Genomic DNA, 54,539 nt, shown 5'->3' with positions numbered 1-54,539 from the left:
CCGAGCAACTGCTCGAGGCGCACGCCGCGCCAGTCGAGCGTCGTGCGCCAGCCTCGCGAGTCGGCGTTGAAGTCGACCGACGCGCTGCCGGTGGCCCGCCCGCCGGCGACCGCGAACTCGAGCGGGCGCGCCTCGAGCACGCGGTCGGCGAGCGTCGCCTGCACGCGCACGCCGGTGAGCGGCGCGCGGCTCGCGGGCAGCTTCAGCGTCGCCGCTTGCCACCGGACCGTGGCACCGAACGGGCGCACGCCGCGTTCGGCCGACGCGGCGCCGGCGGGCGCTGCGGCCGTGGCCGCGGCTGGCGCGCTCGCCGCGGCCGAAGCCGCCGTCTCGCTCAGGGGCCGTGGCGCCGACGCACCCGGACCCGGCCGCGGCGCGGCCGCTTGGTCGCGTGGCCGGGCTCGCGGCGCGGCCGCTTCCTCGCGTGCGCCGGCCTGCGTCGTCTCCGCTGCGCCACGGCCGCTGCGCGGGCCGAAGTCGGCCAGCGCGACCGAGCGGCTCGTCAGCTCGGCGGTCAGGTCGGTGCGCTCGGCACCGGTGTTCAGCGCGACCGTGCCGCGAGCGTCGCTCGTGCCGACGCGGATCTCGACGTCACCGAGCTCGAGCCGCGCGGCATCGCGCCGCAGCGTCGCGCGTGCCTCGTAGGGCCGCGACGCCGGCACGGCAGCGCGCAGCCACGGCCCGAGGCCCGCAAGCGAGTCGCCGCGCAGCTCGGTGCGGGCCTCGATCAGCGGCTGGCGCAGGATGTCGGCCACCTGCCCATCGACGTCGAGCCGGCTGCCGTTCGAGAGCAGATGGCCGCGCAGCGGGAACGTGCGCGCGGTGTCGCGCAGCGTCAGCACCGCCGCGGTCGCCGCCGAGCCGCTGAAGGCGCTGCCGCGCCAGCGCCCGTCGAAGTCGACCTGCGTGACCCGCGCCGAGCCGGCGGGCACCCCGTCGAGCGCGCTCGCGCGCAGGTCGATGGCGAGATCGACGCCGTCGTGCAGCGCATGGAGGGTGGTGCGGTGCGGCTCGATCGCGAGCACGCGTACGTGCCCCGGCCCGCGGTCGTCGGGGTGCGTGAGGCGCCAGTTGCGCAGGCCGTCGACCCGGCGCTCGAGGCTGACGTCGGCGTCGATCAGCACCAGGTGGGTGAGCGTGATGAGGTCGCGCCCGAACAGGCCGCCCCACTCGACGGTGAAGCGCACCTCGCGTGCCTGGATGAGCGGGCGCGCGCTCGCCCACGGCGCATTGGCGACGAACACGTCGCTGAGCCGCACGGTGGGGCCCACGCGCGAGGCGAGTCCGACGTCGAGGCGGCCGATCCGCACGCTGCGCCCGGAGCGGCTCGCCAGGTGGTGCTCGAGCACCGGGCGCAGCCAGTTCCAGTCGAAGACGAGCCCGACGGTCAGGGCGAGCAGGGCGACGGCGGCAACGATGCCGCCGACGATGCGACGCGTGCGCCGCCGCGTCGGCTCGCTCGGGCGCCGCCCCTGCGGCTCGCCCGCGGGGGCGGCCTCAGGCGGACCCGCCCCTGCGCCGGCCGCGCGGTCGTCCGGCGCCGGCGGCGGCACGGTCGGCGTCAGACGTGTCCTTCACCGCGCGCGCGGCGTGGCGGCGGCGCGGCCGCGGCGCTCGACGGTGGCGGGCCTGGCCGGCGTGTTGTCGAGGTACTCGGACTCGTCGAGCGATGCGCTCGGGTCCATCGGCGAGCGCCCGTCGCGCAGCAGCGGCGAGGTCTCGAGGATCTGCTCGGTACCGCGCGAGCGCCCGGAGCCGCGCCGGTCGAGGCGTGCGCTCGCGCTGCCGGCGCCGACCTCGGTGCACGCCGACTCGTCGGGGTCCATGACCAGGTGGTGGTTCGGAAAGCGCGGCCGCAGCGCCTGCGAGATCGGCAGCGACAGGTCGATCGGGTTGACCGTCGACTGGTAGACGAGGACGTTGCGCGGCGAATAGATCGAGAAGCAGCTCGCCGACGCGGCGAGCGGAAGCGCGAGCAAGGCGAACGAGACAACGTGGGCCGGACGCATTCGAGAGCTCCTTGTCGAGAGGCGCCGTCGTCGCGGCGCGCCGCCGATTCTGCGCCGATGCCGCGGCGGCTGCGGCGACGCTCGACGAACGGACGGGTCGGCGCGGGAGCGCTGCCTCGCCGAATGTGCTCGCACGCGCGAGGGCGTGCCGAGCCGCCGCCGGCGTGTCGCCATCCGCCGGGTCGCGCCAGGGCCGCGCACCCGACGCCAATCGGGTCGGGCGCGCGCGGGTGGCGCACGCCCGACGCACACCGCTAGCTCGACGCCCGCTTGCTCGCGGCCTTCTTGGCCACAGGCCGGCTCGCGGTCTTCGTTGCGGCCTTCTTTGTCGCCGCCTTCTTGGCCGGCGCCTTCTTGGCCGCAGCCGTGCTGCCCGTCTTCTTCGCGGGCGCCTTCTTGGCGGCGGTCTTGCCGGCTGCCTTCTTGGCCGAAGCCTTCTTCGCTGGCGCCTTCTTGGCTGCCGTCTTCGACGCCGCCTTCTTGGCCGGTGCCTTCTTGGCCGGTGCCTTTTTCGCCGGCGTCTTGGCTGATGCCTTCTTCGCCGCGGTCTTCTTCGCTGCGCGCTTGGCACCCGCCTTCTTGGCCGGCGGCACCTTGCCGCCTTCGCGACGTGCTTCGGACAGACCAATCGCGATCGCCTGTTTCGGGTTCGTCACCTTCTGGCCCGAGCCGCTCTTCAAGGTGCCTTGCTTGAGCTCGTGCATGGTCTCTTCGACCTTCTCCGATGCCTTCTTTCCGTATCGCGCCATTCGACCTCCTCGGGTTGGTTCAAGTCGGACACGATGATGCGGCAAGTCATGTGCCGCATGCGTCGCGGCGCTGCCGTTCAGCGGTGCGTCTCGTCGGAGACCCACGCCGCATAGGCGGGGTCGACGTGAACGAAGGCGAACGCGTGGATCGCGGGCAGGTCGTAGGGATGCAACCCGCGGATCGCCTGTTCGAGCGCGGCGTAGCGGTCGTCGGTGGTCTTGATCAGGACACGGTATTCGCGGTCGTCCTGCAGCTCGCCGTTCCAGCGATAGAAGCTCCGGATCTCGCTGATCTGAGCGCACGCGCCCAGCGCCTGCTCGACCACGGCGCGGGCGATGCGCTCGGCATCGGACGCGCTGCCCACGGTGGTGACGACGGCGATCGCTTCGGACGGCATGTGCGCGCGAGTGTGCCTCAGCGCCCGCTCGGCGAGAATCGCGACGCAACCTTGCGAGGACCTTCCGTGAGCATCGATCCCGTCTCCACCCTTGCCCGCGGCGCGAGTGCCGCGCTGGTGTTCGGCCTTGCCGCCTGCGGCTCGATCCGCAGCAACGAGGACGCACAGGCGGTCGTCACGCGCGAACTGGTCGGCATGCCGATCGGCGAATTCATCGAGCGCTACGGTGCGCCGGCCGCCCGCAGCGAAGCGCCCGACGGCTCGCTCAGCTTCAACTGGGAGTCGCGAGTGGGCAGTGCGCCGGCCGGGCCGATGAACCTCGACGACCGGGTGTGCAAGCTCTTCATCACCGGCAACCGCGCCGGCCGCATCGTCACCGCGAAGATCCGCAACGACACCGTCGGCCGCACCAGCGCCTCGCGCTGCGGCGAGATGTTCGTCAGGTAGCCGTCGCGGCCGCGGCACGCGGCGGCGCCCCGTGGCTGGCCATCGGCTCGCCGAACTTGACGCGATGACCCGCGGTCCACGCCGGGTTGAACACCAGATCGCCGGCGGGGAACAGCATGACGATGGTCGAGCCGAGCAGGAAGCGGCCCATCTCCTCGCCCTGCTTCAGCAGCACCGGCTGCTTGTCGTAGTTCCACTCGGCGATGCGGCGCGGGCGCGGCGCGTTGACGATGCCATGCCACACCGTCGCCATGCTGCCGACGATCGTCGCACCGACCAGCGCCAGCACGAACTTGCCGGCGTCGGACTCGAACACGCAGACCACGCGCTCGTTGCGCGCGAACAGGTTGGGCACGCCGCGCGCGGTGGTCGGGTTCACCGAGAACAGCGCGCCGGGCACGTAGATCATGCGCAGCAGGCGGGCATCGCACGGCATGTGGATGCGGTGGTAGTCCTTCGGGCTGAGATAGATCGTCGCGAAGTGCCCATGGTCGAACTCGTCGGCGAGCGCCTCGTCGCCGCCGACCAGCGCGGCGGTCGAGTAGCGGTGGCCCTTGGCCTGCAGGATCTGGTCGTGCTCGATCACGCCGAACTGGCTGATCGCGCCGTCGACCGGACAGATCAGGTCGGCCTGGGCAAGCGGGCGGGCGCCGACCTTAAGCGCGCGCGTGAAGAAATCGTTGAAGGTCGCGTAGCCGTGCAGCTGCGACTCGGCGGCCTCGGCCATGTCGACGCCGTACTTGCCGACGAACCAGCGGATCAGGCGCTGCGTGGTCTTGCCGCGCGGCGCCGACGCGATGCGACCCGCGAAGTTCGTGAGGCGGCGCTTGGGCAGCGCGTACTGGTGCAGGACGGAGAGCTTGCGACGCATCGTGAGGGGCGCGGGATGGCGCGTGGATCGGGCGCGGCACCGACGGCAGCTGCCGCGGGCGCCGACCGCGGCAGGCGGGCCGCGGGCGTCGATCCTACCGTCGCCGGCCAAGGGCCGCCCAGCGTGGCAAAGGGGCGCCGCGGCTGACGTCCGGCGTCGCGCCGGGCGGCGAGCGCCGGCCGCATCGAACGCGCGCCGCGCGTGGTCAGGTGCGCCAGATCCGCGGCGCCTCGCCCTCGAGGCCCCACGCCACGTCGCGCCACGCCCGCCAGACGTCGACGAGCAGTCCCATCGCCGGCTCGACGCGCGCAGCGAGGGCGCGCAGCACGACCACCCCGGGCTGCGGCGCGGTCGCGCCGCTGGTGGGTGCCAACGAGCTGGCATTCGCGAGGTCGCGCGCCGCGTCGACGAGCCGCGTGCGGCGTTCGCTCGCGAGCGCCGAGCCCGCCGCGAACCAGAGCGTCGCCAGCACGCGCCGGCCGGCCCAGCCGAGCGGCGAGTCGAGCAGGCGCCGGTCGGCCGCATCCACCGTGCCCTGGTCGAGCCAGCGCCCCGGCAGCTCGATGCGCTGGGTGAAGCGACCGCGCGCAAACGGCTGGTCGGCGGCCGGCAGGCCGAGCGCGAGCACGTCCCAGCCGATCATCTCGGCGCCTGCATCGAGGTCGAAGCGCATGCGGTTGGTCGCCAGGCACCCGCTGTGCGCGATGGTCTCGAGCGGCAGCCATTCGAGGCGTGCGGCGCCGGCCACGCGCGCGTTCAGCGCCTGCAGCGCGGGGGCCCCGGCGCTGCGGTAGAAGCGGGTCGCGCCGGGCGTGGTGACGAGCGCCTGCGCGCCGCTCGCCAAGTCGAGGTCGATCTCGAGCACGTCGCCGCCGACCACGCCGCCCGGCGGATGCACCAGCACGCTGTGGCAGCGCGCGTCGCCTTCCGGGTAGAGGCTCTTGAGCACGCGCAAGGGGCCGCTGTGGGTGGCGTGAAGCACGCTGCGGCCCGTGTCGCTCACGCGGTAGTTCAATTGCAGATGACCGCGCCAGCCCATGTCGCCTTTCGTGAGTCGCGGCGAGTGTAGGGGCCAGAATCGGCGGCGCCGGCAGCCTTCGACCGATGGGCATCGACGTGCGCTGGTCGATGGCTTGCGCGGCGGCGCCGGCGGATGCCTGCTGATGCGGGCGCACGTCGCGCCCGCGTCGCCGCATGGCCGCCATGCCCAGCGTGCGCCCTGCTTCAGGCTGCCCTCGTGACGCGCCCCAGGAGACTGCGATGACGCCTCGCCAGACCTCGTCCGATTGCCTGATCGTCGGCGGCGGCCCCGCCGGCATGATGCTCGGCTACCTGATGGCCCGCGCCGGCGTGCAGACGATCGTGCTCGAGAAGCACGCCGACTTCCTGCGCGATTTCCGCGGTGACACGGTGCACCCGTCGACGCTGCGCATCGTCGACGAGCTCGGGCTGCTCGAACGCTTCCTCCAGCTGCCGCACCAGCGGCTCGAACACCTCACCGGCCTCTTCGGCGACCGCCGCATCGAGCTCGCCGACTTCCGCGGCCTGCCGCCGCGCTACGCCTTCATCGCGCTGATGCCGCAGTGGGACTTTCTCGACTTCCTCGCCTCCAGCGGTCGCAACCTGCCGGCCCTCGAGGTTCGCATGCGCGCGCAAGCCGAAAGCACGCTCGAGGATGCGCACGGCCGTGTCGTCGGCGCGCGCGGTCGCGACGCCGACGGCGAGTTCGAGGTGCGGGCGCGGCTCACGGTCGGCTGCGATGGCCGCCGCTCGACCCTGCGCGACGCGGCCGGGTTGCCGCTCGAGAACCTCGGCGCGCCGATCGACGTGCTGTGGTTCCGAGTGCCGCGCGACCCGGCCGAGGTCGACGACACGCTGGCCCGCGTCACGCGCGGCCGCTTCGTCGTCACCATCGACCGCGGCGACTACTGGCAGTGCGCCTACGTGATCCCGAAAGGCGGCGCCGACGACCTGCGGCGCGAGCCGATCGAAACCTTCCGCGCGCGCGTCGCCGAGGCCGCGCCGATCCTGGCGGGGCAGGTCGCCGCGATCGGCTCGTGGGACGACGTCAAGCTGCTCTCGGTGAGCGTCGACCGCCTGACGCGGTGGTCCAAGCCGGGCCTGCTCTGCATCGGCGACGCGGCGCACGCGATGTCGCCGATCGGCGGCGTCGGCATCAACCTCGCGATCCAGGACGCGGTCGCCACCGCCAACGCGCTCGCGGTCAAGCTGCGCGCCGGCACGCTCGCCGACGACGACCTCGACGCGGTCCGCGCGCGTCGCCTGTGGCCCACGCGCGTGACGCAGGCGGTGCAGGTGCAGATGCAGCGCAACGTGCTCGCTCCGGTGATCAGCGGCGCCAACGCCGAGCTCGCGGTACCGCTGCCGATGCGCCTGCTCACGCGCCTGCCGCCGCTGCAGCGCGTGCTCGCGCGCGTGCTCGGCATGGGCGTGCGGCCCGAGCACGTGCGCTCGCCGGTGGCCTGACCGACCTTCGGCGCCAGCGACGGCGCCCACCCGCCGCGGCGCTTCAGCCGAGGATCCCCTTGGCGATCGTGTTGCGCTGGATCTCGCTGGTGCCGGTGACGATCCGCCACATGCGCAGGCGGCGGAAGATGAACTCGACCGGGTGGTTGCGCGTGACGCCGACGTTGCCGTGGATCTGCACCGCTTTGTCGGCAATCTCGAAGCAGCGCTCGGAGACGAACACCTTGCACATCGACGCTTCGGTGCGGATGTCGGTGCCGCGCGCGGCGAGCTCGGCGGTCGCGAGCACCATCTTCTCGCACGCGTAGAGCGCGGTCGCCATGTCGGCGAGCATGTGCTGGATGGCCTGGAAGCGGCTGATCGGCCCGCCGAACTGCTGGCGGTGGTGCGCGTACTCGATCGACAGGCGCAGCGCCTGGCGCGCCAGGCCGATCATCGTCGGGCAGTGCAGCAGGCGGTTCACGCTGATGCGGTCCATCGCGATGCGAAAGCCGTCGCCTTCCTCGCCGATCAGGTTGGCGACCGGCACCCGCACGTCGTCGAACACGATGTCGGCGTCGACGTACTGCCCGGTCATCGGCACGCAGTCGAAGTCGAGGCTGACGCCGGGGCTGTCGAAGTCGATCAGCAGCGCCGAGATGCCCTTGGGCCCCGCGTCGGGATCGGTCACCACCATCGTGATCGCGCAGTCGGCGAAGGTCGATGCCGAGATGAAGTGCTTGCGGCCGCTCACCACGTAGTGGTCGCCGTCGCGCACCGCGCGCGTCTTGATGCTCGCCGCGTCCGACCCCGACTGCGGCTCGGTCATGGCGAAGCAGATGCCTTTCTCGCCGCGCACCACCGGGTCGACGTAGCGCCGCTTCTGGTCGGCGGTCGTGTACTTCACGAGCGAGCCGATGCGCGACGGCCCGCCCCAGTCGCCGAGCACGTGCGGGAACAGGATGGCGCCTGACGCGGCGACGTCGTCCTTCAGCAGGCACAGGTCGGCGAGGCCGATGCCCTGCCCGCCGAGCTCGCGCGGCAGGTGGATGCCGTAGAAGCCGAGCTCGCGGCAGCGCTGCCAGATCGAGCGCACCAGCTCCTTCGGGAAGCGGTCCTCGTAGCCGAGGCCGCGCTCGCGCTCGAAGGGGATCAGTTCGTTCTTGAGATACTGGTCGAGGCGGGCGCGCACTGCGGCGATCGGTTCGGGGGATGGCGATGTCGGCATGGGGATGCTCCGGTTCGAGGCTTCGCGGCTGCGGCCGCGAAGCCCGTTGATCGACGATGCGGCTCGACGACTTGCGTTACTTCGTCGCGGTGGCCGAGGAGGCTCACGTCGGGCGCGCCGCGCAGCGCCTCGGCGTCTCGCAGCCGGCGCTCACCAAGGGCGTGCAGCGGCTGGAGGCGAGCCTCGGCCTCGTGCTCTTCGAGCGCAGCGCGCGCGGCATGACGCTCACCTCGGTCGGCCAGGTGTTCTTCGACCGCGCGCGGCACCTCTGCCTCGGCCTCGACGAAGCGGTGCAGGAAGCGAGCGACCTGCACCTGGGTGCCATCGGCACGATCCGCATCGGGGTCTCGCCGCTGTTCGCCGACTCGCTCGTCGCCGAGACCTTCGCGCAGCTGCTGCGGCAGCGCCCGGGCGCCAAGGCGCGCCTCGCGATCAGCCTCAACGACACGCTGCTGGCGTCGCTGCGCCTGGGTGACCTCGACCTCTCGATCAATGCGCTCGACGACGCCCCGCCCGACGGGCTGGCGCAGGAGGCGCTGTTCGACGACGAGCTCTGCATCGCGCTGCGCGAGGGCCATCCGCTGCTCGCGCGGCCCCAGCTGCGAATGAGCGACCTTGCCGAGGCGCGCTGGGCGCTGCCCGGCGTCGACGTGCTGGCGCGGCGCCGCATCGAGGCGCGCCTCGCGGAAGAGGGCGCGCCGCCGCCGAACGTGGTGCTGCAGCTCGACTCGTCGGTCACCCTGGTACCGGCGGCGGTGCGCCAGAGCGACCTGCTGACGGTGATGAGCCGGTTCTCGTTGCGCTCGCCGGTCGGCCGCGGCCTCACGGAGCTGCCGCTCGCCCGCGCGGTGTGGCCGCGCCGCATCGGCATCGTCACCCGCAAGGGCGCGTACCTGTCGCCGCTGGCGAACCGCTTCATCGAGCTGCTGCGCGAACGCACGCGATCCGTCGTGTGACGCCGGGACGCGGGCGCGTCACGACCCCTGCAGGTTGAGCTTGCGGATGATCGGCTCGTAGCGCTGCGCGTCGCGCGCCGCGTAGGCGCGCATCTCGGCGGGCGTGCCGGGCGTCGCGATGAACGACTGCTCGTCGAACAGCTTGTGCAGCTCGGGCGTGCGCAGCGCCTTGGCGACCGATTCGTTGAGGCGCGAGACGATCGGCGCCGGCGTGCCCTTGGGCACCGCGAACCCGGCCCAGCTGCCGGCGTCGAGGTCGGGAACGCCGAGCTCGGCGAGCGCCGGCACCTTCGGCAGCGCCGGCGAGCGCGCCTTGCTGGTCACCGCGAGCGCGACCACCTTGCCGGTGCGGATGAACTCGAGGGCCGGGCCGACCGCGATGATGCCGAGATCGATCTGGCCTCCGATCAGGTCGGTCATCACCGGCGCGCCGCCCTTGTACGGGATGTGCACGATGTCGAGTCCGAACTGGTCCTTGACGATCTCGAATGTGAGGTGCATCGACGTGCCGACGCCGGGCGAGCCGTACGACAGCCCGCCTTGCCGGGCGCGCTGCTGGAGCTGCGCGAGGCTCGTGATGCCGGACTTTGTCGAGGCCATGATCACGTGCGGCGCCAGGCTGATGCGCGAGATCGGCACGAAGTCCTCGAGCGGGTCGTAGTCGAGCTTCTTGTAGAGGCTCTTGGCGACCGCGTAGTTGCCGCCGTACATGAGGACGGTCTGACCATCCGGCTTCGCGCGGGCGACCCGCGAGGCCGCGATGTTGCCGCCGGCCCCGCCGACGTTCTCGATGATGACCGGCTGGCCGAGGTCGGCCGCCATGGGCTTGCCGACCTGGCGCGCGATCGAGTCGAACTGGCCGCCGGCCGCGAACGGCACGACGATCGTGACCGGCCCGTTCGGGTAGGCCGCGGCGCGCGCGACCCGCGGCAGCGCCGCCGTTGCGAGCAGGGCGCCGAGCAGGCGGCGGCGGTTCAGCGCGTGGCTCATGGGGTCTCCTTCGGTCTGACCTCTGACGGGACGCCAGTGTCGGCGCCGCACACCACGCCGGCGATAGCGCAGCGTGCCAACCCGATAACGCGGCGGAATCGGCGCCGATAACGCTGCGGCATCGTGCGCCGCGACTGCCTTATCGGAGCGGCGCGAGGGCGCTCCTACGATCCTGGCCACTCCAACCGACCGGACGCCGTGCCATGAACATCGGACGCTTCATCACCCGCAACGCCAGGTACTACGCCGACCACCCGGCGGTCATCTTCGAGGACCGCGTGACGACGTTCCGCGAACTCGAGGCGCGCGCCAACCGCCTCGCCAACGCCCTGCGCGGGCTCGGCCTCGCCAAGGGCGACCGCGTCGCGTTCCAGATGTCGAACCGGCCGGCGATCGTCGAGATCGAGATCGCGCTCTACAAGGCAGGCCTCGTCAAGATGCCGCTCAACGCGCGCCTTGCGCCCGCCGAGGTGGTCGACGTCATCGCCAACGGCGAGCCGCGCGTGTTCCTGGTCGGCGACTCGCACACCGACTCGGTGCAGGAGATCGTCGGTCAGCTCGGCGGCGTCGAGCACTTCGTGTCGATCGGCGGTCCGGGCGTCGGGGGCTGGGCGAGCTACGAGGACCTGCTCGCGCGCGCCTCGGAAGCCGTCTGCGACGTCGAGATGGAGGCGCACGACCTCGCGGTGCTGCACTACACGTCGGGCTCGACCGGCAAGCTGAAGGCGGCGATGCAGACCGTCGGCAACCGCATGTCGCACCTGCGCAAGGTCGGCATGCACCGCATGCGCGTCGGCCCCGGCGACGTGCTCGCCCTGTCGGGCCCGCTCACCCACGCGAGCGGCATGTTCCTGCAGCCGTTCCTCTACCAGGGCGGCGCGATCCTGATCCAGGACCGCTTCGACCCCGACCTGCTGCTCGGTGCGGTCGAGCGCTGGCGCGCCAGCTACACCTTCATGGTGCCGACCATGCTGAACCGGCTGGCGACGCACCCGGGGCTGCAGCGCTACGACCGCAGCAGCCTCAAGCAGATCGCCTACGGCGGCGCGCCGATGGCGCCCGCGCGCATCGCCGAGGCGTGGGATGCGCTCGGCCCGGTGCTGTCGCAGGGCTACGGCGGCGGCGAGACCACCGGCGGGCTGATCCTCTTCTCGACGGCCGACCACGCGCGCGCGCTCGCCGAGGTGCCCGACCGCCTCGCGTCGTGCGGGCGACCGATCGGAGAGTCGCAGGTGATCGTCGCCAACGAGGCCGGCGAGCCGGTCTCCGGCGCCGATGTCGGCGAGATCATGATCAAGGGCCCCGACGTGTTCGCCGGCTACTGGAAGGAGCCCGAGCTCACCGCGCAGGCGTTCGCGCCCAACGGCTGGCTCAAGACCGGCGACCTCGCGCGCGTCGACGACGAAGGCTTCGTCTACATCGTCGACCGCAGCAAGGACATGATCATTTCGGGCGGCTTCAACATCTACCCGACCGAGGTCGAGCAGGCGCTCTACAGCCACCCTGCGGTCTACGAGGCGGTGGTCGTGGGCGTTCCCGACGAGACCTGGGGCGAGTCGGTCAAGGCAGTGGTGGTGCTGCGCGACGGCCACCGGACGACCGAAGCCGACGTCATCGCCCACTGCCGCCAGCGCCTCGCCGACTTCAAGAAGCCGCGCTCGGTCGACTTCGTCGCCGACCTGCCGCGCAACGCCAACGGCAAGCTCGCCCGCAAGCTGGTGCGCGAGCCGTTCTGGGCGGGGCAGGCGCGGCGGGTGGGGTGAGGCGGTACTGGCGAGCGGTGTCGAGCCACGCGGGTACGCGTGGCACGCCGGCGACCAGGGCTTGAGTACGCGGACGGCTTCGTGACAATCCGCACACGCTGAACTCCTGGCCATCGGGTGGCACCTGCCTCCGATGGAACAGTCCCCGAGAACCACGACGGGAGAGTTCGCGTGGGTGTGATGGATCGGGACTGGTATCACGAACGCGACGGCTGGCGGCGTCCGCGGCGCCGCCGCGCGAGCGTGCCGGAATGGATCAGGAACCTGTTCGCCGCGCTCGGGGTGCTCGCATTGGTGGGCTGGACCCTCAGCACGCAACTGGGGCGGGAGAAGCCGGCGCCTGCCGAGCGCGCGCGCCTGCAGATCGCTCCGGAGCCCGAACGTGCCGCGGCGCCCACGGCCGAGCCGGTAACCGCGCCCGAGCCGCGCGTCCTCACGCGGGAGACCTCGACGGTCTACCGCTGCATCGTCGATGGCCGCGTCGTCTATTCGGGGCCGAACGACTGCCGCGGCAGCATGCCGCAGCCGGTGCGGATCGAGCTGCCACCGGTGCCGGCCGAGCAGCCCGCAGGACTGACCGAGTATCAGCGCGACATGCTGCGCAGCGCCGACGCGCGCATCGCCGCGAGCGACGCGCGTTCGCCGAGAGCATGGCGGCGCGGTCGGCAGCGACCTCTTCAAGTGGCGAGTGCGCCGCGCTGGACGCCACCATTCGTGCGCTCGACGCCGAGGCTCGGGGCGCGCTTTCCGGCTATCGGCAGGACCAGATTCGCGCCGAGCGCCAGCAGCTGATGTCGAGGCGATTCGCGCTGCGCTGCTGATCAGCCACAGCGCGCCCATCGTAAGTTCGGCTGGACGTGCGAGTCCGGGCGCGCGCCCGAGCCATGGCGCCTCAGCGCGCCCGCCAGTACCGCCGATGCAGCGCGACGATCGGCGCTTCCATCGCCGCGACCGGGCCGATCACGCGCACGTCCTTCTGGCCGCGCGCGAAGACGTGGCGGCACGGCAGGTCGAGGGTCGGGTTCTCGGGGTTGGCGCCGGTTTCGGCAAGCAGCGCGCGTTCGCTGATGCCGTAGACGACGCGGCCGATGTTCGCCCAGTACTGGGTGCCGGCGCACATCGCGCACGGCTCGACGGTGGTGACCAGCGTGCACGGCCAGAGCTGGCTCGGCGCGTACTGGCGCGCCGCCTCGCGGGCGAGCACCGCTTCGGCGTGGTTGACGCTGTCGACGTTGCCCTGCTCCAGCAGCACCGTCATGTGGTCGGGTGCGATCAGCAGCGCGCCGAACGGGTGGTGGCCGGCGTCCATCGCGCGGCGCGCCTGCGCTTGCGCGAGCTCGAGCATCGCGAGCACCTGGCTCGTGGTCGGCTCGGTGCGCGGTTCGGGTTGCGGGTTCTCGACGTTCGGCAGGCTCGTGCTCATCAGGTGGCGCCCGCGCCGCGGTGCGCCCATGCGGTGGTTCGGCGCTCGATGATCGCAAAGAGCTCGTACATCGCCATCGCCATGGCGCCGATCACGACCAATCCGGCGAACGCGAGACCCATCTGCATCGACGAACCCGCGGAGATCAGCAGGTAGCCGATGCCCTCGTTCGCGGCGGTCATCTCCGAGACCGTGGTGCCGACGAACGCCAGCGTGATCGCCACTTTCAGCGACCCGTAGAAGTACGGCATCGAGCGCGGCAGGCCGATCTTCATCAGCACGTCCCAGCGCCTGGCACCGAGCACGCGCAGCACGTCCTCGAGCTCGGGCTCGATGGTCGCGAGGCCGGTCGCGATGTTGACGGTGATCGGGAAGAACGAGATCAGGAAGGCGGTGAGCACCGCCGGGCCGATGCCGATGCCGAACCACACGACGAGGATCGGCACGAAGGCCGCCTTCGGGATGGCGTTGAAGCCGGTCATCAGCGGGTAGACCGCCGCGTAGGCCAGGCGCGAGCTGCCGATCAGGAAGCCGAGCAGGGTGCCGACGACGATCGAGATGCCGAAGCCGACCATCGTCACCCAGAACGTGCGCCACGCGTGGGCGCCGATCACGCCGCGGAATTCCCACAGCTGGGTGGCGATGCGCGACGGGCTCGGGAAGATGAACTCCGATACGCCGAACGCGCGGCAGCCGAGCTCCCACAGCAGCAGCACCGCCACGAGCAGCAGCCACGGCGCCCAGCGTTGACGTTGCTTCGGGCTCATCGGGCGCCTCCCGGGCCGCGCAGCACGGCCGGCGGCGCGGCGGCCGCGCCGAGATCGATCGCGTCGCCGCGCAGCTGGGCGGCTTCGGCCGCGGCTGCATCGTCGCTGTCTGCAGGACCGAGCTTCTGCCGGATCGCGCCGATGTGCTCGCGCAGCTCGAGGACGACGTCGCCGAAGGCCGGCGTATAGGTGAGCTCGAGGTTGCGCGGGTGCGCGAACTCGACGCGGCGCTGCGCGACGATGCGGCCGGGGCTGCGGCTCATCACGTACACCGTGTCGGCGAGGAACACCGCCTCGCGCAGGTCGTGCGTGACGAGGATGACGTTGAAGCGCTGCACCGACCAGAGGTCGCGCAGGATGCACCACAGCTCCTCGCGCGTGAACGCGTCGAGCGCGCCGAACGGCTCGTCGAGCAGCAGCATCTTGGGCTCATGGATCAGCGCGCGGCAGATCGATGCGCGCTGCTGCATGCCGCCGGAGAGCTGCCACGGAAACTTGTCCTCGTAGCCGCCGAGCCCGACGCTCTGCAGGAGCTTTCTCGCGCGCGCCTCGTATTGCGCGCGCTGCGAACGCAGCTGGGAGCGGTGCGGCTCGACGATCTCGAGCGGCAGCATCACGTTGTCGAGCGTGGTGCGCCACGGCAGCAGCGACGGCGCCTGGAACGCCATGCCGGTGATCTTGAGCGGGCCGGTCACCGGCTGCCCGGCGACGCGCACCCGACCCTTCGACGGCATGCGCAAGCCGGTGGCAAGTTTCATGAAGGTCGATTTGCCGCAGCCCGACGGGCCGACGATGGCGACGAACTCGCCCGGCGCCGCGGAGAGCGTGATGCCCTCGACCGCGAACTGGCCCGCCGCGCGCAGCTCGTCGCTGTAGGCGAGCCAGACGTCCTCGAAATCGACGAACGGAGCGCTCATGGCACGTGGGGCCGCGTTCGGCTTCGGATGACCGGGCTCATCGAGGGGTCTCCGGCGCCCGGCACGGCGCGCGTGACCCTGCCGTGTCGTCAAGCCATGCCGCACCCAAGGCCGTGATCGAGCGGGCATGCGCGCACGCGTTCACCGCCGCCGTGCCGCGGCCCCCGCCGTGCCGCGGGCTCACTTGCGCGCGACCTTGAAGACGTCGCGCTCGGCCGCGCTCGGCAGGAAGCCGTCGCGCCACACGTTGGCGACGTTCACGCGCTCCTTGGTGCCGAACGCGTCAGAGACCTGGCTCGCCATCAGGCTGAGGCGCGGTCCGTTGACGGCGCCGAAGCCGTCGGCGCGGGCGTCGGGCGTCAGCACCGACGCGTCGAGCGCGAGCTTGAGGCGGCGCAGCTCGAGCTGCTCGTTGATGATGCCGTCGCGCGCCTTCACGGTGGCGATGCCGGCCTGCGGGTCGGCGATGACGTCGCGCGCGCCCTTGGTGAACGCGCGCAGGAACGCCTTCACGGCCTCGGGGTTCTTCTTCAGGAAGTCTTCCGACACGATGATCGCGTTGCCGTAGAGCTTGACGCCGTATTCGGGGTACGGCAGCACGACGATCTCGCCGGTCTTGACGCCGCGCGCCTCGATGTTGAGCAGCGAGGTGAACGAGAAGCCGGTGATCGCGTCGACGTCGCCGCGCACCAGCATGGTCTCGCGCAGCGTCGGGTCCATCGCGGTCCAGGCCACGCTGCCGATGTTGTTGGCCTTCGCGAAGATCGGCCACGCCTTGCGGCCGGCGTCGAACACGGGGGCGCCGAGCTTCTTGCCGTTGAGGTCGGCCGGCTTGGCGATCCCCGACTTCTTGAGCGCGAGGACCGCCGCCGGCGTGTTGTTGTAGACCATCATCACCGCGACCGGCTTGTTCGGCGCGGTCGGGTTGTTGGCCTGGAACTCCATCAGCGCCGCCATGTCCGCGAAGCCCATGTCGTACGAGCCCGAGGCGACGCGTGTGACGGTGCCGCCCGAGCCGTTGCCGGCGTCGACGGTGACGTTGAGCTTCTCGGCCTTGAAGTAGCCCTTGGTGATCGGCATCAGGAAGAGGGCCGCCGGGCCTTCGAAGCGCCAGTCGAGCTGGAAACGGATCGGCGTCTCCTGTGCTGTCGCCGGCAGGCTGGCGGCGGCGAGCGCGAGCCCGCTCAGCGTGGCGACGAACAGACGGCGGGACGGTTGCTTGCGGGTCATCGAGGCTCCAGGGTGAGGTGCGGCGAAACGCCAATGCTCCAACGGAATGCAACTTCTGTGCACACCTTCCGGATGCGGGTTTGCGAGGACTGACGAGCGTGCGACGGGCTGATCGCGAGCGGCCGTGCGGCCGCGTGCCGTCGACGCTGCCTCAGCCGCGCCCGCCGAGCAGCTCGTACAAGGTGCGCGCGATCACCTTGGTCGCGCCGCGCAGGTCGTCGAGCACGAGGTGCTCGTCGGCGCGCTTCGCGTTCGACTCGAGCACGGTGCGCGGGCCGGCGCCATAGATCGCGGCCGGGATCCCGGCCTCCCCGTAGAGCCGCACGTCGGTGTAGAGCGGCGTTCCCGAGACCTCGATCGGCTCGCCGAACACCGCCGCCGCGTGGCGCTGCAGCGCGCTCACCAGCGCGCTGTTCCCTTCGAGCGGGACGAGCGCGCGCGCGAGCAGCAGGCGGCGGATCTCGACACGGATCTCGGGCTGGCCTGCGACCGCACCGGCGATCACCTCGCGGATCGATGCCTCGACGGCCGCCGGGTCCTCCTCGGGGATCATGCGGCGGTCGAGCCTGAGCACGACCTTGCCCGGCACGACGTTGGTGTTGGTGCCGCCGTCGATGCGGCCGACGTTCAGGTACGGGTGCGTGATGCCGGGCACCTGCGAGGTGATCGCGCGATACGCCTCGTTCCGGGCGTAGAGCGCCTGCAGCACCTGCACCGCCGCCTGCAGCGCGTCGACGCCGGTCGAAGGGTACGCGGCGTGCGAGGCGCGGCCATGCAGCGTCACCTCGAGCTGCAGGCACCCGTTGTGCGCGGTCACCACCTGGTGGCTGAACCCGGCCGCGATCAGCAGGTCGGGGCGGACGATGCCGTGGCGCAGCAGCCAGCCGGGACCGAGCTCGCCGCCGAACTCCTCGTCGTACGTGAAGTGCAGCTCGACGCCGCCGGCGAGCGGCTCGTGCAGCGACTCGAGCGCACGCAGCGCGAAGGTGTAGGTCGCGAAGTCGCTCTTGCTGACCGCCGCGGCACGCCCGTAGAGCTTGCCGTCGACCACCTCGCCGCCGTACGGGTCGCGCGTCCAGCCGTCGCCGGGCGGCACCACGTCGCCGTGCGCGTTGAGCGCGATCACCGGGCCGTCGCCGTAGCGCCGCCGCACGACGAGGTTGGTGATCGACTGCAGGCCCGCGGCCTCGACCTCGCGCGTGTCGACCGGATGCGCCTCGACGTCGAGGCCGAAGCCGCGCAGCAGCTCGGCGGTGCGCTCCGCGTGCGGCGCGTTGTCGCCGGGCGGCGTGTCGGTCGGGATGCGCACCAGCGCCTGCAGGAACGCGACCTCGTCGTCGAACGCCGCGTCGACCCACGCGTCGAGCCGGTCGCAGGCGTTCATGCGGCGTTCCCGCTCGCCGCGCGTTCGCGGGCGAGATCGTCGAGCAGGTTCATGAAGGCGTCGAAGGCGAGCTGCATGTCGTGGGCGGTCGACGATTCGAGCGGGTTGTGGCTGATGCCGGCGTTCTCGCCGCGCACGAACAGCATCGCCTGCGGCATCAGCGCGTGCAGCTTCATCGCGTCGTGGCCGGCGCCGCTCGGCATGCGGTGCACCGGAACGCCGAGCGCCCCGACCGCGCGTTCCCAGCGCGCCTGCCAGCCAGGGTCGGACGGCGCGGCGGCGGCGCGCATCGTCTCCTCGACGTGGGCGGTGACGCCGCGGCGGGCGGCGATCGCCTGCAGCTCGGCCAGCACGTCGGCCACGCAGGCGTCGCGCACCGGGTCGGTCGTCGCGCGGATGTCGAGCGTGAAGCGGCAGCGCCCGGGCACGACATTGGTCGAACCGTTCGGCACCTCGAGGATGCCCATGGTGCCGACGAGCGCCGGGTCGGCATTCGCCCGGCGCTCGAGGAAGAGCGCGAGCTCGGCGACCGCGACCGCGGCGTCGCGGCGCGCGTTCATCGGCGTCGTGCCGGCGTGGCTGGCCTGGCCGATCACCTCGCCGGCGAATCGCACGCTGCCGTTGATCGAAGTCACGACGCCGAGCGGCAGGTCGAGGTCGGCGAGCACGGGGCCCTGCTCGATGTGCACCTCGACGAAGCCGAGGTACTTCGACGCGTCGCGGCGCAGCGCGGCGATCGCCTCCCGCGTGCCCGGGAGGCCGGCCGCGCGCATCGCCTCGCGCATCGTCACGCCGTCGGCGTCGCGCTGATCGAGCCAGGCCGGATCGAAGTGGCCGGTGAGCGCGCCGGAGCCGAGAAAGGTCGCCGCGTAGCGCTGGCCTTCCTCCTCGGCGAAGCCGACGAGCTCGATCCCGAACGGGAGGCGCCGGCTGCTCCGCGCGAGGGCGCGCACCGCCTCGAGCGGCAGCAGGATGCCGAGCCGGCCGTCGTACTTGCCGCCGTTGCGGACGGTGTCGTAGTGCGAGCCGGTCAGCAGCCGCGGCGCGCCCGCGTCGCTGCCGTGGTAGACGCCGACCACGTTGCCGACGGCGTCGACGCTCACCTCGTCGAAGCCGGCCTCGCGCATCCAGCGCTCGAGCTGCGCGGCAACCTTGCGGTGCGCGTCGGTGAGATAGGTGACCGTGAGCTGGCCGGCTTCGGCAAAGCCGGGGTCGCTGTGCGCGGCGAGCTGCTCGGCGTCGTCCCAGATGCGGTTGCCGGCCTCGGGCGTCGCGCCGAACGCGTCCGCCAGGCGCAGCTCGGCGACCCGGTGCACGTTGCGCAGCGCCTCGCGGAACTCGAAGTCCGGATGGTTGGCGAGGCGCCGCTCGAAGGTCGCGATGATCCGCGCCTTCGGGAGGCCGTCGCCGCGCGGCCCGCGCACCGCGAGCATGAACGGGAAGCCGAACTTCGCGCGGTACGCGGCGTTCAGTTCGCGGATCTTCGTCAGCTCGTCGGGCGTGCACGCCGTCAGGCCCGCCTTGCCCTGTTCGTTGGCCGATTCCGTGGTCAGCGTGCCGGCCGCCATCGCCTTGCCGGCGAGCTCGGGGTGGGCGCGCACGAGCGCGAGCTGCTGCTCGGCGCCGGCGTCGCGCACCACCTCGACGAGCGCGCGCTTGAGCGCGGCGAGGCTCGCGAAGGGCCGGCGGGCGGCGGCGCGCTCGACGATCCACGGCGAGTGCTCGTAGGTGCCGCGAAGCAGCTGGGCGAAAGTGTCGGCCGACGCGGCGTTGAGTTGCGCGAGCGAGAGTTGATCGGCCATCGGGTGCGAAGCGGGCGTCGTCGAAACCTCAGAGTGTGACCCGGATCGTCTTCACCAGCGGCCCGAGGGTGCCGACCTGAGCCCGCACGAAGCGATCGAAGCCCGCGGGCGAGTCGGGCGTGATCGTCACGCCGAGCTCGAGCAGACGGCGCCGGATGTCGGGCTGCGCGAGCACCTCGTTGGTCGCGACGTTGAGGCGCGCGACGACGTCGGACGGCAGGCGCGGCGGTGCGGAGAGGCCGAAGAAGTTGTCGAGCACGAGGCTCGACTTGCCGAACTCGGCGACCGTCGGCACCTCGGGCGCGAGCGGCGAACGCTCGCGCGAGGTCACGACGAGCGGCCTGATCTGGCCGTTCCTGAAGAACGGCACGAACGCGGTGATCACGTCGATGCCGACCGGCACCACGCCCGAGATCAGGTCGGTCGTCATCGGGGCGCCGCCGCGGTACGGCACGTGGGTGAGCTTGATGCCGAGCGCGCGGCTCATCAGCTCGCCGTAGATGTGGCCGATCGACGCCGGGCCGCCCGAGCCGAACTGCAGCGAGCCGGCGCGCCGCGCGGCATTCTCGAGGTCGACGATGGTGTTGATGCCGGCCTGCGGGTTGGCCATCACGACGCACGGCGCGGAGCCGATCAGCGCAACGTGGGTGAAGTCGGCGACCGGATCGTAGGGCTGCTTGTCGAGCGCGAACGGGCCGATCGAGATGGGCGTCGAGTTCGAGAGCATCAGGGTGTAGCCGTCGGGCGGCGACTGCACCACGTTGGTGCCGCCGATCGAGCCGCCTGCACCAGGCTTGTTGTCGACGATCACCGACTGGCCGAGCTTCTTGCCGAGCTGCTCGCCGACGACGCGGGCCACGATGTCGCTCGCGCCGCCGGCAGCGAAGGTGACGACGATGCGGATCGGCTTCTCGGGATACGCGGCGAACGCCGGCAGCCCCCACGCGGCCGCCACGCCGGCGCCGAGGGAGCGCAACAGGCGCCGTCGCGCGGCGCCGCGCGTCGGAAGAACGTCGGGAGCAGCGGCTCGATCGGTCATGGCAGCGTCCTCGTGCAGCGTGGAAGAGGCTCGAACACGGGGCGCCGATGCAAGGCTCAGGCCATGCCGGTCGGCGCCGGATGCAGCTCGGACCAGTGGCGTGCGATGTCGATGCGGCGGCAGATCCACACGCCGTCATGGCGCTGAACGTGGTCGAGAAAGCGCTGCAGCGCGCGAAAGCGACCGGGCCGTCCGAGGATGCGCGCGTGCATGCCGATCGACAGCATCTTGGGGCGGTCGATGCCGGCCGGGTCGCCCTCGGCGTAGAGCACGTCGAATGCGTCGACGAGGTAGCGCAGGAATTCGTCGCCGCTGCCGAAGCCGGCCGGCGACGCGAACCGCATGTCGTTGCTGTCGAGCGTGTACGGGATCACCAGGCGCTGCAGCGTGCGACCGTCGCTGGCCGTCACCGGCATCCAGAACGGCAGGTCGTCGCCGTAGTAGTCGCTGTCGTAGAGATAGCCGCCGTGGTCGGCGACCAGGCGCTTGGTGTTGGGGCTGTCGCGTCCCGTGTACCAGCCGAGCGGCCACGCGCCGCCGGTGAGCTCGCGGATGATGCGGGTCGCGGTCGCGATGTGGACGCGCTCTTCGGCCTCCGGCATGTGCTGGTGGTGGATCCAGCGCCAGCCGTGGCAGGCGATCTCGTGGCCCGCGCTGATGATCGCGCGCGTCAGCTCGGGGGTGCGCTCGAGCGCCATCGCGACGCCGAACACCGTGAGCGGCAGGCTCCGCCGCGCGAACTCGTCCAGGATGCGCCAGGCGCCGGCGCGCGAGCCGTATTCGTAGATCGACTCCATCGAGAGGTGCCGCGCGGCATAGGCCTCGGCGCCGCTGATCTCGGAGAGGAACGTCTCGGAGCGTTCGTCGCCGTGCAGCACGCAGTTCTCGCCGCCTTCCTCGACGTTCAGCACGAACTGCAGCGCGATGCGTGCGCCCCCCGGCCAGCGCGCGTGCGGGGGCTTGCCGGCGTAGCCGGTCAGGTCGCGGGGGTAGTCGGAGGTCATCATCGGTGGCTCGGAACGTGCAGGGCGAAAAGCGCAGGCGTGCATGCGATGCGCGCTGTATACACTTTGTCGCGCCGTCCCGGCGCATGAAACCACCAACCCGCCAGCACGCATGGGCCGACTCACGACGCACGTTCTCGATACCGCGCACGGCTCGCCGGCCGCCGGCATGCAGGTGGCGCTCTTCCGCATCGACGCCGAACCCGCGCTGCTGCGCGAGTTCACGCTCGACGCCGACGGCCGCGCCGACGCGCCGCTGCTCGACGGCGCCACCTTCCGCACCGGCCGCTACCGGCTCGTGTTCGACGTGGCGGGCTACTTCCGCGCACGGGGTGTCGCACTGCCCGACCCGCCGTTCCTCGATCGGGTACCGCTCGAGTTCGGCATCGCCGAGGCCGGCGGGCATTACCACGTGCCGCTTCTCGTGAGCCCGTGGGCGTACTCGACCTACCGCGGCAGCTGATGGCTGCCGGCCACTTTCCCGCGGCGCGCTGACCGATGGACGCGTACGTCCTCGACTGGGCCAACCTGCTGCTGCGCTGGACCCACGTGATCGTCGCGATCGCGTGGATCGGCTCCTCGTTCTACTTCGTCTTTCTCGACTTCAGCCTGAAGCCGCCGACCGACCCGGCGCTCAGGGCGAAGGGCGTCGACGGCGAGCTCTGGGCGGTGCACGGCGGCGGCTTCTACAACCCGCAGAAGTACGTCGTCGCGCCGCCGGCGCTGCCGGAGCACCTGCACTGGTTCTACTGGGAGAGCTACTGGACTTGGATGTCCGGGTTCGCGCTGTTCGTGGTGCTCTACCTCGTCAACGCCGACACCTTCCTGGTCGACCGCAACGTGCACGACTGGTCGGGTTTCGCCGCAGCCGCGACCTCGCTGGTGTTCCTGGTCGGTTTCTGGGTCGCCTACGACGCGATCTGCCGCGTGTTCGGGCCGCGCCGCCACGGCGACCTGATCGTCGGTGCGCTGGTGTTCGCGGTCGTCGTGCTCGCGGCATGGCTGGCCTGCCGCCTGTTCGCCGGCCGTGCCGCGTTCCTGCTGACCGGCGCCATGCTCGCGACCGCGATGACCGCCAACGTCGGGCACTGGATCATTCCCGGCCAGCGCAAGGTCGTCGCGCAGCTGCGCGCCGGCCAGCCGGTCGACCCGGTGCACGGCCAGCGCGCCAAGCAGCGCAGCGTCCACAACACCTACTTCACGCTGCCGGTGCTGGTGGCGATGCTGTCGAACCACTACGGCTGGCTCTACCAGGCGCGCCACAATTGGCTGGTGCTGGTCGCGCTGATGCTCGCCGGCGCGCTGATCCGCCATGCGTTCGTCGCGCGCCACAAGGCCAAGGTGGCGGGGCGCCGGGTGCCGTGGGAGTACGCGGGGGTGGGCGTCGCGATCATCGTCGCGGTGGGGCTCGCGATCGCGCCCCGCGAGTCGGCAGAGCCGGCAGCGCCGGCAGCGGGCGCCAGCGGCGCCGCCGCAGCGGTCGCACCAGCGCCTGGACTGGTCACGCTGGCCCAGGTGCAGCCGGTGATCGAGCAGCGCTGCGTGATCTGCCACAACGCGACGCTGCACCAGAAGAACGTCGAGCTGCACACGCCCGAGCGGATCCAGGCGAACGCCCAGCTGGTCTACCAGCAGGCCGTGGTGCTCAAGACCATGCCGCTCAACAACGCGACGCAGATGACGGACGCCGAGCGCGCGCTCGTCAAGCGCTGGTACGAAGGTTCGATGCGCACGCGCTGAGCGCGCCCGTTCGCTGGTCGCCGACGTCATCGGCCGGCCGCGCCGCGGTCTGACCGGCGCTCAGTCGAAATCGAACAGGTCGCCGAGGAAGCCATCGCGCTTCCTCTTCTTGTAGTAACCGCCCTGCGGGTGCTGGCCGGGCTGCGTCGGGTATGGCTGCGGCTGTCGGTACGGGTCGGACGCCGCGCTCGCCGCGCTCGCGACGCCCGGCGCGGCGAGCGCGGCGGACTTGTCGATGATCTTGTCGAGCTCCCCGCGGTCGAGCCAGACGCCGCGGCAGTTCGGGCAGTAATCGATCTCGATGCCTTGGCGTTCCGACATCACGAGCGTCACGTTCTGGCAGACGGGGCATTGCATCGCGTTCTCCTGGCATCGGCCGGGCGGCCGGTGCCGGGTTATATCGGCAGCGCAGCGTCTCGGTGCCGATGCCACGGGGCTCCAGCGTCGCCGGCAGGGCCTTGAAGCGCGCCGGCCGCAGCCCAACGGTGCGGTCGGGACCACCGCGCGCCGCCGCTAAACTCAGCGCTTTGCGCGCCGCGCCGCCTCGATGTCCGCCGTCTCCAGCCAATCCCGCAACAGCGTCTTCGAGCTCAGGAACGCGACGCTCACGCTGATCGCGCTGGTCCTCAAGACCACCGATCTCGGCCGGCTCGCCGCCGCGATCGAGGAGCGCTTCGGAGCGACGCCGGGGCTGTTCGACCACGATCCGGTGGTGATCGACCTCTCGCAGGTGCAGGGCGAGGCCGGCCCGATCGACTTCACCGCACTGGTCGAGCTGCTGCGCCGGCGCCGCCTGCTCGCGGTCGGCGTCGAGCGCGGCAATCCCGAGCAGATGAGCGCGGCCCTCGATGCGGGCCTCGGCGACTCGTCGACCTTCGCGGCACCGAACGGCAGCGTCACGGCGACGCCCGAGAGCGCGCCGGCTGCCGCGGCGGCTGCGCCGATCGAGGCACCTCCTGTCGCCGCGCCGGCCGCGCCGATCGCCGCGCCGGCCGCGCCGATCGCCGCGCCGGCGACCACGCTCGTGATCGACGGCCCGCTGCGCTCGGGCCAGCAGGTCTACGCGCGCGGCGGCGACCTCGTGGTGATGGGCGCGGTGAACTTCGGCGCCGAGGTAATCGCCGACGGCCACATCCACGTGTACGCGCCGCTGCGCGGCCGGGCGATCGCCGGGGCGCGCGGCAACAGCGCGGCCCGCATCTTCAGCACCTGCATGGAGCCGCAGCTGGTGTCGATCGCCGGCACCTACCGCACGCTCGAAGCGGCGCTGCCGGACGACGTGTTCGGCAAGCCGGCGCAGGTGCGCCTCGACGGCAACGCGATCCGCGTCGAGCGGCTCGCGAGTTGAACCCGCGCCCGGCGTCGCCCGCAGCACGCGCGGCCGCGCTCCCTTCAGCAAACCAGGACAGCAAGCGAATGACGAAGATCGTGGTGGTGACTTCCGGCAAGGGCGGCGTCGGCAAGACGACGACCAGCGCCAGCTTCTCGGCCGGCCTCGCGCTGGCCGGCCACAAGACCGCGGTGATCGACTTCGACGTGGGTCTGCGCAACCTCGACCTCATCATGGGTTGCGAGCGCCGCGTGGTCTACGACCTGATCAACGTGATCCAGGGCGAAGCCAACCTGAACCAGGCGCTGATCCGTGACAAGCAGTGCGACAACCTCTACGTGCTGGCCGCCTCGCAGACCCGCGACAAGGACGCGCTCACGCAGGACGGCGTCGAGCGCGTGCTCAAGGAGCTCACCGACATGGGCTTCGAGTACATCGTGTGCGACTCGCCCGCGGGCATCGAGACCGGCGCGCTGATGGCGATGCACTTCGCCGACGAGGCGCTGATCGTCACCAATCCCGAGGTCTCGTCGGTGCGCGACTCCGACCGCATCCTCGGCATGCTGAGCTCCAAGACCAAGCGCGCGATCGAGGGCTCGAGCCCGGTCAGGGAGCACCTGCTCATCACGCGCTACAACCCGAACCGCGTCGCCGGCGGGCAGATGCTCTCGCTCGACGACATCCAGGAGATCCTGCGCACCCCGCTGATCGGCGTGATCCCCGAGTCGGACAAGGTGCTCGACGCGTCGAACCAGGGCATTCCGGCGGTGCACCTCAAGGACACCGACGTCGCCGAGGCGTACAAGGACGTGGTCGCGCGCTTCCTTGGCGAGCAGCGCCCGATGCGCTTCGTCGACGCCGAAAAGCCGGGCTTCCTCAAGCGCCTGTTCGGCGGGAGGTAGGCGATGTCGATCCTTTCCTTCCTGCTCGGCGAGAAGAAGAAGACCGCCACGCTCGCCAAGGAGCGCCTGCAGATCATCCTCGCGCACGAGCGCAGCGGCCGCCCCGGCGCATCGGACTACCTGCCGCAGCTGCAGCGCGAACTCGTCGCGGTGATCTCGAAGTACGTCTCGATCCGGCCCGAGGACATCCGCGTCAACGTCGACCGGCAGGACAACTTCGAGGTCCTCGAAGTCAAGATCGAGCTGCCCGACGCGGCGCGCTGAGCGCGCGCGTTCGCGAGACCCCAGGCGGGCCGCGGCGGGCGCCGTGACGCGACGCCGCCGCAGCGTGTCGCTCGCCCCGAGCTAGGCCGTGCGGCCGCGCGGCGGCCGCTCCTGCAACGCCGCCGCGATCATCTGGGCGAAGCGCTGCGCCGCCGGTGTCGGCGTCTTGCCGCGCAGGGTGACGATGCAGATCTCGCGGGCGATGCCCGGCGGCGCGAGCGGCACGATGGCGCAGCGGCGCTGCCGCCCGGCCGGCACGCAGAGGCGCGGCAGCAGCGCGATGCCGAGCCCCGCTGCCACCAGGCTGAACAGGGTCTGGTGGTGCGACACCTCGATGGCGGCCTCGAAACGCTGGCGCGCGCGCCGAAACGCCTCTTCGACCGATTCGCGCAGCGCGGTGCCGGCAGCGGTGCAGAGCTGAGGCCCGCCGGCCACGTCGGCGAGCGACACCTCGGCCGCGCCCGCAAGCGCGTGCCCGGCCGGCACCACGGCGACGAAGCGATCGGTGACCAGCGGCTCGCAGCGGAACTCGCTCATGCCGTCGAGCAGGGGCCCGACCGCGAAGTCGGTCTTGCGCTCCTGCACGTCGCGGTAGATGTGGTCGGCGAAGCCCTCGTGCAGTTCGATCGTGACGCCCGGGTAGCGCCGCTTGAACGCCGCGATGGTGGCCGGGAGGCGTTGCGACGAGATCGACGGCACCGCGCCGATCGAGACCCGGCCACGTCGCAGGTCGGAGTGCTCGCGCAGCTCGGTCGGGATCGCGCGCAGCTCCTCGAGCACCGCGTTGAAACGGTTCAGCAGCACGCGCCCCTCGGCGGTGATGGCGACGCGCCGGGTCGTGCGCTCGAACAGCGCGACGCCGAGTTCCGCCTCGAGCTGCTGGACGTGCTTGCTGACCGCCGACTGCGAGCGGTGCAGCGTCTCGGCGGCCCGGCGGAAGCTGCCGGCGTGCGCCACCGCGACGAAGGTCTCGAGGCGCTGCAGGTTCATTGATTCCGCCGGCGGGACAATGCTTCAGATTTTATCGCTTCTCTTGGAGATCGAGGCGTGCTCGAATAGCGCCTTCGCCGCGCCACGGTGGCCGGCTCTCGGAGACGACGATGGGTGTGGAGATTCGACCGCTGTCCTATGCGATGGGCGCCGAGGTGCGTGGCCTCGACCTGACGCGCCCGGTCGGCGACGAGGACTGGGCGGTGGTGCACCAGGCCTTCCTCGACCGCGGGCTGCTGCTGGTGCGGGGGCAGCGCATCACGCGCGAGCAGCACATCGCGTTCAGCCGCCGCTTCGGCGAGCTCGACCGTCACGACAACCTGCCGAAGGACCGCGACCCTCGCCATCCCGAGCTTCTGATGGTGACCAACGACGCGCAGGCCGATGGCAGCCCCTCGAACTCGCGCTACACGGGGCAGCTGTGGCACTCGGACATGTCGTTCACGCTGCGGCCGGCGCTCGGCTCGCTGCTGCGCGCGGTCGACGTTCCGATGGTGGGCGGTGACACCATGTTCGCCAACATGGTGCTGGCGTACGACGCGCTGTCGTCGGGCATGAAGAAGCTGATCGCCGACCTGCACGGCATCCATCACTCGGAGCGCAAGAACTCGAACCTCTCGGCCGAGTGGGAAGCCGAGAACCGGCGCCTCAACCCGCCGATCGCCCAGCCGATCGTTCGCGTGCACCCCGAGACCGGCAGGAAGGCGCTTTACATCGGCGAGAAGGTCAAGTGCTTCGAAGGCATGACGCCCGAGGAGAGCCAGCCGCTCATCGACGTCCTGATCCGCCACGCGACGCGGCCGCAGTTCGCTTACCGCCATGTCTGGCAGCCGAACGACCTCCTGATCTGGGACAACCGCTCGACCATGCACCTGGCACTCGGCGATTACGATCCGGCGCTGCGCCGCCACCTGGAGCGGACGACGGTGCTCGGCACCCCGTCGGGCCATGTGGCGCAACTCGAGGTGACTGCATGACCTTTCTCCAGCGTCGACGCGTGCTGCGCGGTTTCGCCGCGGCCGCGCTCGCGAGCGCGCTGCCGTTCGCCACGGCCCAGGACTACCCGTCGCACTCGATGCGCATCATCGTGCCGTTCGCGCCGGGCGGCTCGACCGACGTGCTGGCGCGCCTGATGGGCAACGCGCTGTCCGAGCGGCTTGGCCAGCCGGTGGTCGTCGACAACCGCGCCGGCGCTGGCGGCAACATCGGTGCCGCAGCGGTGGCCAAGGCCGCGCCCGACGGCTACACGCTGGTGATGGGCTCGATCGGCACGCACGCGACCAACGGCCTCATCTACCCCCAGATGCCGTACGACGCGCTGAAGGACTTCGCGCCGGTCGCACTGATCGGTACCGTCACGCTGGTGCTCGTCGTGCACCCGTCGATCGAGGCGCGCAGCGCGGCCGAGCTGGTCGCGCTGCTGAAGAAAAAGCCGGGCGAGATCAGCTACGCGTCGGGCGGTGTGGGGGCGTCGCAGCACCTCGCGGGCGAGCTGTTCAAGTTCATGACCAAGACGTCGATGCAGCACGTGCCCTACAAGGGTAGTGCCGGCGCGCTGAGCGATCTGCTCGCCGGCCGCGTGCCGGTGATGTTCGCCGACCTGCCGCTGGTCGCCGCGCACATCGCGAGCGGCGGCCTCAAGGCGCTCGCGGTCGCCGACCCCGAGCGCAGCCCGGCGTTGCCCAACGTGCCGACGGTCGCCGAGTCGGGCGTGCCGGGCTACTTCGCGAACGCCTGGTACGGCCTGTTCGCGCCGGCGGGCACGCCGCAGCCGGTGCTCGCCAAGCTGCAGGGCGAGATCACCGCGATCCTCAAGCAGCCGGCGATCCGCAAGACCATGATCGAGCAGGGCGCCTCGCCGAGCGGCCTGGTCGGCGCCGACCTCAGGCGCTTCCAGGAGAACGAGGTCAAGCGCTGGGGCGAGGTGGTGCGCACCGCCGGCATCAAGATGGAGTGACGCGCGGCGGCAGTGCCGTGACGCCTCGCGGGTCGGCCTTTCCCGGGTTGGCGCGGCGCGCGCCTGCCGCATACTCGAAGGCTCGTCCGTAGCCAACAGGAGCCGCACCCATGTCCCTGCGCATCAACGACACCGCCCCCGATTTCGAAGCCGAGACGACCCAGGGCCGCATCCGCTTCCACGAGTGGATCGGCGACCAGTGGGCGATCCTGTTCTCGCATCCGAAGGACTTCACGCCGGTCTGCACCACCGAACTCGGCTACATGGCGCGCATCGAGCCCGAGTTCACCCGGCGCGGCGCCAAGCTGATCGGCCTGTCGGCCGACCCGGTCGACCGCCACGGCGCGTGGGCACAGGACATCGAGGAGACGCAAGGCGCGAAGGTCAACTACCCGATCATCGCGGACCCCGACCTCCACGTCGCCAAGCTCTACAACATGCTGCCGGCCGACGAGGTCGGCTCGGACGGCCGCACCGCCGCCAACAACGCGACGGTGCGCTCGGTGTTCATGATCGGGCCCGACAAGAAGATCAAGCTGATGCTGACGTACCCGATGACCACGGGACGCAACTTCGACGAGATCTTGCGCGTGCTCGACTCGATGCAGCTCACGTCGGCGCACAAGGTCGCGACGCCGGCGAATTGGCGCCCGGGCGACGACGTGATCATCGCCGGCTCGGTGTCGGACGACGAGGCGCGCGCGACCTATTCCGAAGGCTTCAAGACCATCAAGCCGTACCTGCGCACGGTCAAGCAGCCGGGCCGCTGAGGACCGCAGCGCCGCCCGACGCCCCCGGCGAGGGCCGCGGCGGGCGCCTCCGCTTCGGCGCCGGATGCGGCGCGCTCGTGCCCCACCCCGCCGGCGCGCTGGGGTGGGAGCGCGCCGCGCCTTCGCCTTCATCGAAGCCGCGCTTCGCCGCCGACCTGTCGCTGCTGTTCACCGAAGTGCCGTTCCTGGCGCGCTTCGTCGTGCGGCGGCGGCGGGCTTCGACGCGGTCGAGTTCCTGTTCCCTGCCGGACGCCGCCACTCGCTGAAGCGCCGCCGCGTCCCGGCCCGCTTCGTCAGGGCCGCGGCCCGGCCGGCGTGCTGCGCGCGCGCTCGCGCGCCGAGGCGAAGATGTCCCAGCAGGCGATGAACATGGCCGCGATCACCGGCCCGATCACGAAGCCGTTGAGGCCGAAGATCGCGATCCCGCCGAGGGTCGAGATCAGCACCAGGTAGTCGGGCATCTTGATGTCCTTGCCGACGAGCACCGGGCGCAGCACGTTGTCGACCAGCCCGATCACGAGAACCCCGAACGCGATGAGACCGAGCCCCTTGGCGATCGCGCCCGTGACGAGGAAGTAGATCGCCACCGGCAGCCAGACCAGCGCGGCGCCGACCGCGGGCAGCAGCGACAGGAACGCCATCAGCACCCCGAACAGCAGCGGGCCGTGCACGCCGAGATACCAGAACGCGAAACCGCCGAGCGCGCCCTGGACCGCGGCGACGACGATGTTGCCCTTGACGGTGGCGCGGATCACGGTGGCGAACTTGCCGAAGAGGCTCCGCTTGGTGCCCGGGTCGAGCGGGATCGCGTCGACGATCATGCGGGCGAGGCCGCCGCCGTCGCGCAGCAGGAAGAACGCCAGGTACAGCGTGATGAAGAACGCGACCACGAAGTCGAGCGTGTTCTGGCCAAAGGCGAGTGCGCGCGTCGCGAGCAGCTGGGTGCCCTGCGCCGCGCCTGCCGCGACCTTCTCGCGCAGTGCGGCAAGGTCGCCGATGCCGAACGTGTCGAGCACGCGCAGCACGCTCGGCGGCAGCGCGCCGGTGATCGTCTCGAGATAGCGCCCGATGCTGAATTCGCCGGTCTGCATGCGCTCGTAAAGCGTGGTGCCCTCGCGCACCAGCCCGGCGGTGACCACCGCGAGCGGCAGGATCACCATCAGCACGATGACGCCCAGGGTGGCCAGCGCGGCGAGTGTGCGGCGCTGCCTGAACGAGACGAGCAGGCGCCGGTTCAGTGGCGCGAACACGATCGCGAGCACCACGCCCCAGAACACCGCGCCGTAGAACGGCAGCAGGATCCAGCCGAACGCCAGGCTCACCAGGACGAGCAGCCAGAGGAATGCCTTGTCTTCGAGAGTCGACTGGCCGGGGGGCGACTGGAGCATGGCGAGGATTGTTGCAGCGCCGCGCGATGCGCCGGGGTCGGACGACGCCGCGCCCGTCTTTCGGAGCCGCGCCCGGCCGGGCGCTGCTCCTCGGCCGCCGCGCCTCGCGGTGCGTGGCGATGAAGGCGCTGAGCCGTCGTCGGCGCGCCGCCGGCGCGATGGCCGGGCGCCGACGGGACCGGAGCCGCTCTGCTACCGTCCGGGCAAAGAACACGGGAGGGCCGTCGGTGAGCGGTTTGTTGGAACGTCTGGGCGCCTTGTCGCCGTCACGCCTGGCGGGCATCCGGCGCGGCATCGAGAAGGAGAGCCTGCGCTCGACGCACGAGGGCAGCCTCGCGCTGACGCCGCATCCGGCCGGGCTCGGCTCGGCGCTCACCAACCCGCACGTCACCACCGATTTCAGCGAATCGCAGGTCGAGCTCGTGACAGGCGTGCACGCCGGCGTCGACGAGTGCCTCGGCGAGCTGACGCGCATCCACCAGTTCGTGCTCAGCGAGATGAGCCGCGACGAGGTGCTGTGGGCCGGCAGCATGCCGTGCGGGCTGCCGACCGACGAGACGATCCCGATCGGCCGCTACGGTTCGTCGAACGTCGGCCGCGCCAAGAGCGTCTATCGCATGGGCCTCGGGCATCGCTACGGCCGGCGCATGCAGACGATCTCGGGCATCCACTACAACTGGTCGCTGCCGGGCCTGTCGAACGCCGACTACTTCGCACTGATCCGCAACTTCCGGCGCCACTCGTTCGTGCTGCTGGTGCTGTTCGGCGCGTCCCCGGCGGTCTGCTCGAGCTTTGTCGCCGGGCGCCCGCACGAGCTGCAGCCGCTCGGCGCCAACACGCATCACCTGCCGTACGCGACCTCGCTGCGCATGGGCCGGCTCGGCTACCAGAGCGACGCGCAGGCGACCCTCGCGGTGAGCTACAACGACCTCGACGGCTATGCCTTGTCGCTGCAGGACGCCCTGACGCGGCCGTATCCGGCGTACGAGACGATCGGCATCCGCAATCCGGGCGGCGAATACAACCAGCTCGCGACGACGCTGCTGCAGATCGAGAACGAGTTCTACGGGACGATCCGTCCGAAGCGCGTCATCGATCCCGGCGAACGCCCGCTGCACGCGCTACGCCAGCGCGGCGTCGAGTACGTCGAGGTGCGCTGCATGGACCTCGACCCGTTCGAGCCGAACGGCATCGGCGCCGACACGGTGCGCTTCCTTGACGTGTTCCTGCTGCACTGCCTGCTCGGCGACAGCGCCCCCGACACGCCGACCGAGATCGCCGCGCTGGCACGCAACCAGCACCGGACTGCGGCGCGCGGTCGCGAGCCCGGCCTCGCGCTCGAGCGCGGCGGCAGCGAGGTCGCGCTGGCCGACTGGGGCGCCGCGATCATCGACGAGTGCGCACCGATCGCCGCTGCGCTCGACGCCGCGCACGGCGGCAGCGCCTACCGCGACGCCCAGCAGAAGGCGGCCGAGGGCTGGCGCCGGCCGGGCACGCTGCCGTCGGCCCGCGTGCTCGACGCCATGGTGAGCGAGCACGGCTCGGCGCACACGCCGTTCGTGCTCGCGCGCTCGGAGGCGATCGCCGCCGAGCTGCGCGCGCGACCGCTCGACCCCGAGACCCACCTCTACTTCGCGGCGCTTGCCGAAGGTTCGATCGCCGAGCAGCGCTATCTGGAAGCGAACGACACCCTGCCGTTCGAGGAATTCCGCCAGCAGTACCTCGACCCCGCGCGGCTCGGCTGAGCGCAATCCGGTCTTGACGCGGGGCTCTTGAGGGTCCTCCCTCGCATCGCGCGGCGGGTCTGCGCCGCCCTCAGTGCCCACTGCCGCCAGGCTCGTCGACGCGGAGCGCTGACGGATGCTCGCCGGCACCGAGTTCGCCGGCGGCATGCCGCGGCCGTCGGCGCCGAGTGCGCGGTGCGCCGCGGCTTCGCTCGGCGAGACCTCGCTCGAGGCGCCGGCGGGGGCGAGCCTCGCCTAGTAGGTGATCTCGTAGCGGTAGCCGCGGAACGCGAGCACGGCGCCGCGCGGCCGGATGCGCTCGAGCACGAGGTTGGGCGCGAGGGTGTCCCCCTCGTGGTAGATCTGCCCGTTGACCATCACCATCCGGCTGGCCGGGTCGTTGGAGTAGGCCGAGCCGCCGACGCTGATGCGGGGCAGCTCGCGGCGGATCTCGTCGGGCAGTTCGGCTTGCGTGTAGACGCGCGGGGCGGCCGCGTCCGTGGCGGCGCGGGGCGCCGCGGCGGGAGCCGGCGCCGCGGGCAGGGCGGCGGTCGCACCGGGCGTTGCGCGTGCGGTCCGGGCGGGCGGCCCAGCGGCCGGCACGCCTGCCTCGGCGCTCGGCGTGACTTCCGCCGGAGCGCCGCGCGACGACGGCGCGATCGGCGATGCGGTGCGAGACGGTACCGGCGTGGGTGCCGCGTTGCCCGTCGGCACCGGTTCGGCGCGCGGCGCGATCGCGAGCGCAGCCTCCGAGGCCGCGCGCTCGGCGGTCGAACGCGAAGCCGGCCGCCGCGCCGCAGGCGCCGTCGGCGGCGCGACCGCCGCGGTCTCGCCCGGCGACGGCCCGAGTCCGGTCGCCGGCGGCACCGTCGGGACGGCGACGCCGCCGACGCTGGCGGGGGCGGTCGCGCCGGCGAGCGCCGGATCGGGTGCCGGCGCCGGCCGATCGCGGATCAGCAGAGTCCACGCCAGCACGGCGATCGCGAACAGCGCCAGGGCCGCCGCCGCCCACAGGATGCGCATGCGCTGACGCGGCTCCTCGGCCGGCAGCTGGGTGTATTGCTGGGCGTGGATGCCCGGAACCGCGCCGCGTTCGCGCTCGGCTTCGGCGCGACGCAGCGCATCGAGGATGTACGACATGGGCGACTCTCAGCGCGGGAGCGCGCTCGTCGAGGAAGGCGCGGCGCTCGCCGGCAGTGCCGGAGCACTGCCGGCGCTCGTCGGAGCGGGCGCCGAAGCGCGGCGCGGGGCCGGCGCAGGACTGTTGCGAGGTGGCGCGCGCCGCGGCGTGTCGGCCGCCGACGCCGGACCCCGACGCGGCGTGGGGTTGGCCGCCGGGCGCGGCGCCGGGCGCTCGACGCCCGATGCAGCGGCGGCAGGCCGCGACGCGGCCGCCGATGCGGCGCTCGCGCCGGCCGCGGCCGTCGACGCGCTGCGGGCGCCGCTCGCCGCGCCGGACGCCGCGCTGGCGGCGACCGCCGACGCCGCCACGCCGCGCGTCGACGCCGCCCGGTCGCCGCCGAGCACGACCGCGGCGAGCGCGACGATGCCGGCACCGCCGAGAAGCATGCCGCCGGTGGCGAGCGCGACGGTGCGCTGCGTGAACGGCCGCGCCGCCCGGCTGGCGTCGGCGCCGCCGAACACCTCACGGGCCGCCTTGTCGACGATGCCGACGCTGATCCGCGACTGTCCGGTCGCGTAGGCGCCGAGCATCGCGCGGTCGCAGAGCAGGTTGATGCGGCGCGGCACCCCCCGCGTCAGCCGGTAGATGCGGCGCGCCGCCGCGCGATCGAACAGGTTGGCGTGGGTGCCGGCGACCGCGAGCCGGTGCCGGATGTACTGGTCGGTCTCGGCCTCCGTCAGTGCGTCGAGGTGGAAGCGCGCGATCACGCGCTGGGCCAGCTGCTCGAGGTCGGGCCGCGCCACCAGCGCGCGCAGCTCGGGCTGGCCGATCAGGATGATCTGCAGGAGCTTGCGCTCGCTGGTCTCGAGGTTGGTGAGCAGGCGCAGCTGCTCGAGCACGTCGGCCGAGAGGTTCTGCGCCTCGTCGATGATCAGCACGTTGTTGCGGCCGGCGCCGTGTGCCTGCAGCAGGAACGCGTTGAGCGCGTCGACGTAGGTCGTCGCGGTCGGCTCGCCGTGCGTCGGTGGCTCGGGCTTGACGCCGAACTCGTCGCATACTGCCTTCAGCAGCTCGATGACCGTCAGCTTCGGGTTGAAGATGTAGGCGACGTTGGTGTTCTCGGGGATCTGCTCGAGGAAGCACCGGCAGACGGTGGTCTTGCCGGCGCCGATCTCGCCCGAGAGCAGCACGAACCCGCCGCCGCCGCCGACGCCGTACAGCAGATGCGCGAGCGCCTCGCGATGGCGCTTGCTCATGAAGAGGTAGCGCGGGTCGGGCGCGATCGAGAACGGCTCGTGGGTCAGGCCGAAGAAGCGCGCGTACATGGCGGCGAAGAATAACCGCGGCGGAGAGCCGCCCGTTTAGGCCAGCCGGTCGGCGCCGCGCGGCGATCACCCCCCGCGCGCCGGGACGTCGGCGTCGTGAATGGCGGCATCACCAACGTGAGTTGGTGTTCGCCTAGGGTTTACCCGAACATGGCGGTTCCGCATCAGGAGCCCTCCATGACCACCCACGTTCAACCCCGTTCTGGCAGCCTGCTCGGGTCCGGCGCGACCGCCCCGCGACCGACCGCGTCCTCGCGCTCCACCGCCCAGCGCGTGTGGCGTGCGCTCGAGGCGCTGGGCGCAGAGCGCGCGGCGGGCGAGATGCGCCGCGCCGCCGCGCTGTATGGGCTCAACCGCCCCGCGCTCGCCGCGGTGCTGCGCGCCGCGGCCGCACGCCGTTCCTAGGCGGCGCGCCCGTCGGGCGCCAGCGCGTCGGGCCTCGCCCGGCGCCGCACCAGGTTGAGCCCGTTGGCGGCGAGGATCAGCACGCCGCCGGCGACGCTCACGGCGTCGAGGCGCTCGGCATAAATCAGCCAGCCGGCGGCGGCGCTGAGCGGCACCCGCAGGAAGTCCATCGGCACCACCACCGTCGCCTCGGCGTGGCGCAACGCCCGCGCCATGCAGTAGTGCGAAAAGGTGCCGCAGATCGCGATCACCACGAGCCACGGCCACACCGAGAGGCTCGGCGTGCGCCAGGTCAGGAGCGCCGGCACCGCGCCGAGCAGCGACTGCACCAGCAGCATCCAGAACAGGATGGTCACCGCGCCCTCGGTGCGGGTGAGCGACTTGACGAGGATCACCGAGACCGCGAAGCCGAGCGCGCATGCGAGCGCGATCGCCTGCCCGGGTTCGATGCTGCCGACGTGCGGGCGCACGATCACCGCGCAGCCGACCATCCCGAGCACCACCGCGGCGACTTTCCAGCCGGTGAGGCGCTCGCCCAGGAAGAGCGCGGCGAGCAACGCGGTCCAGATCGGCATCGTGAACTCGATTGCGACCACCTGCGCGATCGGAATCATCGTCAGGGCGACGAACCAGGCGAACTGCGCGCCGTAGTGGACGATGTTGCGGGCGACGTGCTGGCGCAGGCGCGCGGTGCGCAGCGTGCGCCAGCCGCCGGCGCCGACGATCAGCGGCACCAGCAGCACCAGCCCGAGCAGCGACCGGATCTCGAGGATCTGGAACACGTGCAGCTCGCGGGTCGCCTCGCGGCCGGCGACCAGCATCACCAGCATCGCGCCGAGCCAGCCCGACATCCATGCGGCGGCGAGGCCGACCGACGGCCTGCCGGCTGGCGGCGGGGCGGCGAGCAGCGCGTCGCCGGAGCCGTCGCCGCCATCGGGCGCGGCAGCGGCCGTGGCATCGGCAGCGCCGGGGACCTGCAGCGGCACGGTGCCCATCAGCGCAGCACCACCCAGGCCGGTGCGTGATCGCTCGACTTCTCGCGGCCGCGCACGTCGCGGTCGACGCCGGCGTCGGCCAGGCGGTCGGCGACGCTCGGCGAGAGCAGCAGATGGTCGATGCGCAGCCCGGCGTCGCGCGGCCACGCGTTGCGGAAGTAGTCCCAGAACGTGTACATCGGTTGGTCGGGAAAGCGGCTGCGGATCGCGTCGAGCCAGCCCTGCTCGAGCAGGCGCCGGAACGCCGCGCGCGGCTCCGGCTGCAGCAGCGCGTTGTCGCGGTACGAGCGCACCGCGTAGATGTCGGCGTCGGTCGGCACCACGTTGTAGTCGCCGGCCAGCACGACCGGAACGCCGGCCTCGAGCAGGCTCGCGGCGTGCGCGATCAGGCGCTCGAACCAGGCCAGCTTGTAGTCGAACTTGGGGCCCGGCTGCGGGTTGCCGTTCGGGAGGTAGAGGCACGCGACGAGCACGCCGTTGACGGCGGCTTCCAGGTAGCGGCTCTGCGTATCCGAGGGGTCGCCCGGCAGGCGCCGGCGCAGCTCGATCGGGTCGGCGCCCCGGGCGAGGATGGCGACGCCGTTCCAGGTGCGCTGGCCGGTCCAGATCGCACCGTAGCCCGCTGCGCGCAATGCGGCGATCGGGAACTTGTCGTCGGTGGTCTTGAGCTCCCGCAGGCAGACCACGTCGGGCGCCGCTTCGCCGAGCCAGTCGAGCAGGTTGGCGAGCCGACCGTTGATGCCGTTGATGTTGTAGGTGGCGATCTTCACGCCGCCGGCACGCGTTCGTCGTGACATGACGCCGCAGGTGCGCCGACGCGCAGCGGCCCGCTCGACACCTGCAGCAGCTGGGCGACGACCGACGCCGCGATCACCGCCGGATCCTTGCCGACGATGCCGTCGAGGCCGATCGGGCAGACCAGGCGCCGGATCGCGGCCGCGGCGAAGCCCATCGTCTCGAGGCGGTGCGCGAAGCGCGCGCGCTTGGTCGCCGACCCGATCACGCCGACGAAGCCGAAGTCGCCGCGCGCGAGGGCCGCGGCCGCGATCGAGAGGTCGAGGTCGTGGCGGTGCGTGGCGATGACCGCAAACGCGCCGGTCGGCGCCGTCGCGACCTCCGCCTCGACGGCGTCGACGCAGACGCGGGCGATGTGCGGCGGCCAGGCCTCGCCGCCGAGCGCGGGCGGGAACTCGGCCTCGCGCTCGTCGATCCAGTCGACACGCACGTCGAGCGGCGCGAGCGCGTTCGCGATCGCACGCCCGACGTGCCCCGCGCCGTAGAGCTGCAGGTGAAAGCGCGGCGCGGATTGGGGCCAGGCGGCGAGCAGCGCGGCGTCGAGCGGCGCGTAGGCCAGGCTGACGACGCCGCCGCAGCACTGGCCCAGTGCGGGCCCGAGCGGAATGGTCTGCGCGATCGGCATGCGCTCGCCGGCCGCGAGCATCGCGCGCGCCCGCTCGATCGCCTTCAGTTCGAGGTGACCGCCGCCGACGCTGCCGGCGATCGCGTGCGCCGTGACCAGCATCCGGCAGCCCGGTTCGCGTGGCACCGAGCCGCGCGCGGCGCTGACGCTGACGCAGACGGCGGGCTCGCCGGCGGCGAGCGCGCGTCCGGCGGCGGCGTGCACCGCGTCGATGCGCGAGCCGAGGGCCATCAACGCCCCGCCTGCACGGCGGTGATCGCGCGCAGGATCGCCTCGGGTGTCGCCGGCGCGGTGAGCGGCGGATCGACGCGGTGGTTGCCGGCCGCCGAAACGGCGTCGCGGATCGCGAAGAACACCGAGAACGCGAGCAGGAGCGGCGGCTCGCCGGTCGCCTTGCTGCGGTGGATGGTGTCGGCCGCGTTGCCGGCGTCGAACAGGCGCACGTCGAAGATCGGCGGGCAGTCGTTGGCGGTGGGAATCTTGTAGGTGCTCGGGGCGTGCGTCATCAGCCGGCCCGCCTTCGGCGAGCCGTCGGCCGCGTGCCAGACCAGCTCCTCGCTGGTGAGCCAGCCCATGCCCTGGATGAAGCCGCCCTCGACCTGACCGAGATCGACGGCGGGGTTGAGCGAGCGCCCGGCGTCGTGCAGCACGTCGGCACGCAGCACCTTCGACTCGCCGGTGAGGGTGTCGACGACGACTTCCGACACCGCCGCGCCGTACGCGAAATAGAAGAACGGCCGCCCCTGCATGGCCTGGGCGTCCCAGTGCAGCCCGGGCGTCGCGTAGAAGCCGTCGGACCAGAGCTGGACTCGCGCGAGGTAGGCGAACTCGACGAGCTCGCGGAACGTGAACCCGGGCGGCGCGTCGTCGGGCTCGGCGCCGGCCGGTCCGGCGGGTGCGGGGGCGCGCTCGCGGTCGGCCGTCGGCCCATTCGATGCAGCCGGCCGGACGGCGGCACCCGGCGCCGGCGTGACCCGCCCGTTCGCGAAGCGCAGCGCCTGCGGCTCGCAGCCGAGCCGCTCGGCGGCGACCGCGGCCAGCCGCGTGCGGATCTCGGCGGCGGCCGCCTGCGCGGCCTTGCCGTTGAGGTCGCTGCCGGTCGACGCCGCCGTGGCGGACGTGTTCGCGACCTTGTGGGTGTCGGTCGGCGTCACGCGCACGGCGTCGAAGTCGACGCCGAGTTCGTGGGCGACCACCTGCGCGACCTTGGTGTTGAGACCCTGGCCCATCTCGGTGCCGCCGTGGTTCACCAGCACCGAGCCATCGCGGTACACGTGGACCAGCGCGCCGGCCTGGTTGAGGTGGACCAGGTTGAACGAGATGCCGAACTTCACCGGCGTGAGCGCGAGCCCGCGCTTGAGCACCGGGCTCGCCGCGTTGAACGCGTCGACCTCGGTGCGTCGCGCGCGGTAGTCGCTCGATGCCTCGAGCTCGGCGACCAGTGCGTGGATCACGTTGTCGTCGACCACCTGGCCGTACGGCGTGACGTTGCGGGCGGCGAGCGGGTCGGCTCCGAAGCGATCGTGCGGCTCGGCGGGCGCTGCGTTCGTCGCGGCGTGCGGCGTCGCCTCCGCACGCTCGGCATAGAAGTTCACCCGCCGGACGTCGAGCGGGTCCTTGCCGAGCCGGCGCGCGATCGAGTCGAGGATGTTCTCGATCGCGATCGCCCCCTGCGGGCCGCCGAAGCCGCGGAACGCGGTGTTGCTCTGCGTGTGCGTCTTCGCCGAGTAGCCGTGGACCGCGACGGCAGGCAGGAAGTACGCGTTGTCGAAGTGGCAGATCGCGCGCGTCATCACCGGCCCGGACAGGTCGGCCGAGAAGCCGGCGCGCGAGACCATCGTCAGCTCGGCGCCGAGCACGCGGCCCTCGTCGTCGTAGCCGACCTCGTACTCGTAGCGGAAGCAGTGGCGCCGCCCGGTGATGAGGAAGTCGTCGTCGCGGTCGACGCGCAGCTTCACCGGTCGGCCGAGGCGCTGCGCGGCGACCGCCGCGACGCACGCGAACAGGGCCGACTGCGATTCCTTGCCGCCGAAGCCGCCGCCCATGCGCCGGCACTCGACCTGCACGCGGTGCGACGCGATGCCGAGCGCGTGCGCGACCACGTGCTGCATCTCGCTCGGGTGCTGGGTCGAGCAGTGCACGAAGATGCCGCCGTCTTCCTTCGGAATCGCGACCGAGATCTGCCCCTCGAGATAGAACTGCTCCTGGCCGCCGACCGCGAAGGTGTCCGCGAGACGATGCGGCGCGGCGTCGATCGCCCGGCGCGCGTCGCCGCGCCGCAGGTGCATCGGCGGCAGCACGTACGCCTCGTCGCGATGCGCATCGAGCGGTTCGATGGTCGGCGGCAGCGCGTCGATCGTCAGCACGCGCGGCGCCTCGGCGGCGGCGCGGCGGGCCGCGTCGCGCGTGTCGGCGATGACGACGAACACCGGCTGGCCGACGTGGCTGATCTCGCGCTCGACGAGGATCGGGTCGTCGTGGAGCACCGGGCCGCAGTCGTTGACGCCGGGGATGTCGCGAGCGGTCAGTACCGCGACCACGCCGGGCAGCGCGGCGATGCGCGCGGTGTCGAACGCGCGCAGCGTGCCGTGCGCGACCGGCGAGAGGCCGAGCGCCGCCTGCAGCGTGCCCGCGAGCTCCGGCAGGTCGTCGATGTAGGGTGCGGCGCCGGCGACGTGCAGGTGCGCCGACTCGTGCGGGCGGGCGACGCCCACGCGGGCGCCGCCGGCACGCCGGGCGGCGTCGGCGGCGGGGTCGCCGAAGGCGGGCACGCCGGGCATCGTCGACTCGAGCGCGCGGCGGAACGGGTCGGCGTAGGCGTGCGGGCCGTTGCCGTCCGGTCTGCCGGAGCGGGCCGAGGTGTCCGCGTCGGCCGCCGCCGCGTCGGCCAGCGCGTCGATGCGCCGGTTCATGCGGCCGCTCCGCGCGCCGGCGCGGCGTGCGGCAGCACCGGCCACACGCTCACCGCGTGAGCGGCGAGCGGCGCTTCGGGCCGCGTCTCGAGCCAGAAGCGACGCAGCAGGTTTTGCGCGACCTGCATCCGATAGTCCGCGCTCGCGCGCATGTCGGTCAGCGGCACGAAGTCGCATGCCAGCGCAGCCTGCGCCGCGAAGAGGGTGGCCTCGGTCCACGGCTGGCCGAGCACCGCGGCCTCGGCCTCGCTCGCGCGTCGCACCGTCGCCGCCATGCCGCCGAACGCGAAGCGGGCGCTCTTCACCGAGCCGGCGTCGAGCTCGATCGCGAGCCCCGCGCACACCGCCGAGATGTCGCAGTCGAAGCGCTTCGAGATCTTGTAGGCCCGCACCGCCGCCGCGCTTGCGAGCGGGACGTCGACGCGCTCGATGAACTCGCCCGGGTCGAGGCGGTTCTTCATGTAGTCGACGTAGAACGCGTCGAGCGCGATGCGGCGCTGGGCGTCGCCGCGCCGCAGCACCAGCTCGGCGCCGAGTGCCATCAGCACCGGCGCGCAGTCGCCGATCGGCGAGCCGTTGGCGAGGTTGCCGCCGATCGTTCCGGCGTGGCGGATCGGCGGCGCGGCAAAGCGCAGCCACAGGTCCTGCAACGTCGGCCAGCGCGCGACGAGCGCGCGGAACGCGTGCTCGAGCGAGGCTCCGGCGCCGATCCGCAGCATCTCGTCATCGCTCTCGATCGCCTGCAGCGCGGTGACGTCGGCGACGCCGACGAGGTCCGGCAGCGGCCGGAACAGCTTGTTGACCCACAGGGCCACGTCGGTGCTGCCGGCGACGATGCGCGCGGCGGGCCGCTCGACGCGCACGCCCGCCAGCTCGGCCAGCGTGCGCGGCACCGCGAAGCGCGCGCCCCGCGCCTCGTAGTCGAAGCCCTCGCCGCTCGCGAGCGAATCGAGCGCGGCGAGCACCGGGCCGACGTCGAGCACGGCCTCGGGAAGGTCGAACATCGCGAGGCCCGCGTCGAGGATCGGCCGGTAGCCGGTGCAGCGGCACAGGTTGCCGGCGAGCTCGTCGGCGAGCTGCTGGCGCGTCGGTCGGGTGCCGGCGGCGCGGTGGCGCTCGTAGGCGAGCCAGAGCGACACCACGAAGCCGGGCGTGCAGAAGCCGCACTGCGAGCCGTGGCAATCGACCATCGCGCGCTGCACCGGGTGCAGCGGGTCGGTGGCTCGATCGCCGACCTGCGCGACATCCTCGACGCTGAACAGCGCCTTGCCGTCGAGCGCCGGCACGAACTGCAGGCAGGCGTTGAGGCTGCGCAGGCGCAGCCGCGACCTGCCGTCCGGTGCGCCGACGACGACGTCGCCGGGGCGCTCGTCCGTCACGCGTTCGCCGATCAGCACCGTGCAGGCGCCGCAGTCGCCTTCGTTGCAGCCTTCCTTGGTGCCGCTGCAGCGTGCGTCCTCGCGCAGCCAGTCGAGCACGCTGCGCGTCGGCGGGGCGTCGGCGATCTCGACGATGCGGCCGCGGTGGAAGAAGCGGATCGGACGGTTCTGCATCAGGCTGGGTCGGAGCAAGCGGACGCGGCGCGCTTGCGGGCGCCGCTCGGCGCCGCGTGCGTGGCGTGCGGGGCATAGTACCTATCATCGGACCCGTATGCCGCCGAGCGACCGTCCTGCCGAGCCCGCGCTCACCCGCTTCGCGCTGCGCGGCGACCTGCTCGATTTCGGCGCGGCGCCACGCTGGGGCGAGGTCGATTCCCCCGCGGTCCGGCATCGGCCCGACCATTGGCTGCTCGTCGACGGCGGCCGCATCGTCGGCGTGCAGGCCGCCGACCCCGGCGCCGACTGGACTCGCGTCGACCGCAGCGGCCGGCTGGTGCTGCCCGGTTTCATCGACACCCACGTGCACAGCCCGCAGATCGACGTGATCGCGAGCTACGGCACCGAGCTGCTCGACTGGCTCGACCAGCACACCTTTCCCGCGGAGGCGCGCCATGCCGACGCGGCGCACGCCGGCATCGCCGCCGGGACCTTCGTCGACGCCCTGATCGCGCACGGCACGACCGCGGCGGTGGTCTTCCCGACCGTGCACGCCGCATCGGTCGACGCGCTGTTCGGTGCCGCCGAGTCGCGCGGCATGCGGCTCGTCGCCGGCAAGGTGCTGATGGACCGCCACGCGCCGGCGAACCTGCTCGACGCCAGCGTCGCCGCCGCCGAGCGCGAGTCGATCGACCTGATCGCGCGCTGGCACGGTCGCGGCCGGCTCGCCTACGCGGTGACGGTGCGCTTCGCGCCGACCAGCACGCCGGCGCAGCTCGAGATGGCGGGGCGCCTCTGCCGCGACGACGCGACGCTCTACATGCAGACCCATCTCGCCGAGAACCGCGCCGAGGTGCGCTGGGTCGGCGAGCTCTTCCCCGAGGCGCGCAGCTACCTCGACGTGTACGCGCGCGTCGGGCTGCTGCACCGGCGCAGCGTGTTCGCGCACGGCATCTGGCTCGACGACGCCGATCGCGCCGCGCTTCGGGATGCCGGTGCGCAGATCGCGCACAGCCCGTCGTCCAACCTCTTCCTGGGCAGTGGCCTGTTCGGCTGGCGCGCGGCCGAGGCGGCGGGCATCGCGGTAAGCCTCGCCAGCGACGTCGGCGGCGGCACCAGCCTCTCGCTGCAGCGCAACATGGCGGACGCCTACAAGGTGCAGGCGCTCGCCGGCGAGCGCCTCACCGCGTGGAGCGCGCTCCATGCCTCGACGCGCGGCGCCGCCCAGGCGCTCGAACTCGGCCACGAGATCGGCGCGTTCGAGCCCGGCGCGAGTGCCGACGTGTGCGTGTGGGACTGGGCCGTCGGCGCCGTCGCGATGCAGCGCGACCGCGTCGCCCGCAGCCTGCACGAGCGCGTGTTCGCGTGGCTGACGCTCGCCGACGACCGCAACCTGGTCGAGGCGTACGTCGCCGGGGTTCGCCAGTACGCGCGCGGGCGGGGCGCTGGCGGCGCGGCGGTTCGAGGCGCCGGGGTCGACTCGGACCCCGCCGCGGCGCCGCTCGCGGCCTGACCCTGGAGCCCGCATGCCGTCTGCCGCCACGCCGACTGCCGACCGCTCGCCTGCCTCGCCCGGCGCGCTGCGTCTCGAACTCGTCGGCATCAGCAAGCAGTACCCGGCGGTGAGGGCGAACGACGCGGTCGATCTGCGGGTGAAGCCGGGCGAGATCCACGCCGTGCTCGGCGAGAACGGCGCCGGCAAGTCGACGCTGATGAAGATCATCTACGGCGCGGTCAAGCCCGACGCTGGCGAGGTGCGCTGGAACGGCGCCCCGGTGAGCATCGCATCGCCGGCGGCGGCGCGCGCGCTCGGCATCAGCATGGTCTACCAGCATTTCAGCCTGTTCGACACGCTGAGTGCGGCCGAGAACGTGTGGCTCGGCCTCGACAAGTCGCTGCCGCTCGCCAGGGTGGTGGCGCGCGTCCGCGAGGTGGCCGGCGAGTACGGACTCGAGGTCGACCCGCTGCGCCCGGTGCACACGCTCTCCGTGGGCGAGCGCCAGCGCGTCGAGATCGTGCGCGCGCTGATGACCGCGCCGCAGCTGCTGATCCTCGACGAACCGACCTCGGTGCTCACGCCGCAGGCGGTGCAGCGCCTGTTCGTCACGCTGCGGCGGCTTGCCGAACAGGGCTGCAGCGTGCTGTACATCAGCCACAAGCTCGACGAGATCCGCGCGCTCTGCCATCACTGCACGGTGCTGCGCGCCGGCCGGGTCGCGGGCGAGGTCGACCCGGCTGTCGAGAGCAACGCGAGCCTGTCACGCCTGATGATCGGCGCCGAGCCGCCGCCGCTGCAGCACCGTCCGGCGAGCGCCCGTCAGGTGGTGCTCGGCGTCTCGGGGCTCACGCTCGCCAAGGAAGACCCGTTCGGCACCGACCTCGCCGACGTCGCCTTCGACGTGCGCGCCGGCGAGATCGTCGGCATCGCCGGCGTATCGGGCAACGGCCAGCGCGAGCTGATGGCGGCGCTTTCGGGCGAGGACGTGCGCGCGCCGCGCGGCTCGATCCGCCTGTTCGAGCGCGACATCGCCGGCGAGCCGCCGAAGAAGCGCCGGCGCGCGGGGCTCCACTTCGTGCCGGAAGAGCGCCTCGGGCGGGGCGCGGTGCCGAGCCTGTCGCTCGCGCAGAACACGCTGCTCACGCGCACCGGCGCGGTTTCGCGGTCGGGCTGGATCCGCCAGCGCGACGTCGCCGGCCTCGCCGCCGCGCTGATCCGCCGCTTCCACGTGAAGGCGGGTGGCCCCGGCGCGGCGGCGCGCAGCCTCTCGGGCGGCAACCTGCAGAAGTTCCTGGTCGGGCGCGAGATCGACGCCGACCCCAAGCTCCTGATCGTCTCGCAGCCGACCTGGGGCGTCGACGTCGGCGCGGCGGCACTGATCCGCGCCGAGCTGCTCGCGCTGCGCGACCGCGGCAGCGCCGTGCTCGTGGTGAGCGAGGAGCTCGACGAGCTGTTCGAGATCTGCGACCGCCTCGTCGTGATCGCGCGCGGGCGCGTGTCGCCGAGCGTCGCGACCGCCGAGGCCAGCGTGGCGATGATCGGCCAGTGGATGAGCGGCCTGTGGGACCGGCCCGGCGCGCGTTCGGAGGACGAGCTTGCGGTTCACTGACACCCGCGAGGCTGGCCGATGCTGAGGCTCGAGGCCCGCCCGCAGCCGTCGCGCGTCATGTCCATCGCGTCGCCGCTGCTCGCGCTCGCGCTCACGGTGCTGATCGGCACCGTGCTGTTCGCGGTGCTCGGCAAGGACCCGCTGCGCGGCCTCGCGATGTTCTTCGTCGAGCCGGTCAAGAGCGTCTACGCGCTCAGCGAGATCGCGGTGAAGGCGGTGCCGCTCGCGCTGATCGCGCTCGGCCTTGCGGTGTGTTTCCGCTCCAACGTCTGGAACATCGGCGCCGAAGGGCAGTTCATCGTCGGTGCGCTGGCCGCGGGCGGCGTCGCGATGCTGGCCGGTCCCGAGTCGCCGCGCGCCTTCTTCGTGCTCGTGCTCGCCGCCAGCGTGCTCGGCGGCATGGCCTGGGCGGCGATCGTCGCCCTGCTGCGCGACCGCTTCAACGCCAACGAGATCCTGGTCAGCCTGATGCTGGTCTACGTGGCCGACCTGCTGCTCAACTGGCTGGTCTACGGACCCTGGAAGGACCCGGCGGGCTACAACTTCCCGCAGACGATCACGTTCCTCAAGGCGACCAGCGTGCCGCGCCTCGTCGCCTCGCTGCGCGTCAACATCGGCCTCTTCATCGCGCTCGCGGCAGTCGCCGCGTTCTGGGTGCTGCTGTTTCGCACCTACGCCGGCTTTCAGCTGCAGGTCGGCGGGCTCGCGCCGGCGGCGGCACGCTACGCCGGCTTCTCGTCGCGCAAGGCGCTCTGGACCGCGCTGCTGCTGTCGGGCGGAATGGCGGGGCTCGCGGGCGGGCTCGAGCTCGCCGGGCCGCTCGGCCAGCTCACGCCGCACGTGCCGGCGGGCTACGGCTTCGCCGCGATCATCGTCGCCTTCGTCGGCCGCCTGCATCCGGTCGGCATCGTCTTCTCGGCGGTGCTGATGAGCATGTTCTACATCGGCGGCGAGCTCGCGCAGTCGCGCCTGGGCCTGCCGAAGTCGATCACCGGCGTGTTCCAGGGCCTGCTGCTGTTCACGCTGCTCGCCAGCGATACGTTGATTGCGTACCGCGTGCGCTGGGGCCGCGCCGCGCCGACGCGCGCGCTGCCGGGCCCGGGCACCGACGCCGGCGCGCCGCTGGTCTCGAGCGCGACGCTCGCGCCGAAGGAGGGCGCCTGATGGAGCCGCTGGCGCTGCTGATCGCGGCGACGCTGAGCGCGGGCACCGTCCTCGCGTTCGCCGCGCTCGGCCTCCTGATCAACGAGCGCGCCGGCGTCGTCAATCTCGGCGCCGAAGGGATGATGCTGGTCGCGGCGATCGCCGGCTTCGCGATCGCGGTGCAGACCGGCAGCGACGTGCTCGCGTTCGTCGCCGGCGCGGGTGCGGGGGCGCTGCTCGCCGCCGCGTTCGGCGTGCTCGTGATCTGGCTCGGCACCAACCAGTACGCGACCGGCCTCGCGCTCAGTCTGTTCGGCGCCGGCTTCTCGGCATTCGCCGGCATCCGCTACACGCAGGAGAAGCTCGGCGAGCGGCCGCGCTTCTCGATCCCCGGCCTCGCCGACCTGCCGTTCGTCGGGCCGGCGCTGTTCCGCCAGCACCCGCTGGTCTACCTGGCGATCGCGCTGACGATCGGCCTTGCCTGGTTCCTGTACCGCTCGCGCGCCGGGCTGGTGCTGCGCGCGGTCGGCGAGTCGCCCGAGTCGGCGCACGCGCTCGGCATCCCCGTGCGGCGCATCCGTTTCGCCGCGGTGCTGGTCGGCGGCGCGCTGTGCGGCCTCTCGGGCGCGTACATCTCGGTCGTCTACACGCCGCTCTGGGTCGAGGGCATGGTCGCCGGCAAGGGCTGGATCGCGCTGGCGCTCACCACCTTCGCGACCTGGCGGCCGGCGCGCGTGCTGCTCGGCGCCTATCTGTTCGGCGGCGTCACGATGCTGCAGTTCGCGCTGCAGGGCGCCGGCGTGCAGGTGCCGAGCCAGTTCCTGACCATGCTGCCCTACCTCGCGACCATCGTCGTGCTGGTGCTGATGTCGAGCAACGCGACCTTCATCCGCGTCAACATGCCAGCCTCGCTCGGCAAGCCCTTCGCGCCGGGCGACTAGCGCCTCGAGCCGGCCCGGCGCTACTCGTCGAGGCCGGCGAACTCGTGGTACGCGTGCAGCAGCTCGTGATCCTTCAGCGGCGCGAGCGAGCCGAAGCGTTCGATGGTGGTGCCGTGCCGGCCGCTCTTGAGTACCGCGAGCACTGCGCCGTCGCGGTCGAACGCGAAGAACGCGCCGCGATAGCCGAGCGTGTTCGGCACCACGCCTTCGCCGACGAGGGCCCGGCCTGCCTCGATCCGCAGCGGCGCCTCGTCGGCGAGCGATGCCTTGAACTCGGCGTAACGCCTGCCGAGCGCCTGCCTCAGCGCCGGGCCGAGCACGCGCTCGACCGCAGGGTCGGCGAGCCGCTTGCCGGCGAGCGCCTGCAGCCTGGGCCACTTCAGCGCGTGGGGTCGCACCGCCGGGGCGGGCGGTGGGTCGACGATCGCGGCCGCGGCCGGCAGCGCGGCGCTGCAGCCGAGCGCCAGGCCGACGAGCGCCGCGCCGAGCCGCTGGCGAAGCGTCCGCCGCTTTCCTCGCAGCGCCCTGTGCGGCGTGTCGCCGCTCGTGGCGCGCGCGCTGCCGCGCATCAGAAGCCGTAGGCCTGCTTCATCGCGCCGTTGTCGACCGCGCGCAGGCCGTTGGTGTCGAGCACCCAGGCGTCGAGGTACTGCGCCGGCGCGACGAGGCCGACGCCCTGCGTCACCAGGTAGTTGCCGAGCGTCGGATCGCGGAACGGGCCCGTGTTGCCTTGCGAGAACGGCGTGTAGAAGCTGCCGAGGTGGTTCGGCATGAACACCTTCGGGTGGATCACCGGCACGGTGAGCGAGGCCACCGGCTGGCCGCCGGCGCCGATCCAGAGGTCGAGGCTGTCGAGCTTGGCGTCCTGCATCGCCTTCGTGAGGCTCGCGATCGGCGAGCCGTAGTTGACGCCGTCGGTGATGCTGTCGGTGGTGAGGTCCTGCGGCGCGCCCGAGTTGGTCCAGAAGAAGTTGATGGTCTTGTTGTCGGCGGTGCGCACGGTGAACAGGTAGCCGCGGTTGCCGCCGCCGTTCGGGAAGTCTTCCCCGACGCCGCCGCGAAGGGCGCCGTTGGCATCGGGCTTCGGGACGGCCTGCAGTTCGACGGGGTCGTGCTGCTCGGGATTGTTCTCGTGGCTGCCGCTGTGGTTCCAGCGCACCACGCGCATGGTCACGCGCTCGTTCAGCTGGAACGTCTCGCCACCGTACACCGGGGTGCACTGGCTCTCCGGAACGCCGAGTGCGCGCACCTGGAAGCACGTGGTCCGCGAGCCGATCACATGGGCACCGGTGATCTTGGCCCAGTGCGGCGTGTCGAAGCTGTGGTCGAAGTGGCTGTGCCCGGTGAGGATCAGGTTGATCGGCGAGCCCGGCCCCTTGCTCAGCACGCCGTTGACCTTCTCGACCTCGGCCTTGTCGATCGGCCAGGGCGCCTTGGTGACCGCGAGCCCGCCGCCGCCGCCCGAGAAGTAGTTCTGCGGGATGCGCGTCATGTAGCCGTCGATCAGGATGTTGAGGTCTCCGATCTTCAGGGTCCAGTTCGAGACCCCGAACCAGGTCATGCGCACGTCGGCCGGCGCGGTGCGGCCGCTGGCGGGAACGACGAAGTCGTCATCGTCATTGCCACCGCCGCCGCCGCCGCACGACACCAGCGCCGCCGCCGCGAGCGCCAGCAGGGTCGCGCCGACCGTGCCGTGCAGGTGCCGGCGCGGCGCGGCGGCGGGATCGGTGCCGTGGGACTCGGTGCGAGGGGTCTGCGTCATGGGAGTCTCCCGAAGGTCGTGGGGCCGGCGCCGGCGCACTCGATCGGCGCGCCGGCATCGGGCCCATGTTCATCCTGGTGCATCCGACCCTCGTTCGTACTTACCCGCAGTCGGGGCGATCTTGTCAATCGCGCGCGACGCGGCGCGGCGGGTTTGCAGGGCTTTACAGCGCCGGGGCACCGGCGCACGGCCTGTCGGCGAATCGCCACGCACGCGCCCCTTCACTGCACCCGGACCGCGCCGTTCGTGCGTTTCTCCACACGGGTTGCAGTTGGTGACCTCCTGCCCGAGCCCTTGTTGCTAGCGTGACCGAATCGACACCGCCCGCGCTCTTCCAGGGCGGTGCGTCACTGCCGCTTCGCCGGCGCTCCAGGGGGTCCCTTCGATGCACACTCAATCCCGGCACGCGCCGTGGCTCACCGCGCTCGCGTTCGCCGCGCTCCTGACCGCCTGCGGCGGCGGCGGCGGCAGCGGCTCCTCCGGCGCCGGCGTCTCCACGCCGGCCGACGCCGAGGCCGACGCCGCGGCGATGCGACCGCCGCGCCCGACTGCCGTCACGCGCAGCAGCGCCGCACGCTTCCTGACGCAGGCGACCTTCGGTCCGACCGAAGCCGACATCCGGTCGGTGCTGGAGCTCGGCTACGCCGGCTGGATCGACCGCCAGTTCACGCTGCCGGCGACCTCGCACCGTGCGTACTGGGACGCCGCCGACGCGACGCTGAAGGCGGCGACGCCCCCCGGCGCGGCAAACCAGGACCAGGTCTGGGAGTCATTCTGGAACCAGGCCGTCAACGGCCCCGACCAGCTGCGGCTGCGGGTCGCCTTTGCGCTGTCGGAGATCTTCGTGATCTCGGCGGTCGACGGCAACGTCGGCAACCAGCCGCGCGCGATGGCCGAATGGCTCGACATGCTCGGCGAGAAGGGCTTCACCACCTACCGCGAGCTGCTCGAGACGGTGGCGCTGCGCCCGCTGATGGGCATCTACCTGTCGTGGCTGAAGAACCAGAAGGCCGACGCCGCCACCGGGCGCATTCCCGACCAGAACTTCGCGCGCGAGTCGATGCAGCTGTTCTCGATCGGCGTCGTCAAGCTCGATCTCGACGGCACGCCGGTGCTGGTCGACGGCAAGCCGGTCGAGACCTACGGCCCCGACGACGTCGCCGGTCTGTCGCGCGTCTACACGGGCTTCAGCTGGGCGTGCGGCGCGAGCAACGCCAACTGCTTCCTGAACGGCAGCACCGGCGGCGTATCGGATCCCGACCGTTACATCAAGCCGATGGTCGCGTACCCGCAGTACCACAGCCTCGAAGCCAAGAGCTTCCTCGGTACGACCATTCCGGCGTCGACCGTGCCCGACCCGGCCGGCGACCTGAAAACCGCGCTCGACGTGCTCGCGGCGCACCCGAACACGCCGCCGTTCATCAGCAAGCAGCTGATCCAGCGCCTGGTCACCAGCAACCCGAGTCCGGCCTACGTGCGCGACGTCGCCAAGGTGTTCGTCGACAACGGACGCGGGCAGCGCGGCGACCTGAAGGCGGTGATCAAGGCGATCCTCACCCACGCCGAGGCGCTGCAGACGTCCGACCGCGGCGGCAAGCTGCGCGAGCCGGTGCTGCGCCTGTCGGCGTATCTGCGCGCGTTCCCGCACGGCTCGGACACCGGGCGCTTCCGCGTCGGCAACACCGACGCGGTCGCGACCTCGCTCGGTCAGACGCCGCTGCGCTCGCCGTCGGTGTTCAACTTCTACCGCCCCGGCTACGTGCCGCCGGGCACCGCCACCGCGGCCGCCGGCCTGGTCGCGCCCGAGATGCAGCTCGTCAACGAGACCAGCGTCGCGGCCTGGGTCAACTACATGCGCGACAACGTCGCGAGCGGCGTGGGGGCGACCAACGGCACCGTCAACGGCGTTGCATTGAACCGGCGCGACCTGCAGCGCGACTGGTCGGCCGAGCTCGCGCTCGCCGGAGCGCACGAGCAGCTCGTTGCATCGGTGACCGACAAGCTGCTCTACGGCACCGCCAGCGCCGAGCTGCGCACGCTCATCACGGACGCCGTCGGGAAGATCGCCATCCCGGCGCTCAACGCGACCGGCAGCAACCAGACCGCGGTGAACAACGCCAAGCGCGCGCGCGTCAACGCGGCGCTGCTGCTGACGCTCGCCTCGCCCGAGTTCCTGACCCAGAAATAAGCGCGGAGCCCCCGATGAACATCCTCCACGACGCCTCGCGCCGCCTCTTCCTGCGCAAGAGCGCAGCCCTTTCGGCGCTGGTCGGCAGCGCCGCCCCGCTGGCCCTCAACCTGAGCGCGATGGGCTCGGCCGCGGCACAAGCCGCGCCCGACTACCGCGCCATCGTCTGCCTCTTCCTCTACGGCGGCAACGACGCCTTCAACATGGTGCTGCCGACCGATGCGGCATCGTGGAACGCGTACACCTCGACGCGCACCCAGGCGCCCGACCCGATCGCGCTGCTCGCGCCCGGCACGGCCGCGAACGCCGCGGCCGCGGCTGGCTCGCCGGCCCGCCTGGGCGGCGTGCTGCCGATCGCGCCGCGCAACCCGCAGGGCCGCAGCTTCGCGCTGCACCCGTCGCTGAGCGCGCTGCAGACGCTGTTCGACACCGACAAGCGCCTCGCGATCCTGCCCAACATCGGGCCGCTGATCATGCCGACGACGAAGGCGCAGTACGCCCAGTCGACCTACCCGAAGCCGGCGCGCCTGTTCTCGCACAACGACCAGCAGAACACCTGGCAGGCGCTCGGCCCGGAGGGCGCGACGCGCGGCTGGGGCGGTCGCCTCGGCGACCTGCTCGCGTCGAGCAACTCGCCGGCGCTCTTCACCGCGATCTCCGCGGCCGGCAATGCGGTGTTCCTGGACGGCGAGACGGTGCGCCAGTACGGCGTCTCGACCAACGGCCCGACCCGCGTCGGCCTCGACGCCAACGGCCGGGTCTACGGCTCGGCCGACGTCGGCGCCGCGCTGCAGCGCCTGGTCACGACGAGCCGCACCACGCATCCGTTCGACACCGACCTCGCCGCCGCCGGGCGCCGCACGTTCAGCGCCGAGGAGGCGCTGCGCACCGCGCTGCGTGCGCCGAGCGAGGCGCCGTTCGGCACCGCGCCGGCGAGCGGCGCCTACAACGTCGCCAACGACCCCAAGCTGCGCTTCCTCAACCCGGTGACCGGCGCCGAGGCCGCCAACGGGCTCGCGCAGCAGTTCCAGGTGGTGGCCCGGCTGATCGACGCGGGCCTGCGCGGCGCCAGCGGCGCGAAGCGCCAGGTCTTCTTCGTCAGCCTCGGCGGCTTCGACACCCACGACCTGCAGAACCGCAACCAGGCGGTGCTGTTCGCGCAGCTCGCGCAGGCGCTGCGCTATTTCGACCAGACGCTGGCGGCGCTCGGCGCGCTCGAGCAGGTGACCACGTTCACCGCCAGCGACTTCGGCCGAACCTTCACCAGCAACGGCGACGGCACCGACCATGGCTGGGGCAGCCATCATTTCGTGATGGGCGGCGCGGTGCGCGGCGGCGACCTGTACGGCGCGTTCCCGATGCTCGGCCTCAAGAACGCGTCGAACAGCAACTTCGACAGCAGCCCCGATCAGCTCGGCAACGGCAGCCTGCTGCCCAAGACCTCGGTCGACCAGCTCGGCGCGACGCTCGCCCAGTGGTTCGGCGTGTCGGCGAGCGATGCGCTGACGGTGTTCCCGAACCTCGCGAACTTCGGACAGCGCAACCTCGGCTTCTTCGGCTAGCCGCTCGTTCCTGCCGGAGCGGCACGCCCACGCTGGCGTGCCGCTTGCATTCGCCGCGTCGGCCAAGCCCTCGCGCGCGGCGGCGCGGCGCGCGCGAGCCTCTCGGGCTCGCAGATAATCCGCGCGACCGAAACGCTCGGCACGAGCGAGGGTCGCGCAGCGACCGGCCGTCGAGCCGTGGAAAGGGTGCAGATGCGTACGAGGAACTGCTGGCTCCGCGCGCTCGGAGCCTGCCTGCTGCTCGCGGGCGAAGCGGCGCACGCCGGCGCGGTGCTCGACCGCATCCGCGCGAGCGGCCAGATCACGTTCGCACATCGCGAGTCGTCGGTGCCGTTCTCCTACCTCGACGCGAACAAGCGGCCGGTCGGGTACGCGATCGACATCTGCCTCAGGCTTGCCGAGGCGGTGCGCCGCGAGATCGGCGCGAAGGCGCTGACGCCTCGCTTCCTGATGGTGACGCCCGCCAACCGCATCCAGAGCATCGCCGAGGGCAAGGCCGACCTCGAGTGCGGCTCGACGACCAACAACGCCGAGCGCCGCAAGTCGGTGGCGTTCACGGTGCCGCATTACATCGCGGGGGCGCGCCTGCTGGTGCGCGCCGACGCGAAGATCGACGACGTCGCCCAGCTCAACGGCAAGCGGGTGGTGTCGACGCAGGGCACGACGCCGCTCAAGGCCTTGCAGCAGCTCGGCCGCGATCGCCTGCTCGACTTCAAGATCGCCGAGGTGCCCGAGCACACGCGCGGCGTCGAGATGGTCGAGCGGGGCGAAGCCGAGGCCTTCGTGATGGACGACGTGCTGCTCTACGGCCTCGTCGCGTCGCGCCCGGAACCGGGCAAGCTCAAGGTGGTCGGCAAGTACGTCACGGTCGAGCCGCTCGCCATCATGCTGTCGAAGGACGACGCCGACTTCAAGCGGATCGTCGACGACGAGATGAAGCGCCTGATCCGCAGCCGCGAGATCAACCCGATCTACGATCGCTGGTTCTTGAGCCCGATCCCGCCGCGCAACACGGCGCTCAACCTCCCGATGAGCTATCTGCTGAAGGACTTCTGGAAGGTGCCGACCGACGTGGTCTGGTTCTGAACCGCGTCGCCGAGCGACCGGGCCGCCCGCTTTCTTCAACGCCCCCGCCTCACATCACCATGACCGAACTCGCAAGACCTCCCCTGGCCCGGATCGCCGGCTGGCTCGGCGTTGCCGCCGTGACCGCCCTCGCGGCGTGCAGCAAGACCGAGCAGACGACCACCGTCGCGACCGCCCCGGCGGCCTCGGCGGCGGCGCCCGCGTCGGCGGCCGCACCGGCGTCGGGCGAGCCGCTGAAGATCGCGTTCGCCTACGTCGGCCCGGTCGGCGACGGCGGCTGGACCTTCGCGCACGACAACGGCCGCAAGGCGCTCGAGAAGGAGTTCGGCTCGCGCATCGTCACCAGCTACGTCGAGAAGGTGCCCGAGGCGGCCGACGCCGAGCGCGTGTTCCGCGACATGGTCGGGCAGGGCAACAAGCTGATCTTCGGCACCACGTTCGGCTACATGGAGCCGATGCTGAAGGTCGCCGTCGACGCCAAGGACGTGAAGTTCGAGCACGCGACCGGCTACAAGCAGGCCGAGAAC

The 54,539-nt window shown here is 72.1% G+C and carries 51 protein-coding genes and 1 pseudogene (2 of these 52 only partly in view); 24 read left to right on the top strand and 28 right to left on the bottom strand.

What is annotated here, in order from left to right:
• The 4 genes from HQN59_RS26825 to cutA all read right to left on the bottom strand — a co-directional run.
• Window positions 1–1,553 carry the 5' portion of an AsmA family protein gene (locus HQN59_RS26825; protein WP_176069783.1) on the bottom strand. 490 nt of this gene lie to the left of the window's left edge, so 1,553 of the gene's 2,043 nt are visible here — the first part of the coding sequence; it begins with the start codon at window positions 1,551–1,553; its stop codon lies beyond the left edge, outside the window.
• Window positions 1,554–1,574: 21 nt separating this feature from the next.
• A complete protein-coding gene (locus tag HQN59_RS14305) occupies window positions 1,575–2,009 on the bottom strand; it encodes a hypothetical protein (RefSeq protein WP_176069782.1) in 435 nt (144 codons plus the stop codon).
• 254 nt (window positions 2,010–2,263) lie between these two features.
• Window positions 2,264–2,758 carry a DUF6496 domain-containing protein gene (locus tag HQN59_RS25810; protein ID WP_217704133.1) on the bottom strand — a complete coding sequence of 165 codons (495 nt, stop codon included), beginning with the start codon at window positions 2,756–2,758 and terminating at the stop codon, window positions 2,264–2,266.
• 77 nt (window positions 2,759–2,835) lie between these two features.
• On the bottom strand, window positions 2,836–3,156 hold the full coding sequence (cutA, locus tag HQN59_RS14295) for a divalent-cation tolerance protein CutA (protein WP_176069781.1): 321 nt from the start codon (window positions 3,154–3,156) through the stop codon (window positions 2,836–2,838).
• A gap of 66 nt (window positions 3,157–3,222) precedes the next feature.
• On the opposite strand from cutA, the gene HQN59_RS14290 reads away from it, so the two are divergent.
• Complete coding sequence (locus HQN59_RS14290; protein WP_176069780.1) at window positions 3,223–3,603, top strand: hypothetical protein; 381 nt, start codon at window positions 3,223–3,225, stop codon at window positions 3,601–3,603.
• Here the strand turns inward: HQN59_RS14290 and asd are convergent.
• Both asd and HQN59_RS14280 read right to left on the bottom strand, forming a co-directional pair.
• Window positions 3,596–4,474, bottom strand: a complete 879-nt coding sequence (asd, locus tag HQN59_RS14285) for an archaetidylserine decarboxylase (protein ID WP_176069779.1) — start codon at window positions 4,472–4,474, stop codon at window positions 3,596–3,598. The genes HQN59_RS14290 and asd overlap by 8 nt on opposite strands.
• Window positions 4,475–4,679: 205 nt before the next feature.
• Entirely contained in the window at window positions 4,680–5,513 is an 834-nt protein-coding gene (locus tag HQN59_RS14280) for an urease accessory protein UreD (protein WP_176069778.1), read from the bottom strand.
• Between the two features lie 221 nt (window positions 5,514–5,734).
• Between HQN59_RS14280 and HQN59_RS14275 the strand changes: the two genes are divergently transcribed.
• Window positions 5,735–6,961 carry an FAD-dependent oxidoreductase gene (locus tag HQN59_RS14275; RefSeq protein ID WP_176069777.1) on the top strand — a complete coding sequence of 409 codons (1,227 nt, stop codon included), beginning with the start codon at window positions 5,735–5,737 and terminating at the stop codon, window positions 6,959–6,961.
• Window positions 6,962–7,004: 43 nt separating this feature from the next.
• Here the strand turns inward: HQN59_RS14275 and HQN59_RS14270 are convergent, their stop codons facing one another.
• Window positions 7,005–8,168, bottom strand: coding sequence for an acyl-CoA dehydrogenase family protein (locus HQN59_RS14270; protein ID WP_176069776.1), 1,164 nt, complete (start codon window positions 8,166–8,168; stop codon window positions 7,005–7,007).
• Between the two features lie 56 nt (window positions 8,169–8,224).
• Here HQN59_RS14270 and HQN59_RS14265 point away from each other — a divergent pair, with 56 nt between their 5' ends.
• Window positions 8,225–9,124, top strand: coding sequence for a LysR family transcriptional regulator (locus HQN59_RS14265; RefSeq protein WP_176069775.1), 900 nt, complete (start codon window positions 8,225–8,227; stop codon window positions 9,122–9,124).
• Window positions 9,125–9,142: 18 nt separating this feature from the next.
• Here the strand turns inward: HQN59_RS14265 and HQN59_RS14260 are convergent, their stop codons facing one another.
• Window positions 9,143–10,114 (bottom strand): Bug family tripartite tricarboxylate transporter substrate binding protein, encoded by a 972-nt coding sequence (locus tag HQN59_RS14260; protein WP_176069774.1) that lies wholly within the window; start codon window positions 10,112–10,114, stop codon window positions 9,143–9,145.
• A 203-nt stretch (window positions 10,115–10,317) separates the two neighbouring features.
• Between HQN59_RS14260 and HQN59_RS14255 the strand changes: the two genes are divergently transcribed.
• The gene (locus HQN59_RS14255) at window positions 10,318–11,877 is read left to right on the top strand and encodes an AMP-binding protein (RefSeq protein ID WP_176069773.1); all 1,560 of its coding nucleotides are present in this window, start codon (window positions 10,318–10,320) and stop codon (window positions 11,875–11,877) included.
• Window positions 11,878–12,057: 180 nt separating this feature from the next.
• A complete protein-coding gene (locus HQN59_RS14250) occupies window positions 12,058–12,669 on the top strand; it encodes a hypothetical protein (protein ID WP_176069772.1) in 612 nt (203 codons plus the stop codon).
• Between the two features lie 100 nt (window positions 12,670–12,769).
• Here HQN59_RS14250 and HQN59_RS14245 read toward each other — a convergent pair whose 3' ends face one another.
• From HQN59_RS14245 to puuE, 8 genes are all read right to left on the bottom strand, one after another.
• Window positions 12,770–13,300 carry a nucleoside deaminase gene (locus HQN59_RS14245; protein WP_217704132.1) on the bottom strand — a complete coding sequence of 177 codons (531 nt, stop codon included), beginning with the start codon at window positions 13,298–13,300 and terminating at the stop codon, window positions 12,770–12,772.
• Complete coding sequence (locus HQN59_RS14240; RefSeq protein WP_176069771.1) at window positions 13,300–14,067, bottom strand: ABC transporter permease; 768 nt, start codon at window positions 14,065–14,067, stop codon at window positions 13,300–13,302. The genes HQN59_RS14245 and HQN59_RS14240 overlap by 1 nt, the downstream gene beginning before the upstream one ends.
• Entirely contained in the window at window positions 14,064–14,984 is a 921-nt protein-coding gene (locus HQN59_RS14235) for an ABC transporter ATP-binding protein (protein WP_176069770.1), read from the bottom strand. The genes HQN59_RS14240 and HQN59_RS14235 overlap by 4 nt, the downstream gene beginning before the upstream one ends.
• A gap of 180 nt (window positions 14,985–15,164) precedes the next feature.
• The gene (locus HQN59_RS14230) at window positions 15,165–16,214 is read right to left on the bottom strand and encodes an ABC transporter substrate-binding protein (protein ID WP_176069769.1); all 1,050 of its coding nucleotides are present in this window, start codon (window positions 16,212–16,214) and stop codon (window positions 15,165–15,167) included.
• Between the two features lie 151 nt (window positions 16,215–16,365).
• On the bottom strand, window positions 16,366–17,598 hold the full coding sequence (locus HQN59_RS14225) for a M20/M25/M40 family metallo-hydrolase (protein WP_176069768.1): 1,233 nt from the start codon (window positions 17,596–17,598) through the stop codon (window positions 16,366–16,368).
• Window positions 17,595–19,400 carry a 2-oxo-4-hydroxy-4-carboxy-5-ureidoimidazoline decarboxylase gene (uraD, locus tag HQN59_RS14220; RefSeq protein WP_176069767.1) on the bottom strand — a complete coding sequence of 602 codons (1,806 nt, stop codon included), beginning with the start codon at window positions 19,398–19,400 and terminating at the stop codon, window positions 17,595–17,597. Before uraD ends, HQN59_RS14225 begins: the two co-directional genes overlap by 4 nt.
• Before the next feature lie 28 nt (window positions 19,401–19,428).
• Window positions 19,429–20,439, bottom strand: a complete 1,011-nt coding sequence (locus HQN59_RS14215) for a Bug family tripartite tricarboxylate transporter substrate binding protein (RefSeq protein WP_176069766.1) — start codon at window positions 20,437–20,439, stop codon at window positions 19,429–19,431.
• 56 nt (window positions 20,440–20,495) lie between these two features.
• Window positions 20,496–21,446 (bottom strand): allantoinase PuuE, encoded by a 951-nt coding sequence (gene puuE / locus HQN59_RS14210; protein ID WP_425342727.1) that lies wholly within the window; start codon window positions 21,444–21,446, stop codon window positions 20,496–20,498.
• A gap of 109 nt (window positions 21,447–21,555) precedes the next feature.
• Between puuE and uraH the strand changes: the two genes are divergently transcribed.
• Together uraH and HQN59_RS14200 are read left to right on the top strand one after the other, a co-directional pair.
• Window positions 21,556–21,906 carry a hydroxyisourate hydrolase gene (gene uraH, locus HQN59_RS14205; RefSeq protein WP_176069765.1) on the top strand — a complete coding sequence of 117 codons (351 nt, stop codon included), beginning with the start codon at window positions 21,556–21,558 and terminating at the stop codon, window positions 21,904–21,906.
• 35 nt (window positions 21,907–21,941) lie between these two features.
• The gene (locus tag HQN59_RS14200; protein ID WP_176069764.1) at window positions 21,942–23,183 is read left to right on the top strand and encodes a urate hydroxylase PuuD; all 1,242 of its coding nucleotides are present in this window, start codon (window positions 21,942–21,944) and stop codon (window positions 23,181–23,183) included.
• A gap of 60 nt (window positions 23,184–23,243) precedes the next feature.
• Here the strand turns inward: HQN59_RS14200 and HQN59_RS14195 are convergent, their stop codons facing one another.
• Window positions 23,244–23,540: a TFIIB-type zinc ribbon-containing protein gene (locus HQN59_RS14195; protein WP_176069763.1), complete on the bottom strand. Its 297-nt coding sequence runs from the start codon at window positions 23,538–23,540 to the stop codon at window positions 23,244–23,246.
• Between the two features lie 190 nt (window positions 23,541–23,730).
• Here HQN59_RS14195 and minC point away from each other — a divergent pair, with 190 nt between their 5' ends.
• The 3 genes from minC (at window position 23,731) to minE (ending at window position 25,679) form a co-directional block, all read left to right on the top strand.
• Window positions 23,731–24,531, top strand: a complete 801-nt coding sequence (minC, locus tag HQN59_RS14190) for a septum site-determining protein MinC (RefSeq protein WP_176069762.1) — start codon at window positions 23,731–23,733, stop codon at window positions 24,529–24,531.
• Window positions 24,532–24,599: 68 nt separating this feature from the next.
• Window positions 24,600–25,415, top strand: coding sequence for a septum site-determining protein MinD (minD, locus tag HQN59_RS14185; RefSeq protein WP_176069761.1), 816 nt, complete (start codon window positions 24,600–24,602; stop codon window positions 25,413–25,415).
• Between the two features lie 3 nt (window positions 25,416–25,418).
• Window positions 25,419–25,679, top strand: a complete 261-nt coding sequence (gene minE / locus HQN59_RS14180; RefSeq protein ID WP_176069760.1) for a cell division topological specificity factor MinE — start codon at window positions 25,419–25,421, stop codon at window positions 25,677–25,679.
• Window positions 25,680–25,760: 81 nt separating this feature from the next.
• Here minE and HQN59_RS14175 read toward each other — a convergent pair whose 3' ends face one another.
• A complete protein-coding gene (locus HQN59_RS14175) occupies window positions 25,761–26,669 on the bottom strand; it encodes a LysR family transcriptional regulator (RefSeq protein WP_176069759.1) in 909 nt (302 codons plus the stop codon).
• A gap of 110 nt (window positions 26,670–26,779) precedes the next feature.
• On the opposite strand from HQN59_RS14175, the gene HQN59_RS14170 reads away from it, so the two are divergent.
• From HQN59_RS14170 to HQN59_RS14155, 4 genes are all read left to right on the top strand, one after another.
• Window positions 26,780–27,646: a TauD/TfdA dioxygenase family protein gene (locus tag HQN59_RS14170; protein ID WP_176069758.1), complete on the top strand. Its 867-nt coding sequence runs from the start codon at window positions 26,780–26,782 to the stop codon at window positions 27,644–27,646.
• Entirely contained in the window at window positions 27,643–28,626 is a 984-nt protein-coding gene (locus tag HQN59_RS14165) for a Bug family tripartite tricarboxylate transporter substrate binding protein (RefSeq protein WP_176069757.1), read from the top strand. The genes HQN59_RS14170 and HQN59_RS14165 overlap by 4 nt, the downstream gene beginning before the upstream one ends.
• 110 nt (window positions 28,627–28,736) lie before the next feature.
• Entirely contained in the window at window positions 28,737–29,396 is a 660-nt protein-coding gene (locus tag HQN59_RS14160; RefSeq protein ID WP_176069756.1) for a peroxiredoxin, read from the top strand.
• Between the two features lie 77 nt (window positions 29,397–29,473).
• Window positions 29,474–29,662: a hypothetical protein gene (locus HQN59_RS14155; RefSeq protein WP_176069755.1), complete on the top strand. Its 189-nt coding sequence runs from the start codon at window positions 29,474–29,476 to the stop codon at window positions 29,660–29,662.
• A gap of 27 nt (window positions 29,663–29,689) precedes the next feature.
• On the opposite strand, the gene HQN59_RS14150 is transcribed toward HQN59_RS14155, so the two are convergent.
• Window positions 29,690–30,784, bottom strand: a complete 1,095-nt coding sequence (locus HQN59_RS14150; RefSeq protein WP_176069754.1) for an AI-2E family transporter — start codon at window positions 30,782–30,784, stop codon at window positions 29,690–29,692.
• 227 nt (window positions 30,785–31,011) lie between these two features.
• On the opposite strand from HQN59_RS14150, the gene gshA reads away from it, so the two are divergent.
• Window positions 31,012–32,529: a glutamate--cysteine ligase gene (gene gshA, locus HQN59_RS14145; RefSeq protein ID WP_342451207.1), complete on the top strand. Its 1,518-nt coding sequence runs from the start codon at window positions 31,012–31,014 to the stop codon at window positions 32,527–32,529.
• A gap of 234 nt (window positions 32,530–32,763) precedes the next feature.
• On the opposite strand, the gene HQN59_RS14140 is transcribed toward gshA, so the two are convergent.
• Together HQN59_RS14140 and HQN59_RS14135 are read right to left on the bottom strand one after the other, a co-directional pair.
• A complete protein-coding gene (locus HQN59_RS14140) occupies window positions 32,764–33,648 on the bottom strand; it encodes a general secretion pathway protein GspB (protein ID WP_176069753.1) in 885 nt (294 codons plus the stop codon).
• Between the two features lie 177 nt (window positions 33,649–33,825).
• Window positions 33,826–34,956, bottom strand: a pseudogene (locus HQN59_RS14135) (ExeA family protein); the annotation flags it as partial.
• Window positions 34,957–35,133: 177 nt separating this feature from the next.
• Between HQN59_RS14135 and HQN59_RS14130 the strand changes: the two are divergent.
• Window positions 35,134–35,361: a hypothetical protein gene (locus tag HQN59_RS14130; RefSeq protein ID WP_176069751.1), complete on the top strand. Its 228-nt coding sequence runs from the start codon at window positions 35,134–35,136 to the stop codon at window positions 35,359–35,361.
• Here HQN59_RS14130 and HQN59_RS14125 read toward each other — a convergent pair.
• The 5 genes from HQN59_RS14125 to xdhA form a co-directional block, all read right to left on the bottom strand.
• Window positions 35,358–36,356 (bottom strand): DMT family transporter, encoded by a 999-nt coding sequence (locus HQN59_RS14125; RefSeq protein ID WP_176069750.1) that lies wholly within the window; start codon window positions 36,354–36,356, stop codon window positions 35,358–35,360. The genes HQN59_RS14130 and HQN59_RS14125 overlap by 4 nt on opposite strands.
• A complete protein-coding gene (gene xth, locus HQN59_RS14120) occupies window positions 36,356–37,153 on the bottom strand; it encodes an exodeoxyribonuclease III (protein WP_176069749.1) in 798 nt (265 codons plus the stop codon). Before xth ends, HQN59_RS14125 begins: the two co-directional genes overlap by 1 nt.
• Window positions 37,123–38,007, bottom strand: coding sequence for a xanthine dehydrogenase accessory protein XdhC (gene xdhC, locus HQN59_RS14115; protein WP_176069748.1), 885 nt, complete (start codon window positions 38,005–38,007; stop codon window positions 37,123–37,125). Before xdhC ends, xth begins: the two co-directional genes overlap by 31 nt.
• A complete protein-coding gene (gene xdhB / locus HQN59_RS14110; RefSeq protein WP_176069914.1) occupies window positions 38,007–40,556 on the bottom strand; it encodes a xanthine dehydrogenase molybdopterin binding subunit in 2,550 nt (849 codons plus the stop codon). The genes xdhC and xdhB overlap by 1 nt, the downstream gene beginning before the upstream one ends.
• Before the next feature lie 128 nt (window positions 40,557–40,684).
• Window positions 40,685–42,241: a xanthine dehydrogenase small subunit gene (xdhA, locus tag HQN59_RS14105; RefSeq protein WP_176069747.1), complete on the bottom strand. Its 1,557-nt coding sequence runs from the start codon at window positions 42,239–42,241 to the stop codon at window positions 40,685–40,687.
• 97 nt (window positions 42,242–42,338) lie between these two features.
• Between xdhA and guaD the strand changes: the two genes are divergently transcribed.
• Genes guaD through HQN59_RS14085 form a run of 4 tightly spaced genes read left to right on the top strand, consistent with a single transcriptional unit; the run spans window position 42,339 to window position 47,414 of the window.
• Window positions 42,339–43,736 carry a guanine deaminase gene (gene guaD / locus HQN59_RS14100; protein ID WP_176069746.1) on the top strand — a complete coding sequence of 466 codons (1,398 nt, stop codon included), beginning with the start codon at window positions 42,339–42,341 and terminating at the stop codon, window positions 43,734–43,736.
• A gap of 13 nt (window positions 43,737–43,749) precedes the next feature.
• Complete coding sequence (locus HQN59_RS14095; RefSeq protein WP_176069745.1) at window positions 43,750–45,330, top strand: ABC transporter ATP-binding protein; 1,581 nt, start codon at window positions 43,750–43,752, stop codon at window positions 45,328–45,330.
• Between the two features lie 18 nt (window positions 45,331–45,348).
• Entirely contained in the window at window positions 45,349–46,494 is a 1,146-nt protein-coding gene (locus HQN59_RS14090; RefSeq protein WP_176069744.1) for an ABC transporter permease, read from the top strand.
• Complete coding sequence (locus HQN59_RS14085; protein ID WP_176069743.1) at window positions 46,494–47,414, top strand: ABC transporter permease; 921 nt, start codon at window positions 46,494–46,496, stop codon at window positions 47,412–47,414. The genes HQN59_RS14090 and HQN59_RS14085 overlap by 1 nt, the downstream gene beginning before the upstream one ends.
• 20 nt (window positions 47,415–47,434) lie before the next feature.
• Here the strand turns inward: HQN59_RS14085 and HQN59_RS14080 are convergent, their stop codons facing one another.
• A complete protein-coding gene (locus HQN59_RS14080) occupies window positions 47,435–47,983 on the bottom strand; it encodes a hypothetical protein (RefSeq protein WP_176069742.1) in 549 nt (182 codons plus the stop codon).
• Window positions 47,983–49,176 (bottom strand): MBL fold metallo-hydrolase, encoded by a 1,194-nt coding sequence (locus tag HQN59_RS14075; protein WP_176069741.1) that lies wholly within the window; start codon window positions 49,174–49,176, stop codon window positions 47,983–47,985. The genes HQN59_RS14080 and HQN59_RS14075 overlap by 1 nt, the downstream gene beginning before the upstream one ends.
• Before the next feature lie 385 nt (window positions 49,177–49,561).
• Between HQN59_RS14075 and HQN59_RS14070 the strand changes: the two genes are divergently transcribed.
• The 4 genes from HQN59_RS14070 to HQN59_RS14055 form a co-directional block, all read left to right on the top strand.
• Complete coding sequence (locus HQN59_RS14070; RefSeq protein ID WP_246294917.1) at window positions 49,562–51,364, top strand: DUF1800 domain-containing protein; 1,803 nt, start codon at window positions 49,562–49,564, stop codon at window positions 51,362–51,364.
• A gap of 14 nt (window positions 51,365–51,378) precedes the next feature.
• Window positions 51,379–52,926 (top strand): DUF1501 domain-containing protein, encoded by a 1,548-nt coding sequence (locus HQN59_RS14065; RefSeq protein ID WP_176069740.1) that lies wholly within the window; start codon window positions 51,379–51,381, stop codon window positions 52,924–52,926.
• A 192-nt stretch (window positions 52,927–53,118) separates the two neighbouring features.
• Window positions 53,119–54,012 carry an amino acid ABC transporter substrate-binding protein gene (locus HQN59_RS14060; protein ID WP_176069739.1) on the top strand — a complete coding sequence of 298 codons (894 nt, stop codon included), beginning with the start codon at window positions 53,119–53,121 and terminating at the stop codon, window positions 54,010–54,012.
• Window positions 54,013–54,071: 59 nt separating this feature from the next.
• Window positions 54,072–54,539, top strand: the beginning of a protein-coding gene (locus tag HQN59_RS14055; protein WP_176069738.1) for a BMP family ABC transporter substrate-binding protein. It continues 717 nt past the right edge of the window; the window shows 468 of its 1,185 coding nt (coding positions 1–468); its start codon is at window positions 54,072–54,074; its stop codon lies off the right edge, out of view.

Source organism: Rhizobacter koreensis (genome assembly GCF_013366375.1).
Taxonomy (GTDB): domain Bacteria; phylum Pseudomonadota; class Gammaproteobacteria; order Burkholderiales; family Burkholderiaceae_C; genus Schlegelella_A; species Schlegelella_A koreensis.
Note: the sequence above shows the minus strand (reverse complement) of the source record. Positions and strands in the feature narration are given on the sequence as shown.

What these genes read in the sequence shown, in the direction of transcription:
- HQN59_RS14305 (WP_176069782.1), bottom strand. Translation starts at nt 2,009, where the DNA reads ATGCGTCCGGCCCACGTTGTCTCGTTCGCCTTGCTCGCGCTTCCGCTC.
- HQN59_RS25810 (WP_217704133.1), bottom strand. Translation starts at nt 2,758, where the DNA reads ATGGCGCGATACGGAAAGAAGGCATCGGAGAAGGTCGAAGAGACCATG.
- cutA (WP_176069781.1), bottom strand. Translation starts at nt 3,156, where the DNA reads ATGCCGTCCGAAGCGATCGCCGTCGTCACCACCGTGGGCAGCGCGTCC.
- asd (WP_176069779.1), bottom strand. Translation starts at nt 4,474, where the DNA reads ATGCGTCGCAAGCTCTCCGTCCTGCACCAGTACGCGCTGCCCAAGCGC.
- HQN59_RS14280 (WP_176069778.1), bottom strand. Translation starts at nt 5,513, where the DNA reads ATGGGCTGGCGCGGTCATCTGCAATTGAACTACCGCGTGAGCGACACG.
- HQN59_RS14275 (WP_176069777.1), top strand. Translation starts at nt 5,735, where the DNA reads ATGACGCCTCGCCAGACCTCGTCCGATTGCCTGATCGTCGGCGGCGGC.
- HQN59_RS14270 (WP_176069776.1), bottom strand. Translation starts at nt 8,168, where the DNA reads ATGCCGACATCGCCATCCCCCGAACCGATCGCCGCAGTGCGCGCCCGC.
- HQN59_RS14265 (WP_176069775.1), top strand. Translation starts at nt 8,225, where the DNA reads ATGCGGCTCGACGACTTGCGTTACTTCGTCGCGGTGGCCGAGGAGGCT.
- HQN59_RS14260 (WP_176069774.1), bottom strand. Translation starts at nt 10,114, where the DNA reads ATGAGCCACGCGCTGAACCGCCGCCGCCTGCTCGGCGCCCTGCTCGCA.
- HQN59_RS14255 (WP_176069773.1), top strand. Translation starts at nt 10,318, where the DNA reads ATGAACATCGGACGCTTCATCACCCGCAACGCCAGGTACTACGCCGAC.
- HQN59_RS14250 (WP_176069772.1), top strand. Translation starts at nt 12,058, where the DNA reads ATGGATCGGGACTGGTATCACGAACGCGACGGCTGGCGGCGTCCGCGG.
- HQN59_RS14245 (WP_217704132.1), bottom strand. Translation starts at nt 13,300, where the DNA reads ATGAGCACGAGCCTGCCGAACGTCGAGAACCCGCAACCCGAACCGCGC.
- HQN59_RS14240 (WP_176069771.1), bottom strand. Translation starts at nt 14,067, where the DNA reads ATGAGCCCGAAGCAACGTCAACGCTGGGCGCCGTGGCTGCTGCTCGTG.
- HQN59_RS14235 (WP_176069770.1), bottom strand. Translation starts at nt 14,984, where the DNA reads ATGAGCGCTCCGTTCGTCGATTTCGAGGACGTCTGGCTCGCCTACAGC.
- HQN59_RS14230 (WP_176069769.1), bottom strand. Translation starts at nt 16,214, where the DNA reads ATGACCCGCAAGCAACCGTCCCGCCGTCTGTTCGTCGCCACGCTGAGC.
- HQN59_RS14225 (WP_176069768.1), bottom strand. Translation starts at nt 17,598, where the DNA reads ATGAACGCCTGCGACCGGCTCGACGCGTGGGTCGACGCGGCGTTCGAC.
- uraD (WP_176069767.1), bottom strand. Translation starts at nt 19,400, where the DNA reads ATGGCCGATCAACTCTCGCTCGCGCAACTCAACGCCGCGTCGGCCGAC.
- HQN59_RS14215 (WP_176069766.1), bottom strand. Translation starts at nt 20,439, where the DNA reads ATGACCGATCGAGCCGCTGCTCCCGACGTTCTTCCGACGCGCGGCGCC.
- puuE (WP_425342727.1), bottom strand. Translation starts at nt 21,446, where the DNA reads ATGATGACCTCCGACTACCCCCGCGACCTGACCGGCTACGCCGGCAAG.
- uraH (WP_176069765.1), top strand. Translation starts at nt 21,556, where the DNA reads ATGGGCCGACTCACGACGCACGTTCTCGATACCGCGCACGGCTCGCCG.
- HQN59_RS14200 (WP_176069764.1), top strand. Translation starts at nt 21,942, where the DNA reads ATGGACGCGTACGTCCTCGACTGGGCCAACCTGCTGCTGCGCTGGACC.
- HQN59_RS14195 (WP_176069763.1), bottom strand. Translation starts at nt 23,540, where the DNA reads ATGCAATGCCCCGTCTGCCAGAACGTGACGCTCGTGATGTCGGAACGC.
- minC (WP_176069762.1), top strand. Translation starts at nt 23,731, where the DNA reads ATGTCCGCCGTCTCCAGCCAATCCCGCAACAGCGTCTTCGAGCTCAGG.
- minD (WP_176069761.1), top strand. Translation starts at nt 24,600, where the DNA reads ATGACGAAGATCGTGGTGGTGACTTCCGGCAAGGGCGGCGTCGGCAAG.
- minE (WP_176069760.1), top strand. Translation starts at nt 25,419, where the DNA reads ATGTCGATCCTTTCCTTCCTGCTCGGCGAGAAGAAGAAGACCGCCACG.
- HQN59_RS14175 (WP_176069759.1), bottom strand. Translation starts at nt 26,669, where the DNA reads ATGAACCTGCAGCGCCTCGAGACCTTCGTCGCGGTGGCGCACGCCGGC.
- HQN59_RS14170 (WP_176069758.1), top strand. Translation starts at nt 26,780, where the DNA reads ATGGGTGTGGAGATTCGACCGCTGTCCTATGCGATGGGCGCCGAGGTG.
- HQN59_RS14165 (WP_176069757.1), top strand. Translation starts at nt 27,643, where the DNA reads ATGACCTTTCTCCAGCGTCGACGCGTGCTGCGCGGTTTCGCCGCGGCC.
- HQN59_RS14160 (WP_176069756.1), top strand. Translation starts at nt 28,737, where the DNA reads ATGTCCCTGCGCATCAACGACACCGCCCCCGATTTCGAAGCCGAGACG.
- HQN59_RS14150 (WP_176069754.1), bottom strand. Translation starts at nt 30,784, where the DNA reads ATGCTCCAGTCGCCCCCCGGCCAGTCGACTCTCGAAGACAAGGCATTC.
- HQN59_RS14140 (WP_176069753.1), bottom strand. Translation starts at nt 33,648, where the DNA reads ATGTCGTACATCCTCGATGCGCTGCGTCGCGCCGAAGCCGAGCGCGAA.
- HQN59_RS14130 (WP_176069751.1), top strand. Translation starts at nt 35,134, where the DNA reads ATGACCACCCACGTTCAACCCCGTTCTGGCAGCCTGCTCGGGTCCGGC.
- HQN59_RS14125 (WP_176069750.1), bottom strand. Translation starts at nt 36,356, where the DNA reads ATGGGCACCGTGCCGCTGCAGGTCCCCGGCGCTGCCGATGCCACGGCC.
- xth (WP_176069749.1), bottom strand. Translation starts at nt 37,153, where the DNA reads ATGTCACGACGAACGCGTGCCGGCGGCGTGAAGATCGCCACCTACAAC.
- xdhC (WP_176069748.1), bottom strand. Translation starts at nt 38,007, where the DNA reads ATGGCCCTCGGCTCGCGCATCGACGCGGTGCACGCCGCCGCCGGACGC.
- xdhB (WP_176069914.1), bottom strand. Translation starts at nt 40,556, where the DNA reads ATGCCCGGCGTGCCCGCCTTCGGCGACCCCGCCGCCGACGCCGCCCGG.
- xdhA (WP_176069747.1), bottom strand. Translation starts at nt 42,241, where the DNA reads ATGCAGAACCGTCCGATCCGCTTCTTCCACCGCGGCCGCATCGTCGAG.
- guaD (WP_176069746.1), top strand. Translation starts at nt 42,339, where the DNA reads ATGCCGCCGAGCGACCGTCCTGCCGAGCCCGCGCTCACCCGCTTCGCG.
- HQN59_RS14095 (WP_176069745.1), top strand. Translation starts at nt 43,750, where the DNA reads ATGCCGTCTGCCGCCACGCCGACTGCCGACCGCTCGCCTGCCTCGCCC.
- HQN59_RS14090 (WP_176069744.1), top strand. Translation starts at nt 45,349, where the DNA reads ATGCTGAGGCTCGAGGCCCGCCCGCAGCCGTCGCGCGTCATGTCCATC.
- HQN59_RS14085 (WP_176069743.1), top strand. Translation starts at nt 46,494, where the DNA reads ATGGAGCCGCTGGCGCTGCTGATCGCGGCGACGCTGAGCGCGGGCACC.
- HQN59_RS14080 (WP_176069742.1), bottom strand. Translation starts at nt 47,983, where the DNA reads ATGCGCGGCAGCGCGCGCGCCACGAGCGGCGACACGCCGCACAGGGCG.
- HQN59_RS14075 (WP_176069741.1), bottom strand. Translation starts at nt 49,176, where the DNA reads ATGACGCAGACCCCTCGCACCGAGTCCCACGGCACCGATCCCGCCGCC.
- HQN59_RS14070 (WP_246294917.1), top strand. Translation starts at nt 49,562, where the DNA reads ATGCACACTCAATCCCGGCACGCGCCGTGGCTCACCGCGCTCGCGTTC.
- HQN59_RS14065 (WP_176069740.1), top strand. Translation starts at nt 51,379, where the DNA reads ATGAACATCCTCCACGACGCCTCGCGCCGCCTCTTCCTGCGCAAGAGC.
- HQN59_RS14060 (WP_176069739.1), top strand. Translation starts at nt 53,119, where the DNA reads ATGCGTACGAGGAACTGCTGGCTCCGCGCGCTCGGAGCCTGCCTGCTG.